Source organism: Prosthecobacter sp. (genome assembly GCF_044227185.1).
Classification (GTDB): Bacteria; Verrucomicrobiota; Verrucomicrobiia; order Verrucomicrobiales; family Verrucomicrobiaceae; genus Prosthecobacter.
On sequence record NZ_JBGAFO010000001.1, the window covers coordinates 678,266 to 735,265 of the forward strand.

The window sequence follows — 57,000 nt, forward strand, 5'->3', positions numbered from 1 at the left end:
CACCGACGACTTGGGAAAATTTCTTCTCATCACGCGGCAGTACTTTGCGGAAGTCGCCGCATTGCAAAAAGACTACACGGACGAAGTCACCAAGATCGGCTTCATGCGTGTGCTGGATGGAGAGCGAATTCTCAAAGATACAGACTCCAGCGAATCGTATGACTTGATTGCACGCGCACGGGTGCTCGTGAAAAAATACGGGGCCAAAATGCGCGAAGCGGTGGCAAGCCTCCCCGCGAAAGTCCGTGCCAGCAACATCAGCGCCGCCGTCAGGGAAGGCCACGCCCGCGAAGCCGAAGCAGGCGTGGAACAGGCGATGAAGACCTTTGATGAAACATGGACCCTCGAAGCGGGCGTCATCGACCACGCTCAAGCCATCATCGATCTCCTGAGCAGACGGCGCGGTCACTGGCACATGAGCAAAGGCCGCTTCATGTTTGACGATGATGCCGATCTGGTGGCCTTCAATGAGTCCATGGCCAAAATCACCGCGGCTGTGGCACGTCAGAATGAGATTAAAGAAAAAGGGCAGCGGGATGCAGGAAAGATGTTTGATGACGTCCGTGCCGTCCTCCCGAAGTAGGCGGCCCATTCACCACCAGTGACACCCGTGCAATGAACGCCCTCCCTGCGACCGAAACCACGCATCCGAGGGCGGACTCGATGATCCGTGAGATCTGGACCTTCATCAGACGCCACTGGCTGCATGCGCTGCTGGTGCCGCCCGGCGCGCTGCTTGTGACCCTCGTGCATGAAAGCGCCCACGCCGCGGCCGTGCTGCTTCAGGGCGGGACCCTGCACGAATTCGTCTGGCTGCCCACAGGGGAGCTCTGGGGTTACGTCAATTATGATCCACCCGCGCTCAGGCCCTTTTCAGAATTTCTTGTCGCCATCGCGCCTTACCTTCTCTGGCTTTTCTTGGCTGCCATGACCTCCGCGCTCTCGCTCAGACGTCGGCCCTATTCCTTCGCCGTGGCGTCCACGTTGTACTTCTGGCTGTTCGTCACGCCCCTTGCAGACGTGGCCAATGCCGCCTTCCCCTATCTGGTCGGCGGCTCGAATGACTTCCTGCACGCCTTCGGCCCCCCATCGCTCGCAGTCTGCGTGGCATTCATCATTCTCAGTGTGCTGGCCCTGGTCATCGGATATCCGGTGCAGCGCCGTCTTTACCGCTCCCAGGCGCTGCGCCTGCGCAGCTATCTGGTGCTGAGCCTGGCGGTCGTGTTTTTCATCGTGGGTTTCACGGTCAGGATCGTTTGAATCCCTCAGGACCACGCTGAAGCAGCGGCCTGCCTCACACCAGCGGCACCAGCTTGCTCAGCACCAGCGTCACCCCCAGGCCGATCACGGCATCCGCGGTGGTCAGCAGGCTCCAGGTGCGCAGCGTTTCCTTTTCGGTCATGCCGCTGAGGCGGTTCACCACCCAGAAGCCGCTGTCGTTCATCCAGGAGCAGCACATCGCGCCAAAGCCGATGGAGGTGAAGAGATACACCGGGTGGCAGCCCAGCGGTGTGCTGGCCAGCATGGGCGCCATGATGGAGGAGGCCGTCAGCATCGCCACCGTGGCGGAGCCCTGCGCCACACGCACCACCGCCGCCACGATCCAGCCCAGCAAAATCAGATTGAGGCTGTAACCCTGCGCCAGCGTTTGCACCGCCTCGCCCACACCCGCGCTGCGCAGCGCCAGGCCAAAGGCGCCGCCCGCACTCGTGATGAGGATGATCATTCCCGCCGTCTCCAGCGGCGGGCCCACCAGCTCCTCCACCTTCTTCAGGCTCAGGCCGCGCTGCTTCGCCAGCACCCAGAGCGAGATCACCGCGCCGATGAACAATGCGATGTTCTTGTGCCCGATGAAGTCCACCCACGCGCGCGCGGCATTGAATCCGCCCTCGCCGCCCAGCGCATTCACCATCGCCACGCCCCAGCCCGCGCCCGTCGCCGCGCCTTTATGCGCCAGCTCAAACACCGTCGTCAGACTGATCAGAATGATCGGCAGCAGCACCGGCGTCATGCTCCAGAAAAAGCTCGGCAGCTCGCTCTCAGGCTTTCCGCTCACGCCCTGCAGATCATCCAGCGAGACACCGCCCGTGGCGCGCAGCGGCACATCCGTGCGGCGGTTCAGCCACTGGCTGAAAAGGAATCCAAACACGCAGGTGATCGCGCCGATGATCATGCCGCCAATGATCGACTCCCCCACGTTCAGGTGCAGGTCATCCACCACCGCCACCGGGCCCGGGTGCGGCACCGTCATGGAGTGCGTCACCGTGCCACCGCAGCACACCGCCATCAGGTACAGCGTGTAGTCCTTCCCCGTGCGCATGCGCAGCGCCATGGCCAGCGGCACCATCAGCATGAACATCGTGTCAAAAAAGATCGGTGCGCTGAGAATGAAAGTGCTCCACAGCAGCGCCCAGCCTGCATGCTTTTCGCCAAAGAACGCCAGGAAGCGGCGCACCACCTTGTCCGCGCCTCCGCTCTCCATCAGGCACATGCCAATGATCGCCGCCAGGGCGATGGAGATCGCGATGTCACGCGCCGTGTCGCCCAGCCCCTTGGACACCATCTCCACCACGCCCACCATGGAGGACATCGCCTTCACCTTGCCATCCTTCTGCACGATGTCCCACGAGTCCTTGTTTGCGAGCAGTCCCGCCAGCAGCGCCGCCAGGATCAGCGCCACAAACGCATGCATGCGCAGCTTGCTGATGCCAATGATGATGAAAGCCACGCTGACAGCGAGAACGACGAAGGGCCAGTAGCTGGCCGAGGTTGCGGCAAGAAGAAACATGGCCGCGATGCTGGCGGGAGGCAGTGAACACGTCAAGACATTCGACGGTGCACATCCCAATTCAGCTGCGGGAGCCAAAGCGGAACCCACCGCTCATCTCCACGCAGGCCGGAGATCCTCCCTCTTGTGAGCCTTTGCAGGGGCAGGGGGGCAATTCCTTGACATCCCGTCCAGCATGATGCCACACTTCATGTCATTCTATGAAGCGGCTCCTCATTGCAGTCACTCTGCTCGCCTTGGTTCTCACGGTGCTGGCCGGCATTGGATGGAAACGTGGAGAGGCATGTCCGCCTTTTGTGGGCTACGCCTGTTTTGATCTCACCCACGCTGAGAAGTCCGAAGATGTTGTCCGCTTCATCAAGCATGCGATTCACCGCTCAGGCGCCACAGATCATGTGCAAAAACGCTGGCCTGGAGCGCGCAGCGTTGACCAGGCGGAGGCCGCCTATCGTGCTTCCCTGCGCTATTCCATCTCCGGTCCCGCGGAGCGACGTCGGCTGGAGATTTGGTGCCTCGCAGCCATTGACATCACAGCCGTGGACGGCGCCTTTTTTCCCGGCCTCTTGTATGACGGGCCTCAGTTTGGCATCCTTAGCTTCAAGAGCGGTCCGGTGATCTCACAATGCACCCGCGCCACTCCATGGGAGCGCGTGCTGTTCGGGCTGGGCCTGTTTCCAGCAGGAGCACAGCTTCCTTGAAAACGCGGCGGCCACCCGCCTCCGAGGCCTGCTTTCTCTGAGCCGGATTCACCGGTGGACATCCCATTTGGGAACCGCTTCTTTCCGCCGCGCATGAAGAAGCCTGCCCTGCTCCGTTTGTCCTTTATCCTGCTTGTCCTTGTGGCAGGGGCATTTGGCATTTCGCGGCTGGATTTTGATGTGGACCCCCTCAGCCTCCTGCCGCAGGAGCTGCCCGGGCTGCAGGGCACGCGCCTCTTGAGGGAGCAGAAGCGCAACCTCCTGCTCATCGCCGTGCAGGCGGAGGACCCCGCCTTGGTGGAGGTCACGGCGGATGCGCTGGCGGAGCATCTCGCCGCACGGCCGGAGCTCTGCGCCAGTGTGCGCAGCAAATCCCTGCTGCAGTCTGATCCCGCCATCCTCGCGGAGGTGGTGGCCTATCTCTGGCTGAACGCCCCGCCGCAGGAAGTGGCGAAGCTCGCCGCCTCGCTCGATCCCGCTTCGCTCACCGCGCTGCTCGCCAGATCCAAAGAGACCGCCGGTTCCTCGCTGGATCTGCAAAACGCCACGCTCAGCGGTTACGATCCCCTTGGCCTCGCTCGCGGCGCCCTGGCACTCATGAGCAGTGGTGGTGGTGGTGACGACATGAGCAGCCTCATGGGCGATGAATTCAGCAACGCCGAGGGCACGCTGCGCCTGCTCTACGTCACGCCGCCGGGCCAGGCGCTGGCAGATTATCGCGCCGCCAATGCCTGGCTCACGCAGATCAAGAAAGCCGTGCGCGAAGAATGGCTGCCGCAGCAGAAGGAGCTCGCCGGCGTGAAGATCGGTTTCACGGGAGACCCCGCGTTTCAGGCGGAGATCGCCACCGGCATGGAAGGGGACATGCGGCAGTCCATCGGCGCCGTCACCTTCATCGTCGGCTTTCTCTTCTGGCTGCTGCACCGCAGCGTGAAGCCTCTCTTCTGGCTGCTGCTGGCCATCCTCTGCGCGAACCTGGTCACGCTTGGCACGGCCGGCGTCATCTATGGCTCGCTCAATGTCATGTCCATGGGCTTCGCCGCCATCCTCACCGGCTTGATCGAAGACTTCGGTGTCGTGGGTTTGCACGTAGCACGCGAGCACCCCGGCGAAGGCTTCCGCAGCATCTGCCGGCGTGCGCTGCCCAGCGTCACCTGGTCCGCCGTCAGCATCGCCGGCATCTTCGCCATGCTGGGGCTCAGCCAGCTTCCCGGAGTGGCGCAGCTCGGTGTGCTGTCCGCACTCGGTGTCATGATCGGCGCGGCGGTGATGATCTTCGGCTTTCTCCCGCTGGGCATGACCACCGGCAAACTCGAAGAGCACCATGGCACCACACGCCTCGCCATGCGCATGCAGGGCGTCATGGTCTGGCTGGTACTGCTCGCACTGACGGCCGCCACCGCCGTCATCGGCTGGAAGGGCCTGCCCAAGATGGACTTCGGCTCCGCGGTGCTGCGTCCTGACAAGAGCGAGGCCTTCGATGTCTTTGATGACATCGAGCAGCGCATGCTGAACACCAGCACCGAGCCGGGGCGCAATGTGCCGCTCGTCTTTGCCGCGCCGGATGCCGACGCCCTGCGCCAGAGCATCATCGCCACTCAAAAGCTGCTGAACCACCCTGATGTCGAGGCGCTGCTGCTGCCGCTCGCCCTGGTGCCGGATGCCGCTGCGCAAAAGGCCAATCTCCTCGCCCTGCAATCTCTCGCCGCTCGCGAAGACGCCTTCAAACGGGCCGTGGATGCCGCGGGCTTCACCGAAGTGGCATACGCCTTGACGCAAAAGGTCCTCAGGCAGTGGCAGGAATGGGCCAGCGCCAAAGCCACGCTGCCGCTGTGGCCCACGCCCGTCGTGCTCGAAAATCTCGGCGGTCTCGTGTCACAGCATGCAAAGCACGGTGTCATGGCCGTCGGCTCCCTGCGCCTCGCCCCGGGCCGCACCTTGGAAAACGCCGCCGTTCTGCATGAGGTGGAGAAGGTCCCCGGAGCTCATCCCGCCGGATGGGCCTTCCTGCGCACCTCCCTGGAGCCCCTGCTGAAACGCGAGATCCTGCGCGTCTGCGTGCCCACCGTCGTCATCGCCTGCCTCCTGTTTCTGCTCGTGTTTCACGGCTGGCGGGAGCGCGTGTTCGCCCTCTTCACGCTGGCGGCCAGCGGCTGGATCCTCCTGGGCGGCATGTCCGCCTGGGGTCTCACCTGGAATCTCATGAGCGTCGGCGCCGTGCCGCTCTGCCTCGGCCTCGGTCTCGACTTCACCATTCACGTGATGCACTCCCTGCGCGAACCCGCCATGACACGGGAGCGCGTGGCCTCGCTGGGCCGTTCGCTGGCCTACTGCGGGCTCAGCACCGGCCTGGGTTTCGGCGCGCTCGCCATGGGCAGCAACCGCGGCCTCATCACCCTTGGCATGACCGCCATGATCGGCGTGCTCACCGTGCTCATAACTGCCGCCTTCGCCCTGCCTTGGGTGTGGTTTCGGCGGAAGAAGGGCTGATCTTCACCGCCAGGGATATTCCCCGGGCTTGCGCTTGCGGGTCCACGGCCCAAACGCCGCCATCCCCGCCACCGCTGCGACAAGCATGACGCCCATGAACAGCATCTCCACGCTGCCGATGTCATGCAGCGGTTTGCTCAGCTCGCCAAAAAAGGTTCCCACTGCGGAGAAGAAATCCAAGACAGCCGTGAAGATCCGGATGAGCGTTTCCATGCCGCCAGCATGCGTGGCCGCAGCCCGGCGCTCAAAACCTGTGCGGTGACACTTCACTCACTGACTTTTCGGTCACTGACTTTTTGGTCACCTGACATTTCGGTCACTGGCGGTTTGGTCACATTCCACCCCGGCACCCCCTCCGCCCCACCCCCTGATTTTTCGCTGGCGTACCCGTCCTGACCGATTACTATCCCTGCTTCTCGCGAGAGATGGTGACCGTAGTTCAAAGGTAGAGCCCCAGATTGTGATTCTGGTTGTTGCGGGTTCGAATCCCGTCGGTCACCCCACTTTTTTCTTGGAGCCCAGCCGGACTTCCGGCTACTAGATGGGCACTCATGCAGTCGCTGGAACATGTCATCGGCCATAGCTTTCGCGATCCCGCGTTGCTCCAGCTCGCGCTCACGCACGGCAGCGTCGGCTACGAAAATCAGAACCAGCGCGCCCATTCCGACAACCAGCGGCTCGAGTTTCTGGGAGACGCCGTGCTGCAGCTCGCCCTCTCCCACCTGCTTTTTCATCGCCTGCCCCAGGCAGATGAAGGCGTGCTCACCCAGGCACGCGCCCAGCTCGTCTCCACCAGGGCCCTGGCCCGCATCGCCCGCCGCATCGGCCTCGGCGCTCATCTGCACCTGGGCCGCGGCGAAGAGGCCAACGGCGGCCGCGACCGCGAATCCACGCTTGCGGACGCCCTCGAAGCCGTCGCCGGTGCCATCCATCTCGACTCCGGCAGCGAGGCCGCCCACCAGTTTGCCGCCCGGCTGTTTGCCGAAGATCTGGAAGCCCTGAACCGCGGCCCGCTGGATGCCAATCCCAAGGGGCAGCTCCAGGAGCTCATTCAGGCCGTGGGCACGGAGCCTCCCTTGTACGGCATCGTCGGTGCCGAGGGGCCGGACCACGCCAAAAACTTCGTCGCCACCGTCTCCTGGCAGAGCACCGAGCTCGGCCGCGGCGCCGGCCGCAGCAAAAAAGACGCCGAAGTCCGCGCCGCCCAGGCAGCCCTGGAAAACCCGGCGCTGCACAGCCTGCTGCGAACAACTCGTGTACAACCTGATGAACAAAACCGCAGGTCATGAGAGCAACCCCGAATAATCCCACTTGTTCGGGCCCGCTCACAATTCCTGCCGAAAGCTTTCACACACAGCCTGCCCGTGGAACCCCTGATTTTCCAAGGCGGAACTCACTTGTTGGGCTTGTTCGCAGTACTTACGGATATGAGGAATTAAACAACCTCGTTCATCCCAATCATAAGAGCTGGGAACAACTGAGCAGATGAAGACCCATCCGTACGACAGACACTGCTGTCTGTCGGCCAGCGTTCTCCAACTCGCCCGTCTCACTCATACACCTGCCGCATCCGCCTGGCTCAAAGGTAAGGCGCTGGAAAAAAGGTGTTGAAGCAGAAGACCGGGCTGGGACCGTGCTCACCATGAGACCCATGATCTTCGCCATCTGCCTGGCATCGCTCTCTCTCCCAATCATGGCGAGTGACAAGGCGGCTCCATCCAAGGATGGCCGGCCGAAATGGGGGTTTCTGGGTGATGACGCTGACTTGCTGGGCACCGTCAAAGAAGCTGATGAGGCAATTCTCGCGTGTGTTTATCGCATCGAGTTTCAACACATCCAAGGGCCCTTCGCAATGGTCAACCTTCATGTGACCGTCGCCCGAACCTTCAAAGGCCGGCTGAAACCGAACGAGCGCATTGTCATCGCGTTCCCGATCGACACCTTGCCGCTGGATGCGGAAGGCCGGGACAAGCATCTCAAAGCCCTCAGTGACGCCGACCTTGGCAATCTGCGCTTCTGCTTCATCCGGCGCCCCGAGGGCGTTGACAAGCCCTATGAAGCCGAATGGCTGGAAGTTCCGAAGTTCACGAGCGAGATGAACGACTTCATGGAGGCATACCATCAGCGCTCCAACTCCAAATGACCGCGAACCTGGCCCATCCACTGCAGCGATTGGCAGATTCTTCTACTTCAGCGGCCAGAACACCGGCACCATCGCCAGAATCACAATGAGCATCACTGCCGTCAGCCCACCGCCCACCTTGATGAAATCCGCAAAGCGGTACTTCCCGGGGCCATAGACAAGAATGCAGCTCGGCTCAAACGGCGTCAGCATCGATGCCGAGGCGCTGAGCATCACGCCGATGGCAAAGGCGCGCTGATTCGCCCCCATGGAGGCAGCCGCCTGCAGCGCCACCGGCAGCACCACCAGCGCCGCGGCCGCGTTCGACATCGGCTGCGTCAGCAGAATCGTCAGCAGGCAGAAGCCGGTGAAGACGGCAAACACCCCCATCGGCTGCAGCCACCCCGTGATGAACTGCGCGATCATGCCCGAAGCGCCTGAGGTTTTCATGGCTTCACCAAAGGCCATCATGCCGCCGATCAGGATCAGCAGCCGCCAGTCGATGTTGGTGTACGCGTTCTCCAGTTTGATGCAGCGCGTCATCACCGCCATGATGGCCACCATCACAAACACGGCCGTGTCCGGGATCCAGTCAAAGCTGCTGGCGATCACCGCGAGCACAAAGGCCGCCAGCAGCCTGACACCACGCCTGCGCGCCTCCGCGCTGAACTGATGCTGCGTGATGACAATCATGTCGTTGCCCTCTTCAAACACACGGAAGCGGTCGCTCGGACCCTGCAGCAGCAGCACGTCGCCGGCGCGCAGTTTTTCATCCGCCATGTGGTGCATCAGGGAGCGGTCCCCGCGCATGAGCGCCAGTACGGAGAGCCCCGTGCGCTGGCGGAAGTTGTTTTCGCGCAGCGACCGGCCGACAAAGCCCGAACGCGGCGTGAGAACGACCTCCGCCACCTGGGCGTCGCGCATGTCGATGCCCGAGCTGCGCAGCGTCACGTCTTCGAGGATGTCCAGACCCTCGATCTTCTTCACGCGGATGAGGTTTTCCACCTTGCCTGCCACCAGCACCACATCACCCTCTTCAAAGCGGAGGTTCGGTCCGGCGTCCAGCGGCTGGTCCGCGCGGCGGATCTTCAGCACCTGAAACTCCATGGCGGAAAAGTCCGAATCATACGCGGCCTGGCCGATGATGGGAGAGTCCGGCAGCACTATCACCTCGGCCACGTAGTCGCGCATCGCATCGCCGGAAACGATCGCGGCCTTGTCACGCTCCGGCACCATCCGGCTGCCGATGAAAACCATGTACAGAATCCCCGTCAGCATGAGAACCAGGCCGATGCCGGTGAACTCAAACATGCGCAGCGGCTCCAGCCCCAGCTTCGAAATGGCCCCGCTCACTGCCACATTGGTGGACGTGCCGATCAGCGTGCACGTGCCGCCCATCAGCGAGGCAAAGGCCAGCGGCATCAGCAGGCGGGAGGGTGGGATGCGCAGCTTGCGCGAGAGGCCCATCACCGGTCCCACAAACACAGCGGTGACGGTGGTGTTGTTCATGAAGGCGGACACACCGCCCACCACGGCCATCATGAAGCCCATGAGCCTCTTCGGCTGGGTGCCAAAGGTCTGCGCCAGCACTCCGCCCATCATGTCCAGCACGCCCGTCTCACGCAGCGCCGCGCCGATCACAAAAATCGCCGCCAGCAGAATGATCACCCGGTCTCCAAATCCCGCAAACGCCCGGTCCGCCTTCAAAATGCCGGACATCACCAGCACGCACAGCAGCGAAAGCGTGACGATGTCCACGGAGACTTTCTCCGTGGCAAAGGCGATGACGGCTAAGACGAGCAGTCCGATGACGATCCAGGCTTCCATTGGGGCGGCACCTTTGGCGCAGAGAAATACACTGCTCAAGGAGCAAGCCGCGTAAACCACCGCCGCGTGCCCTTTTTGTGGAAGCAACCTGCCGCGGCCGGCGTTACTTCGCGCCCCCGTCATGCGTTTTTCCCTCACTTTTCTCGCCGCCCTCGCTTTCAGCCTCCCCACTTTCGCCGCGCCCCGCGCGGAGCACGTCTTCATCATCAGCATCGACGGTGGCAAGCCCGCGGTCATTGCGGAAAGCGAAGCGCCGGTGCTGAAAAAAATCGCCGCCGAAGGCGCGGTCTCCTGGCAGGCCAGCACCATTTTTCCCTCCATCACCCTGCCTTCCCACACCTCCATGCTCACCGGCGTGGGCCCGGACAAGCACCAGATCCTATGGAATGCCTTCACGCCGATCAAGGGCCCGGTGAAAGTACCCACGGTCTTCTCACTGCTCAAGGCCGCCGATGCCATGGCCGTCACCGGCATGTTTGTCGGCAAGATGAAATTCCGCCACCTCTGGCTGAAGGATTCCGTGGACGTTTTCGACTTCGGCGGCCCGCAGTCAGACGCCCCCGTGGCCGGCTCTCCGGAAATCGAAAAAGACAAAAAACCCTCCCAGACCGTGGCAAAGCAGGCCGCCGCATGGATCAAGGGAAAGAAGCCCCGTCTCGCCTTCATCCACTTCCCGGACGTGGACACCGCCGGCCACAAGGACGGCTGGGGCTCCCCTCAGCAGAAGGAGGCGCTCAAGGCGACAGACCAGGCCCTCGAGCAGGTCTGGCAGGCCATCAAGGACGCCGGCATCGCGGACAGCAGCGTCATGATCATCAGCGCCGACCATGGCGGGCACGACAAAACCCACGGCCTCAACATCCCCGACGACATGCTCATCCCCTGGGTCGTCTGGGGCAAAGGCGTGAAGAAAAACTTCACCATCACCCCGCCCGTCACCACCTACGACACCGCCGCCACCGCCCTCTGGCTGCTCGACGTCCCCGTGCCCCCTGAGTTCGACGGCAAGCCGGTCACGAGCGCCTTTGAGTAATCCGGCGACAAATAAAAATCTCCCGGCCCTTGCCAAACACAGGCCGTCTTCCTAACCTCGCGCCCAAATTTATTATGAGCCAAAAAACACCTGTGAACTGGGAACACCTGGAGGAGAAGCCGGAGTTTCGCTCCATGATGAAGCGGAAAAAGGCCTTCATCATTCCAGCGACGATCTTCTTCCTCATCTACTACCTCGCCCTTCCCGTGCTGGTGGGTTACTACCCCAAGGTGATGGAACAGAAAGTCTGGGGAGAGGTAAACGTCGCTTACGCCTTCGCGCTCTCACAGTTCTTCATGGCCTGGATCATGGCCTTCATCTACGTGCGCGTCGCCGCCAAGTGGGACAAGGCCGCCGCCGAAGTCATCCACGGCCATCATTGATGTCGTGACCCGTTGCAGCCCTCTGCTTTCACCTCCGCCCTCTTTTCTCCCCTTATGACTATCGCGCAGATCATGTTCACGGCCTTCGTCGGCCTGACGCTCCTCATCACCTTCTACGCCGCCAAGAAAAACACCGGCGCCAGCGCCTACTTCGCCGCGGGCCGCAGCATCACCGGCTGGCAGAACGGCCTCGCCGTCGCGGGCGACTACATGAGCGCCGCGTCCTTCCTCGGCATCTCCGGCATGATCTGCTTCTACGGCTATGACGGCTTCATGTACTCCGTGGGCTTCCTGGTCGCCTACATCACAGTGCTCCTCATCGTGGCCGAGCCCCTGCGCAATGCGGGCAAATACACCATGGCCGACCTCCTGGCCTACCGCCTCAAGCCGCGCCCCGTGCGCGCCCTGGCCTCCCTGAGCACCCTCACCGTTTCCACCATCTACATGATCGCCCAGATGGTCGGCGCGGGCGGCATCATCGAGCGCCTCATCAAGATCGAGTTCGCACCCGCCGTCATTGGCGTCGGCGTGCTCATGCTGGTCTATGTCGTCTTCGGCGGCATGCTCGCCACCACCTGGGTGCAGATCGTCAAGGCGCTTCTGCTCATGGCCGGCGCCCTTCTGCTGAGCTACATGGTGCTGAAGCATCACCACTTCAGCTTCGCCGAATTCTTCAGCTCCGTCGCCAAAGCCGACTACGGCGGCAGCGAATCAGTGCCTAAAAACCTGATGCAGCCCGGCCTGAAGTACGGCGTGGCCGCCGCCGGTCCCTGGGGTCCGCTGGACCTCATCTCCCTCTGCCTCGGCCTCGTGCTCGGCACCGCCGGCCTGCCGCACATCTTGGTGCGTTTCTACACCGTCCCGGACGCCAAGACCGCCCGCTCCAGCGTGGTGTGGGCCATGGCCATCATCGGCCTCTTCTACATCATGACGACCTTCTTCGGCTTCGGCGCCGCCACCATTCTTAAAAAGGAGCTCATCACCATCGGCACCAAACCGGACACGAACATGGTCGCGCCCATCCTCGCCAACCACATGGGCGGCGAGTTCTTCTTCGCCTTCATCAGCGCCGTCGCCTTCGCCACCATCCTCGCGGTGGTCGCCGGTCTCACCATGAGCGCCAGCGCCAGCTTCGCGCATGACTTCTATTCCAATGTGATCCACCACGGCAAAGAAAACCGCCCGGGCGAAGAAGTGAAAGTCGCCCGCATCACCGCCTTCTGCGTCGGTGCCGTCAGCATCGGCATCGCCATCTTCCTCGGCCCCAGCGTGAACACCGCCTTCCTCGTCGGCCTCGCCTTCGCCGTGGCCGCCAGCGCAAACCTGCCCGTGATCATCTTCAGCGTGTTCTGGAAGCGCTTCAATACCACCGGCGCCGTCGCCGGCCTCAGCATTGGCCTGCTCTCCTCCATCATCCTCATCCTCCTCAGCCCGAACGGCATCTTTGGCAAAGACGGCGCCATCTTCCCGCTGGAAAACCCCGGCATCGTCAGCATCCCCATCGGCTTCCTCGCCGCTTATCTCGGCACCATCTTCACCGCGCGTGATCTTGAAGCCGAGGCCAAATTCGCCGAGCTCACCGTCCGCGCCCACACCGGCCTCGGTGCGGAGAAAGCCACGTCGCACTAGGCGTCCGCCGCGCTCACAGCCCCACACTCCCCTGCATGATCCCCCCATCCGCAAAAACGGTGGTCGCCGTCAAGTAGCTCGCCCCCTCACCCGCCAGAAACGCCACAAGCCGCGCGATCTCTTCCGGCTCCGCCACCCGCCCCAGCGGGATCGCGGCATCCAGCTTCTTCAGCTGCGCCTCGTCATTCATCGTCGCCCGGTTGATCGGCGTCGCCACCGCGCCCGGTCCCACACCGACCACCAGAATCCCATGCGGCGCCAGCTCCACACCGGCCGTGCGCGTCAGCATGCGCATGCCGCCCTTGGAAAGGCAGTAGGCCGTATTCCCCGGCATCGGCCAGTCCTCATGCACGGAGCTGATGTTGATGATCCTCCCTCCGCCCCCCTGCCTGATCATCTGTCGCGCGGCCAGCTGCGTGCCAAAAAACGCGCTCTTCAAATTGATCGCCATCACCTCCTCATACTGCTCCTCCGTCGTGTCCAGAACAGACGTGCGCGTCTCCACCCCCGCATTGTTCACCAGGATGTCCACCCGCCCAAACGCCTCCACCGCCCCGGAAACCAGCCTCTCCAGATCACCGAGCTTGCTCACATCTGCCTGCACCTTCACCACGCCGCCGCCCAGTTCACGCACCCGGGCCTCGATCCTCTCCGCCGCTTCCGGGTGGGCGTGGTAGTTCAGCACGAGGTTCGCACCCTGACGCGCCAGCTCCAGCACCGTGGCGAGCCCGATCCCGCTGGTACCCCCTGTGACAATGGCGACCTTTCCTTGGAGGTTCATGGCGGCTGAATGAAAAAGAGCGCCTCTCTCACGAATCCAGTTTCAGCCACTGCCGTGCCGCCGCTTCCTCATCCGCATCGAAGAACTGGATCCGCGCCGTCGTGAAAGGCTTGCAGAAAGTCGCCATCCATTTTTCCCAGCGCTTGTCCCCCACCAGCGCCAGCCGTTCGATGTCCGCCAGATGCTTCAGGTCAAACCTGATGTCATCCCACAGCGCCGGCAGCTCCCAGCCATGGAAATTCACCATGATGAAAAGCACGCGCAGCTTGCCATGCAGCTTCAGCAGACGTTCAAATTCGGGCACAAAATGCTCATAGTCCGCATGCTCCAGCTTGCCCGTGATCCGGACCTCCATTTCCTTCCCTCCGTCGTTTTCTGTCACGTGAATGGCCATGATGATGTTTTCTCCTTCTAAAAAGGAAACGCGCCTCCGCCCTGGCCCGGCATCCATGAAATGACGCTGAGACTATAATAGGTGCTGACCCTGATCGGCGCTCACCCTACCCACACACTCTCTCACGTGCAGCACGGACAAGGCTGCACAAAATGCCCCGGAGAGATCTCCTTCAGCGAGAGGTCCATGCCCACGCTCTGCTCCCACTTCGGGTTCTTCATGCGGTGGCCAAAAGCGCAGCCCGGCGGCGGATTGATCGGGCTCGGCACATCGCCCCGCAGAAGCTGGCGCGGCCGGCGCTGCGCCGGATCGGCGATCGGGATCGCATCCAGCAGCGCCTTCGTGTACGCATGGCGCGGGTTTTGGTAAAGCTCGTTCGCCGGTGCCAGCTCCATGATCTTCCCCAGGTACATCACCGCCACGCGGTCGCTCATGTGCTTCACCACATTCAGCCCATGCGCGATGAACAGGTAGCTCAGCCCCATGTCCCGCTGCAGCTCCAGCAGCAGGTTCAGCACCTGGCTTTGCACGGACACATCCAGCGCGGACACCGGCTCATCACACACAATCAGCTTCGGCTTCAAAGCAATGGCCCGCGCAATGCCAATGCGCTGCCGCTGCCCGCCGCTGAACTCAAACGGAAACCGGTGGATCGCATCCGGTGGCAGGCCCACGCGTTTCAGCAGCTCCACCGCCCACTCCGTGCGCTGCGCATGAGTGCCCATCTTTTGAATGACAAACGGCTCCTCCAAAATCTGCCCGATCGTGTGGCGCGGATTCAGCGACTCCGCCGGATCCTGGAAGATCATCTGCATCTCACGCCGTACAGGCCGCAGCGCGCTCTGCGACTGCGTCGAGAGGTCGCGGCCTTCAAAAAGAATGCTGCCCTCTGTCGGCTTGAGCAGCCGCACCACCGAACGCGCCACCGTGGACTTCCCGCAGCCGCTTTCACCCACCAGGCCCAGCGTTTCGCCCGCCTTCAGGTCAAAGCTCACGCCATCCACCGCCTTGCACACAGCCTTGGTGGTGTAAAACACGCCGCCGCGCACCGGGAAGTACGTCTTGAGATTTTGTACGGAAAGAAGGCTCATGACGCAGATGCAGATGCAGAGGCTGGGGCGGAAAGTTGAGAGGCAAAGCACGCGCAGGCTTCCACGCCGTGGCCGCCGCCGCACTCCTTCCACGGCTGGCGCGTGTCCAAAACGTCGGTGCTGTGCGGGTTCGGGCAGCGGGAGGCAAAGCGGCAGCCCACCGGCATGTCCCGCAGGCTTGGCACCACCCCGGGGATCACCGGCAGTGTCGTCTTCGGCGGGTGATCCAGCTTCGGCAGGCAGCGGATCAGCCCTTGCGTATACGGATGCAGCGGACTGGCAAAAATCGGATGCACCGGCCCCCGCTCCACGATGCGGCCGGCATACATCACCGCCACATCATCACACGTCTCGGCGATGACACCCAGATCATGCGTGATCAAAATCACCGCCATGCCCGTCTCGCCCTGCAGGCGCTTCAGCAGGTCGAGAATCTGCGCCTGCACCGTCACGTCCAGCGCCGTCGTCGGCTCGTCCGCGATCAGCACCTTCGGGTGGCAGGACAGCGCCATCGCAATCATCACGCGCTGCCGCATGCCGCCGCTGAGCTGGTGCGGGTACTCGTTCACGCGCTGCTCCGGCGCCGGAATGCCCACCCACTCCATCAGCTCCACGGCGCGCTTGAAGGCCTTCTCGGGCTTCATCGGCTCGTGCAGTTGAATCGCCTCGATGATCTGCGCGCCCACGCGCTGCACCGGATTCAGCGCCGTCATCGGTTCCTGGAAAATCATCGCGATGTCATTGCCGCGAATCTTGCGCATCGCCTCGATCGGCAGCTTGGTCAGGTCCTGCCCTTCCAGCAGCACCTCGCCGCTTAGAATGCGTCCTGAGGGCTGCGGCAGCAGCCGCATCAGGCTCATGGCCGTCACGCTTTTGCCACAGCCGCTTTCTCCCACCACGCCCAGCGTCTTGCCGGCCTCCAGGACAAAATCCACTCCATCCACGGCCGTCAGCAGCCCGTGGTCCGTCTGGAAGCCCACGCGCAGATTCCGTACTTCGAGCAGGGGTGCTGCCATCACTTGTTTCCTCCTGCTTTGAGATTCTGGTCAAACACCTGGTCGGTTTCAGGGAAGGTCCGGCCGGCGCGCATCGCCGCCTCGGTTTCACGCTTCACATCTTCGTCGATCCAGTGCACATGGTTGGACAGCGCCGTCTCGCTGACCGCCACATTGAAGGTCTTTTCCGGCCACTTCACCCAGCGCCAGTACGCCACACGGTAGTAGTTCTGCTCGTAGGCAGGGATCCACGGCGCTTCATCATAGATGATCTGGTCCGCGCCCCACGAGGCCTTGCGGATTTCCTCGATCGTCGTGGCATGCCGCTCGTCCTCGCAGAACTTGTCCATCCGCGGGTCTGCAAAGCTGCAGAGGTTGTTCGTGTTTGGCCGCGGGGTTTTGCCATCCTCCATGAAGGCGTCCTTCGAATGCCAGCACTGGTAGTGGTCCGGGATGGGCGGCGTCACGCTGAAGGCCACGGACACCATCTGGTGCTTCTTCTGCGTCGCCTTCTGGAAATAAGCCGTGCCCTCCAGCCCTTCCAGCTTGTACTCCACCCCGGCCTTGATCGCTTCTTCTTTGAGGCGCTGCATCACTCTCTGGATGATCTCCACCTTGCGGTGCAGGATGGTCAGCGAGAGGCGCTCCCCCCTGTCATTCATCAGCACCCCGTCATTGCCCAGCCGGGTGTATCCCGCCTTGGCGAAGTGCTCGCGCGCTTTCTGCACATCAAACGGCCGCGCCGTGAGCGGCGGGTCCCCGATCAGCGGGAATCCTTTGCTGAAGCAGTTCAGGCGCTGGAAATCGCCGCGCAGGTCAAAGTCGATCACCTTCTGGTAGTTGGTGGCATAGCTCAGGCCGATGCGCACTTCCTTGTTGTTCAGCGGCGCCGCCGCGCAGTTCAGCCACAGCCCCGCGTGGGAGCCCGGCCAGATGTTGTAAAACTTCGTTTTCTGAATGTAGCCGTTGTGCACCTCGGGGATCTCCAGCCTCTCATACCAGTACTCTGGTATGCCCATCAAGGCCTCCTCCACGTCTATCTCCCCCTGGCGGAAGAGCTCCATCACCTTCTCCTGCAGCCGCACCACGCGGTAGGAGATGCGGTCCACATTGAAGCGGTTGCGCGAGAATTTCTTGTCACGCGCCCACCAGTTTTTCACCCGCGTGAGCGAGATGTCCCGGCCAAAGTGGATGTCCTCCTCGCGAATGACATAAGGCCCCGAAGTGGGCCGGCACCGCCATTGGTAGCGCTCCTCAAAGTCCGGCCCGAACTCGCTGTAGAAGCGGTGGGACATCGGATTCATGTTCACGTAATACGCCGCCAGCGGCTTCGGTTCCGTCAGCGAGATGGACAGCGTCCGCGCATCGTAGCGTGTGATGTTCGCGTAGTTCTCTCCATACCACTGATTGCCGAAGGGGTTCTTCGGGTACTCGCTCAGCTGCATGTAGAACTGGTTGAAGAAATCCTCGGCTTCGATCGGTGTGCCGTCGGAGAAGGTCGCGTCCGGATCAATGCGGAAGTACACCGTGCGGTTGTCCGGCGCCACCGCCCACTCTTTGGCGATGGCGGGTATCACCCGACCGGTTTCGGGATGCAGATTGATCAGCCCCATCTCCACATCATCGTACTGGTAACCGCGGAAGCCGCTGTTGCTGTTCTCCCCCAGGACTCTCAGCGTCGGCGGGAATGCCAGGATGTACTGCCGCATGGCCCCGCCCTTCTTCGCGTTCGCATCGCCGATCTCCGGCTCATCCATCCCGTTCTCCCACTTCAAATCCGCGGGCACGTCCGCCAGTGTGGCAAAGGTGAAGTACTCCGGCTTCTTCAGCCTCTCCCGCACCATGCTGAGCTGCGTCTCCAGCTCGGTTTTCTTGGCGGCGTCGGTTTCTTTGGCAATCTGCCCGGGCAGTTCCTTTTCCTGCCCCTGCAGACTGGCGAGCACCTTCTTGTTGTAAAAACTCCAGAAGGCCTCGCGCTCCTTGGTGCCGTCATACGGCGGAAAGTCTGCGGCTTGCACCCCCGCGCCGCCCAGCAGCAGCGCGGCGGAGAGGGCCAGCAGGGAACTGGGTACAAAAAGCTTCATTGATAGGTGGTGAACTTCTTCGGGTCGAATGCCTCACGCAGCGCCTCGCCCACAAACGTGACGAGCAGGAGAATGAAGACCATGGCGCTGAACATCGAGAGGGAGATCCACAGCGCGGAGAGGTGGCTCGTGCCGTCGTCAAACAGCCAGCCCCATTGCGGATACGTCTCCGGCAGGCCAAAGCCCAGAAACGCCAGCGCCGTGAGGGAGGAGATGATCGCCGCCACGCTGAACGGGATCTTCGTCACAATCGTCGCCAGCATGTTTGGCAGCAGGTAGCGCGTGAGGATGCGCCAGGTGCTCGCGCCTTGCAGCCGCGCCGCGGCGATGTAGTCGCGCTCCTTCTCCTTGTACGCCAGCGCGCGCAGCGAGTAGGTCAGGCTCGTCCATGAGAAGAAGCAGATCACCCCCAGCAGAATCAGGAGGTTCATGTTCGCCACGCCAATGATGCTGATCAGGATCATCACGATGTACAGGAAGGGCAGCTCATCCAGAATCTCGATCAGGCGCTGCATGGCGATGTCGAACACTCCTCCCAGGAAGCCCATCAGCAGACCCACCAGAATCCCCAGCCCGTAGGTGAACAGAATGAACAGCAGGATCGCCTTCAGGTTGAGCTGCCACCCGCCGTAGATCTGCGCCAGCACATCCCAGCCGCGGCTGTCCGTGCCCAGGTAGTGCCCCGCCTTCCACAGCGGCGGGATGGCGGGATACACCGTTTTTTCGTACACCGTCACCGCCGCCTTTTCAAACTCCTCCTGCGGCATCTCCCCCGTCCATCTGTCGCGCTCCTTCACGCCCGCTTTGTAGTAGGCGGAGAACGCCAGCGCTCCATTGCGGGCATAGCCCAGGGACTCGCCATCCGGCAGCCCTTTGCGGAAACGCGTGTCCGTGTGCTTCTGCGTCCGCTGGTCGGCGTAGAACTGTTGCGCACGGCCTGAATAAGGCTCCGCATCGCCAGGTTGGAACCACACCCCGTTGCGCTGCTCCAGCGTGATCGACTGCTGCGAATCCGTGTCCAGCACCGGATCCCAGGGAACCAGCGGCATCAGCACAAAACCGCGTTTCTCCTGGCTCAGCTTCTGCTTCAGTTCGCGGTAGTTCGCCTCCTGCTCGCCAGCGGCGCCAAAGTCTTGCGCCTGATAACGCTTCTTCACGAACGCGGGGAAGTACGTCCGCCCATCGCAGCGCACCATCAGCGCCCGCTTCCCCACCAGCGCCTGGTCCAGCAGCGCCAGGGCCATGAGCCCCATCAGAATGCAGAAGGACCACCAGCCGCGGCCCAGGCCTCGGAACCGGCGGAAGCGCTGCAGCGTCACCGGCGTCCAGCGGATCTCACGCGGCAGAAACAGCAGCCCCAGAACACCGCCCGCCACCAGCACCAGCGTGCTGACCCAGCCGAAGACACGGCCGTTGTCGAAAAACCACGAAACCGTGGGAATTAATAGCCCGCACAGCTCGCCCGCAATGGCTAGAGATCCGGCAACAATGGCGACGATGGAAAGGGTACGGTTCATCACTCAAAACGAATGCGCGGATCCAGCCGCGCGGTGATCATGTCGGAGAGCAGGTTGCCCAGCATCAGCAGCAGCCCGCTGATCGTGACCGTGGCCATGACGATGGGGTAGTCCTTTTCCAGCAGCGCGTTGAATCCCATCAGCCCAAAGCCGTCGATGTCAAAGATGCGCTCAATGAGGAAGCTTCCCGCCACCAGCACGGTCAGCGCCTGGCCCATCGTCGCCGCCACCGGGATGAATGAATTGCGCAGCGCATGGCCCACCACCGCCCGCTTGAACTCCACGCCCTTCGCCACCGCCGTGCGCACGTAGTCGCTCGCCAGCTGGTCCAGCAGGTTGTTCTTCACCAGCATCGTCAGCCCCGCAAAGCTCCCCACCATGTAGCAGCACAGCGGCAGAACCGCGTGATGCAGCAGATCATAGACTTTTCCGAAGAAGCTCAGCTCCGAAAAATTGATGCTCACAAAGCCCTCCAGCGGAAACCACCGCAGCCGCGCCGCAAAGATCACCATCAAAAACACCCCCAGCACAAATTCAGGAATCGCATATCCAAAGAAAATCAGCACCGAAGTCCCCGTGTCCGTCGGCGTCCGGTGCTTGATCGCCTTCAGCACCCCCAGCGGAATGCACACCAGGTACATCAGCACAATGGAAGAGATTCCGTAAAAAAGCGAGATGGGAAACCTCCGCTTCATCATCGTCCACACCGGCTCGCTGTAGCGCGTCGACGAGCCAAAATCTCCCTGCAAGACTCCCGCAAACTTCGGCTGGAAGATCACCGCCACATACGGCTGCGGCTTGTCCAGTTTCTGCCCGGGATTGGCCTTCTCCCACTCCCTCTTCTGCTGCTCCGGCGTGATCACACGCGCCCGCCACGATGACGTGTCCACTTCTTTGCTCGGCACGATCTCCGCCGTGGTTTGATCCGTCCGTTTCACCGTCACCAGACTCGCGGTGCCCGGAATTTTTACCTCTGTCTCCGTCTTGCCCTCCCCGTAGTCAGCCCGCGAGCGGTTCGTCTCCTTCGGCCAGGCGCCCAGCCACGCCGCGTAGGCGATGAAGAAAGGCTTGTCGTGCCCGTACTGCTCCTGCAGTTTCAAAAGCTGTGCCGGCGTCAGCCCGCTCGACTGCTGCCGGGCGCCGCCACCCCGCTGCCCTTCGCTCTTCATGCGCGCCTCCAGCAGCGCCTGCTCCATCGGCCCCCCCGGCGTGAAGCGAATGATGAAAAACACCACCAGCGTCATGCCGATCAGCGTCGGCGGGATGAGTAGCAGGCGGCGAATCAGGTAGGCGGTCATTCAGATCGGGAGGAGAATGGAAATCTCAGACAATACGCTGCCGCGCACAAGGATTTGTGTATGAATTGCGCAGAACCGCCGGATGCGGATTCGCCGAATCACGTTAATCATGTGCAGCCGCATGAAAATGCTCCCCTTACTCTTGTCCGTGTGCCTGCTCTCCTCCTGCGGCATGCCGTTTCCACCGGCGGCGCCGCGAAATCCTGCGGCGGATGTCGTGCTGCCCATGCAGTTGCGGGCGGGGACGCCGCACGTCATGGCCCGCATCAATGGAGAGCCGCCCATCCCCCTCCTTCTGGACACCGGCGCCACGCTGAGCATTTTCGAGCCGGATGTGGCCACCAGCCTCGGCCTCCTGCCCTCCGGCGGCAGGCGCGTGCAGGTCCGCGGCGTGCATGGCACCGCCGGGGCCAGCCAGGCGCTCATGGGCACCATGGATCTCGGCGCCTGGCATGCCACGAACGTCCCCTGCCTCGTGCGTGGCATTTCCAGCTTTCGTCCCGCCGGGCTCGGCAGCGCCATCCTCGGCATGGATCACCTCCGCCGCCATTGCAGCTTTCTCACCATCGACTACCAGCGCAACTGTGTGGAGCTCTGTTTCTCACGGTCGTTCCGTCCCATCAGCGGCAGCGCCACCCGCACGCCCCTGCGCTGGGCCATGGGCATGCCCGTCATCCGCGTCAGCTCCGGTGGCATCTCCTGGGACGCCGTGGTGGACTCAGGCTCCACCTGGGGCATCGTGGTGGATCAAAGCACCGCCGCGCGCCTCGGGCATGCGCGTGATGGCGTCGGCATGGCCGGCGTCATTCTCAGCGGAGTCGGCGGCAGTGTGACCGCGGAGAAGGCGGGTGCGCGCATGATCCAGGTGCCGGCCGCCACGCTCTGCGGAGAGACCCATCCAGACTCCACCCTCTACGTCATGCCCGGCCCCAGGCGCGTCGGCTCCCAGTTCTGGCGCGGCACCCGGCTCACGGTGGACTTTCGCGGCAATTCGCTCTGGCTGGAACGTTGACCAAAACTCTTGTCCGCCGCGGTGGTTGACAGTCGCAACGCTCCCATGGATGGCTTCTGCTGCATGAATCGTCTGCTCTTTCCCTTCGTCTTGAAAATGGTGCCGGCGGTCATCGCGCTGGCCGGGTTCACAGGCTGTGCCGACCCCTTCGCCGTGAAGCGGGAGCCCGTGCCGGACCATGTGCAGAAGCAGCTTCACGCCCAGGCTGTTTCCCCTTCGGAAATCAAGCTCTCGGAAAAAGGCGCCTCAGCCCTGCGCACGCGCAGCATGCCGCCGCCGGAGGGCATCGTCCAGCTCCCCATGTACTACGAGCGCGGCATCCCCTGCCTCAAAGTCAGCATCAACGGCCACAAGCCCCAGAAGTACATGCTCGACACCGGCGCCGCCATGAGTGTGTTTGACGCCGAGCAGGCGGTCGAGTTCGGCATGCGCACCGTCCCGCAGGCCCGCCCCACCATGGCGGGCGTGCTGGAAAAAGTGCCGGGCATGGGCGCCATCATCCCCACCCTCCAGATCGGCGGCTGGCGCGTGGACAATCTGCCTTGCATCATCCGCATGCAGCGCACCACCCTCGGCGCCGGCATTTTGAAGGAGCGCCTCGGCATCTCCCTGCTCGGCGTCAATCTCCTGTCCAAGCATTGCAAGTATGCCACGCTCGATTTCTTGAAGGAGCAGTACGAATTTGGTTTCACCCGCAGCTTTCCCGGGCCCGTGCGCAGGCACTCGCACAAAGCCAGCCTGAGCATGAAGCATGGCGTCCCCACCACCCTGCTCAAATATGGCAAGCTCTCCTGGGAGGCCGTGGTCGATTCCGGCTCCGTTTTCGGCGTTCAACTCGACCGCCGCGTCGCCGAGATCCTCGGCTATCGCAATGGCGGCTGGGATGTGGGCGGTAACTACCTCATCACCGGCGTCGGCGGCGCCCAGACACCCAAGGAGGCAAACGTGCGCGTGCTGGAGTTCAAAGCCCTCGGCCTTTTCGGCTCTTATTATCCCTTTGCCCAGGTCGATGTCATGCCCGGCCCCTCCCGCCTCGGCACCTACCTGCTGGAAGACTACCGCGTCACCCTCGATTTTGAGCACAATCTGCTCTGGGTCGAATGGGGTCGTTGAAAACGGCAACCGGGCGTCAGCAAAAACAATCTATAACGCGGATTTTTTGAGACAGATTCGCAATAGACAAGACCCGCATACAAAAGTTCAAAAAAATTACAGATGACGGTTGCAAAGCTGCTGACGCTTTTCATTCTGGCTTACCTTGTGAAATTTTTCACAAGCTCATCTTGCCGACACTTTCTATGGGTAACTTTTTTCCGCGTTGGACCAACTGGCTGCCGCTCAAGCTCGCCATTGCCGTCGTGTTCATTGCCTTCGGCGTGAGTGTCGGCGTCGCCTACTACTTCACACCGAAATACACTCGCGTGGGTTATGAACCGACGCAGCCGCTGCCGTTCTCTCACAAGATCCATGCCGGTCAGCTCGGCCTGGACTGCCGCTACTGCCACAGCTTCGCGGAGACCTCCAGCCACTCGAACGTCCCCACCAACCAGACCTGCTTCAACTGCCACGGCCCGGGCAAAGGCAACATCCGCAGCAATTCCCCCAAGCTGGAGATGGTCGTCAAAGCGAACGAAACCGGCAAGTCCATCCCCTGGGTCAAGGTCCACAAGGCGCCTGACTACGTGTACTTCAACCACAGCGCTCATCTCAACCGCGGCATCTCCTGCGTGAACTGCCACGGCAAGATCAATGAAATGGAAGTCGTCCGCCACGATCAGCCCCAGTCCATGGGCTGGTGCCTCGACTGCCACCGCAATCCCGAGAAAAACCTCCGCCCCCTGGAGCAGATCACCAATCTCAACTACAAGGCCAGCGACCTGAAGCGCGCTGACTTCTACAAGACCCTCCTGGACGACAAGAAGATCCCGGCTGCGGACATCGCCACCGCCATCGGCGGCGAAGGCGCCAAGGCGGACGGCCTCGACCAGATCATCGCTCTCGCCGAGAAGACCTACGGCAAAGACGTGACCCAGACTGAAGTGGGCACCCAGATCGAGAAGCACTGGCAGATTCAGCCGCCGGAATCCTGCACCGCCTGCCACCGCTAACCCCGCGCCCCTTTTCCTGACACATGAAACGCATTTGGAAGCATCCTGAGGAGCCGCAGAACGCCAAGCGCTATTGGCGCAGTGTTGCCGAACTGGACCGCCGCGAAGATTTCTTGAAAAATCTGGGCCAGGAATTTCCCGCAGGGGACACCCTGAACGAAGAAGAGCGTGAGAACAGCCGCCGTGACTTTTTGAAGATCATGGGCGCCAGCGTCAGCATGATGGGTCTGGCAAGCTGCCGCCGTCCCGTCGTCAACATCCTCCCCTACACCCAGCATGTGGAATGGATGATCCCGGGCAAGTCCCTCCTCTACGCCACCTCCATGCCCCAGGGCGGCGGCTCCGTCCCCCTCGTCGTCACCACCCACGAAGGCCGCCCCACCCATCTCGCCCCGAATCCCCTCCACCCCGTCGGTGGCACCATCGGCTCTTTCGCGCAGGCTTCCATTCTCGATCTCTACGACCCTGAGCGCTCCCAGAAGCCCCTCGGCGCTGGCAAGGAACTCTCCTGGGCCAAGGCCAACGACCTCTTCGCCAAAGCCGTCGCCGAAGCGAAAAAATCCTCCGGTGCCAGCCTCGGCATCGTCATGGGCAGCTCCTCCTCCCCGACCTATCAGCGCCTCCTCGGCGAAGTGAAGGCCGCCTACCCCCAGGTCAAGCTCTTCCAGTACGAAGCCCTCGGTGGCGAAGGCCAGGCCGCAGCCTCCAAGGCCGTCCTCGGCGCCGGTGTGAAGCCCTTCCTCAAGCTCGGCTCCGCCATGCGCATCCTCTCCCTGGACTGCGACTTCCTCGGCGTCGAAACCGTCCCCGGTGAACCGATCTCCGCCTTCACCAAGAAGCGCAGCTCCGACAAGGCCGTCCCCGAAGGCGAAATGAACCGCCTCTACGTCCTGGAGAACCGCTACACCCTCACCGGCGGCATGGCCGATCACCGCAAGCCTCTCGCTGCCAGCCTGATCCCCGTCGCCGCAGCCCTGATCGCCGCCGAACTCGGAGACACCTCCGCCAAGGCCCTCGCGGACACCGCCCCTGATGACCTCAAGAAGTGGATCGCCCCCGCCGTCCATGATCTGATCGACAACAAAGGCAAGGCCGTCGTCCTCGCCGGTTCCCGCTACGGCGCGGAAGTCCACGCCCTGGTCGCCTCCATCAACAACGCCCTCGGCGCCTACGGTTCCACCATCGATCTCCTCCAGGCTCCCGCCTCCCCCGAGCTCGGCACCTTTGCCGACCTCCAGGCCGCCCTCTCCAGCGGTCAGATCAAGACCCTCGTCTCCCTCACCCCCGCCAGCCTCTACTACGACGCCCCGGACGCCGCCGCTTTCGCCGCCCTGGTGAAGGAAAAAGGCGTGAATCTCATTCACGTCGGCATGCAGAGAAACGTCACGGCGCTCCAGGCCGCCCTGCACATCCCGGCCGCTCATTACCTGGAAACCTGGGGAGACGTGCGCGCCGCGGACGGCACCTACTCCATCGTCCAGCCGATGATCGCCCCCCTCTATGACGGCGTCAGCCGCGTGGAAATCCTCCTCGCCCTCCTCGGCCGCAAGAAGCTCGGCCCCGCCGTCGCTGCCGCTCCCGCCGCCGGTGCACCCGCTGCAGCAGCCCCCGCCGAAGACGCCGCCTACACCGCCGTGCGCGACACCTTCGCCACCGTGGCAGGCAGCCTCGACGAAACGAAATGGAATTTCACCCTGCGTGACGGCTTCCTCAAAGGTTCCGCTTACGCCAAGGCCACCGCCGCTCCCAATGTCGGTGCCGTCGCCGGGCTTGTCTCCAAAGCCGCTCCCGCCGCCGCCCCCACAGACGCCGCGCTCGAAGTCGTCCTCGCCGCCGACTCCAGCGTCTATGACGGCCGCTACATCAACAACGCCTGGCTCCAGGAAGCTCCCGATCCGGTGACGAAGCTCACCTGGGAAAACGCCGCCTGGATCGGCTCCGTCACCTTCCGTCGCCTCGGCCTCAAAGACGGCCAGCACGTCAAAATCACCGTCGGCGACACCGTCGTCGAAATCCCCGCCATCGAGGCCCCGGGACACGTCTCCAATTCCATCACCCTGCCCCTCGGCTACGGCCAGTCAGACGTCGGCACGGTCGGCGGCGGCCGCGGCGTGAATGCCTACGTCCTGCGCAAGCAGCCCGGCTCCTTCGTCCTCACCGGCGCCAAGGTCGAGGCCCTCTCCACCGTCGCTGAGCTCGCCATCACGCAGGATCAGAACACCATGGAAGGCCGCGCGCTCTACCGCGAAGGCACCCTCGACACCTTCAACAAGGATGTGTCCTTTGCCCAGAAGACCGGCATGGACAGCCACATCCCGGAAAACATCTCCTTCTACAAAGGCCAGGTCGGCGTGAAGTCCGAAGACAACAAGGACGGCTTCGACTACGAGACCCAGCACCAGTGGGGCATGACCATCGACCTCAGCAAGTGCCTCGGCTGCACCGCCTGCGTCATCGCCTGCCAGAGCGAAAACAACATCCCCGTCGTCGGCAAAGACCAGGTCCGCAAAGGCCGTCTCATGCAGTGGATCCGCATGGACCGCTACTTCGCCGTCGCCAAGTGGGGCAAGAACGAAGTCGAGCAGGAAAGCACCTGGGCGGAAGACAACGCCACCCCCGAGCAGCTCGAAAACGCCGAAATGGTGCAGCAGCCCGTCGCCTGCCAGCAGTGCGAGGCCGCCCCTTGCGAAACCGTCTGCCCTGTGAACGCCACCGTTCACACCCCGGACGGTCTCAACGCCATGGCCTACAACCGCTGCATCGGCACCCGTTACTGCGCCAACAACTGCCCTTACACCGCCCGCCGCTTCAACTGGTTCGACTACAACAAGCGCAACCCGCTCATCGACACCAAGGTCCTCGGCATGAAAGTCGGCAACCTCTACGCCGGCCCGCTCGGCGAGAAGCGCGAGGACGAAAGCCTTCGCCTCCAGCGCAACCCAAACGTCACCGTCCGCATGCGTGGCGTCATCGAGAAGTGTACCTACTGCGTGCAGCGCCTCGAAGCCGCCAAGATCCTGCAGAAGCAGGTCCAGCGCGACTCCAAGAACTTCCGCGTGCCCACCGACACCGTCAAAACCGCCTGCCAGCAGTCCTGCTCGGCCGAGGCCATCATCTTCGGCGACCTGGCAGACAAAAACTCCGCGGTGGTCAAATCCAAGGCCTCCCCGCGCGACTACCAGTTGCTCAAATACATCGGCACACGCCCGCGCACCAGCTACCTCGCCCGTCTGCGCAATCCGAACAAGAACATGCCCGGCGCCGAAAACATCGCCGTGTGGAGCAACAATCAATACTAACCCGGACACATGGACGCCTCCGCCACTGCCTCTAACACCCCGCGCATCCTCGACCGCGAGCCGCTGGTGTTGAACCACCGTTCCTATTCCTGGATCACCAACCGCATCTGCGGCATCGTGGAAAACAAGCAGCCCGCCCTCTGGTGGATCCTGTTCATCCCCTCCGTGCTGCTCACCGGCCTCATGGTGTTCTGCTTCACCTACCTCATCTCCACCGGCGTCGGTGTCTGGGGCCAGAAGCAGCCCGTCGCCTGGGCCTGGGACATCACCAACTTCGTGTTCTGGATCGGTATCGGCCACGCCGGCACCCTCATCTCCGCCATCTTGTTCCTCACCCGCCAGAAGTGGCGTACGTCTGTGAACCGCGCCGCTGAGGCCATGACCATCTTCGCCGTGATGTGCGCCGGTCTCTTCCCCGCCTTCCACGTCGGTCGTGTCTGGATGGTGTGGTTCCTCGCCCCGATCCCCAATGCCAACGCCATCTGGCAAAACTTCAAGTCCCCCCTGCTCTGGGACGTGTTCGCGGTCTCCACCTACTTCTCCGTCTCCCTCGTGTTCTGGTTCCTGGGCCTCGTCCCTGACCTTGCCACCCTGCGCGACCGCTGCCGCCCCGGCCTGAAAAAATTCCTCTACGGCCTCTTCGCCCTCGGCTGGCGCGGTGGCAACCGCCACTGGAGCCACTACGAGACGGCCTACATGCTCCTGGCCGCCCTCTCCACGCCGCTCGTGCTTTCCGTGCACTCCGTCGTGTCCTTCGACTTCGCCACCTCCGTCGTTCCCGGCTGGCACACCACCATCTTCCCGCCCTACTTCGTGGCCGGCGCCATCTTCGGCGGCTTCGCCATGGTGCTCACCCTCATGCTTCCCGTGCGCCGCATCTACGGCCTGGATGACCTCATCACGCCAAAGCACGTGGACAACATGGCCAAGATCATCCTGCTCACCGGCACCATCGTCGGTTACGCCTACTGCATGGAGCTCTTCGTGGCCTACTACTCCGCCAATCCCTATGAAGCCGCCGCCTTCACCCTGCGCGGCCTCACCGGTCCCTCCACCTGGGCCTACTACTGGATGTTCGGCTGCAACGTCTTTGCCCCGCAGCTCTTCTGGAGCCGCTGGTGCCGCCACAATGTGTGGATCGTCATGATCGTCTGCATGTTCGTGAACGCCGGCATGTGGTTCGAGCGCTACGTCATCATCGCCACCACCCTGGAGCGCCACATGACGCCCGGCTCCTGGCGCGTGTATGAAGCCACCTGGGTCGATAAGTACACCTTCCTCGGCACCTTCGGCTTCTTCATGATGCTCTTCCTCCTTTTCCTGCGCTTCCTCCCGGTCATCGCCATCGGTGAAGTCAAAGGCGTCCTGCCGCAGTCCAACCCGCATGCTGACGACCACGCCGAGAAGGGCATCCAGGAGGAGGACCTCATGGACTACCCGGACCGCCACGTCGCCAAACCCGTCGCCGCCTAACTTTTTAACCGCACCCTGACTGTGAGCACCACCCTCAAACGAGTCCACGGCTACCTCGCTGAATTTGACAGCGTGAAGGATCTCTATCATGCCGCCGAGCATGTGCGCGATGCCGGTTATCAGCGCTGGGACGTCCACTCCCCCTTCCCCATCCACGGGATGGATGAGGCCATGGGCAATCCCCGCTCCAAGCTCCCCATGCTCGTCTTCTGCGGCGGCATCACCGGCACCTTCGTGGCCTTCACCCTGGAGACCATCACCCAGACCAATTTCTGGAGCAGCATCGGCCTCGGCTTCCTGCAGAAGATCGTCGAAACCTACCCCACCGTCGTGCAGGGCAAGCCCACCGACATCTGGACTCTCCCGGCCTTCTTCCCCGTGATGTTTGAGCTGACCATTCTCTTCAGCGCCTTCACCACCCTCTTCGGCCTGCTCGCCCTCATCGGCCTGCCCCGCTGGAACCACCCCCTCTTTGTTTCCAAAAACTTCAGCAAGTTCTCCGATGACGGCTTCTTCGTCTGCATCGAGGCCCGCGACCCCAAATTCTCCCAGGAAGGCACCAAGGCCCTCCTCGAAAAAGCCGGCGGCAAGAACATCGAACTCGTGGAGGACGAAATCTAAGCCTCGCTTACCCGCACCATGAAGTACTTCTTTCTCAGCTATCTGTTTGTCGGCGCCATCATTGTGAGTGCGTTCGGTTTCCGCGGCAGCAAATCCGAGCTGCCACCGCTCGAAATCATCCCCGACATGGACCACCAGGCCAAGATCAAGTATCAGGCCACCAGCGAATTCTTTGCCGATGGCCGCGGCGCCCGCCTCCCCGTCAAAGGCACCGTCCCCATGGGCTTTGATATCCCCGCCGTCGCCGCCGTGGACGCAAAGGCCGCCAAGGCCGCCCCCGCCCGCGTCGCCTTCACCAGCGGCCTGGACTACTACAGCACCGGCAAGGTCGGCGACTTCTACGGCGACGGACTCCCGGAGGAAATCACCGGAGACAAGAACGTCTTCAATGAAGACTTCATCAAGCGCGGCGAGCAGCGCTACAACATCAACTGCGCCATCTGCCACGGCGTCTCCGGCAACGGCAAGGGCGTCACCTCCAAGTACGGCATCCTCACCGCCTTCAATTTCCAGCAGCCCGGCAACCTGGACCCTGCCAATGCCGCCGCCTACCGCGCGGACGGTGCCATCTTTGATGTCATCACCAACGGCAAAGGCCTCATGGGCAGCTACGGCGGCAACATCACTCTGCGCGACCGCTGGGCCATTGTGGCCTACATCCGCTCCCTGCAAATCGCCGCTAGAGAGTCCAAAGTCACCCTTCCCCTCCAGTAACGGCACGTCCACGCGAATCCCGGCATGAGTCACCACGTCTCCTTCAACGATCTGCCCCAGGGCGGAGAAAAATTCGAGCCAGCCAAGGGCGCCAAGCTCATCAACACGCTTGGCCTCTTCGGCGGTCTCGGCCTCCTGGCCTCCCTTTGGTTCTTCTTCAAGAGCACGGACACCTTTGCCTACTCCTGGCTGTTCGCCGTCTTCTTCTGCTTCACCTTCGTGGTCGGCGGCTGCTTCTGGATCCTCCTCCACAGCGCCTCCAATTCGAGCTGGGGCGTCGTCGTCCGCCGCCTCTGGGAAAACCTCGCCTGCATGGTCATCCCCCTGGCCATCCTCACCGCCCCCCTTCTCATTCCCGCCGTGCAGAAGCCGCTCTACGAGTGGATGAATCATCACCGCGATGCCCAGCAGGTCGCCAAAGCCGACAAAACCTCCACCAAGGATGCCCTGCATCACCTGGTGGTGCATGGCGGTGAAGTGGAACGAGACGGCAAGCAGGTCCATCTCGCCCCCAATCCCCACCTCCACGTTCTCGTCACCAAGTTCGGCTACATGAACCTGGACACCTGGTTCTCCTGGTACAGCCGTTTCTTCGCCTACTTCATCGTCCTCTGGATCATCGCCAGCACCCTTCGCGGCCGCTCGCTGAAGCAGGAGCAGGATGGTGACATCAAGCACACCATCTGGTCCCGCCAGTTCTCCTGCATCGTCCTTCTTCCCTTCGCCCTTACCGTCACCTTCGCCGCCTATGACTGGCTCGTGGGTCTGGACTACAACTGGTTCTCCACCATGTGGGGCGTTTACATCTTCGCCGGCTGCGCCTGGGCCTCCATGGCCGTCTCCATCCTCGTCGTCGTCTGGCTGCGCAGCCTCGGCTACCTCCAGAAGGTCGTCACCGACGAGCACTACCACCTCATGGGCAAGCTGCTCTTCGCCTTCACCGTCTTCTGGGCCTACATCTCCTTCAGCCAGTATTTCCTCATCTGGTACGCCAACATCACGGAAGAAACCCGCTTCTACCTCACCCGTAACACCGAAGGCTGGCGCGACGTCTCCATCTTCATCCTCGTCGGCCACTTCGTTGTTCCCTTCCTCTTCCTCCTCTCGCAGCAGAAAAAGAAGAACCCCGTCTATATCAGCCTCGGCTGTCTTTGGATCCTCTTCATGCACCTGGTGGACATGTACTGGAATGTCATCCCTGAGCGCGGCCCGTCCCTCGGCCAGGGCGTCGTGGTTCCCTACGCCTGGGTCCAGGATCTTGCCGCTCTCTGCGCCGTCTTCGGCACCATGGCCTTCCTCTACCTGCGCGGTCTGGCCAAATACAGCCTGTATCCCTGGCGTGATCCCCGCCTCATCGAGTCCGTGAACGTCGTCAACTGATCCCCGTTTTTCCATGTCGCAGCCAGATCCATCCAAAAAAGCCGGCGCCACCTTCACGTGGGTGCTCGGAGCCTTCGCAGGCTTCGCCGTGCTCTTCATCCTTATCCAGTCCATCACTGCTTCCAGGGCGGGCTACGACCCCCGTGCCCAGGAGCGCTCCGCCAACACGGCTGAAATCCAGGCCGCCCAGGCCAAGAGCATCGCCAGCCTCGGCCTGAACGACTCCGGCAGGAAAAAAGCGGTCTTTGAAAAGACCGTCTCGGAGCTCGGCGCCAAGAAGTCCGGCGTCAGCACCCAGGTCGTCCCCGGCTCCCCCACCCAGCTCAAACAGGCCGCTGCTGCTGCCGCCCCGGCCCCGGCCCCCGCTGCTCCTGCGCCTCCAGTGCCAGCGCCGGCCCCTCCTCCAGTACCAGCACCCGCTCCTGCCGCAGCACCCGCCGTTCCCCCTCCTGCTGTTCCCGCAGCCCCTGCTCCCGCCCCTGCCGCACCCGCTTTGCCCAAGTAAGTCATGCAGACCACTCCCGCCACTTCTGACACAGACCTTCAGGCCGACAACCTTCGCCGCGCGGCGATCGACAAGTCGGTGAAAGGCCCTGTGCTTTTCCTCTTCACCAACGGTGCCTTCTGGCTCATGCTCTCCACGCTCCTCGGCGTTCTCGCCGCGATCAAGCTGGTGGAGCCCGAGTTCCTCGGCAACTGCCAGTACCTCACCTATGGCCGCCTGCAGCCGGCGCACATCAATGCCCTCGTCTATGGCTGGGGTGTTCAGGCCGCCCTCGGCGTCATGCTCTGGATCATGGCCCGCCGTTCCGGTCAGGTCCTGCGGAGTGGCAGGACCCTCCTGATCACCGCCGGCATCTTCTGGAACATCACCATCACCTTCGGCATCCTGGCCATTCTCATGGGCAAGAGCACCTCCATCGAGTGGCTCGAAATGCCGAAGTTCGCCTGGCCCGTCCTGCTCGCCTGCTTCCTCTGCTACGCCTGGCCTATCGCCCGCATGTTTGGCCGCGCCTTCCGCCCTGAGGGCTTCATGGTCAGCACCTGGTACATCCTCGGCGCCTGCTTCTGGTTCCCCTGGATCTTCATCACCGCCAACGTCGCCCTCCACTGCCTCCCCGGCCTCGGCGCCATCGGTGCCGGCATTGATGCCTGGTACATCCACGGCGTCATCCTCCTCTTCTTCGTCCCCGTCGGTGTCGGCGCGGCCTACTACTTCATCCCCAAGATCACCGGCCGGCCCATCGCCTCCGCTCAGCTCGCCTCCGCCGGCTTCTGGTCCCTCGCCATCCTCGGCGGCTGGACGGGCATGCAGAAATACATGGGCGGCCCCCTCCCGGCCTGGATGTCCTCCATCGGCGCCTGCACCGGCGTGCTTCTCCTCATCCCGGTCGGCCTCGTGGGTCTGAACCACCACCTCACCACCATCGGCAAGCACAGCGCCGTCGCCACCAGCCCCACCCTCCGCTTCATCTTTTTCGGGGCGCTCTTCTATCCCGTCTCCGGCCTCGTCCTCGCCCTGAACTCCGCTTTCTGGACCGGTGCCAATGTCCAGTTCACCCAGTCCTGGTACGCCTTCCAGACCGTCAGCGTTTACGGCTTCTTCAGCATGTGCGTCTTCGGCGCCATCTACTACATCGTGCCCCGCCTCTCCGGCTGTGAATGGCTCAGCGTCCGCCTCATCCGCAACCACTTCTGGTTCTCCGTCTATGGCGTCGGCACCATCGTCATCATGAGCCTCGTCGCCGGCTGGCAGCAGGGCGTGGACCTCAATGACCCTGAGCATTGGGACCAGACCTTCATGAATCACGTCGTCAATTCCCGTCCCTATGTCGTCTCCCGCGCCGTGGCCTGGACCCTCATCAGCTTCTCGAACTGCATGTTCCTTCTTCACCTCCTGCTCATGGTCGCAGGCCTGGGCCGCCGCAGTTCGGCGCCCACCCTCCTCGGTCACGACCACGACGATCACGCTCTTCCCAACGAAGCCCACGCATGACGAACTTCCGCACCTTCATTCTCGGTCTCGCCGCCGCCTTCGGGCTGCCCTGGCTCTGCCTCATCGTCCTTCCGGCGATGCAATACGAGCAGCTCACCCCTGTCGCCTATGACAAGGACAAGGACGGCCTCGAGGGCTATTTCCCCCCCGCCCCCATCAACGGCCAGGGCCAGCTCGTTTACATCAGCGAAGGCTGCAACCAGTGCCACACCCAGATGATCCGCCCCGTTCAGCTCGGCCTCGACGGCTGGTACAAAGGCTGGGGTCAGGATCAGGAAGCCCGCCCCGCCGCCCCCGCGCGCGCCAGCGTCCTGGCTGACTACCTCGGTGAAAAATACGCCCTGCTCGGCATTCAGCGCATCGGCCCCGACCTCGCCAACTTCGGCTGGCGCGCCCCCAAGGTGGATGCCCTCTACCAGCACCTCTTCTCCCCGCGCTCCGTCCATGACTGGAGCACCATGCCCGCTTACACCCACCTCTTCAATGTGAAGAAAATCCAGGGCCCGCCTTCGGAGAACGCCGTCAAGCTGCCCAAGAAGTTCGCCCTGCCTGAGGGCTATGAGGCCACGCCGACCAAAGAGGCCGAGGCCCTGGTGCAGTACCTTCTCTCTCTCAAAAAGGATTATCCCGTCCCCGGCCAGGGCGCAGCCGTCGCTGCCTCTCCCGCCAAAAAGTAGCCCCTCCCGCGACCCGCACGCCCCATGAGCGCACCCGCCCATCCTGACAGCACCGATCTCGACCGCCTTCACTCCGCCGTGAAGCGCGAGAAGGAAGATCTCGCTCCCGAAAGCCAGCCAGCCCCCCTCTGGGCCATGTTCCTGCTCATGCTGGTGGCCATCGTTGCCGGCGGCCAGCTCGGCGTCATGACCGGTGGCTGGAGCTTCAGCGTCAGCAATCCCTTTTCCGCCACCAACGGCGGCGACCCCCGCCCCGGCGGTGGCGGTGCCGGTGGTGATCTGGACCCCTTTGCCCTGGCCATGAAAAAGGGCGGCAGCGGCTACGCAGTTTGCGGTGGCTGCCATCAGGGCAATGGCGCTGGTCTCCCCGGCCAGTTCCCTCCCCTCGCCAAGTCTGAGTTCGTTCTGGGCGGCACCGAGCGTCTGATCCGCATCGTGCAGCACGGCCTCACCGGCCCCGTCACCGTCAACGGCCAGGGCTTCAACACCCCCGGCGGCATGCAGCCCTTCGGCGCGGCCATGTCCTCCCAGGACCTCGCCAACGTCCTCACCTACGTCCGCAACTCCTGGGGCAACGAAGCCTCCATGGTCACCAAGGAAATGGTGCAGAAGGTGCGCGACGAAGAGAAGCGCGCTGCACAGTGGACGGCCCCAGAGCTGGAGCCCTTCGCCAAGAAAAACGTTCCGGGAGACATTCCCGCTGGCCCTGGTGCTACCGCTGGCGCCGCCCCTGCCCCCGCCGCCAAGTAATTTCAAACCGCAATGACCCGTGTGAAGCAAACCGTCTCCCGCCAGGCACCTTGGGCTGCCTTCGGAGCCGTCATGCTGATCGCGAATGTAGGCTGCGGCAAGATGCCCGAACAGGCTGCCGAGGTGAAACTCGCCCCCGCCGTTGCGATCGCCGAGACCCCCAGCATCACCGGCAAGGTCACGCTCAAAGGTGCGGACGCGGCAAAGCTCCGCAAAGTCATCGATGTCGGCGGCAATCCCTTCTGCACCGGCCACGGTGACATCTTGGATCCCGCCTGGAAAGTGGCTGCGGACGGTGCCCTCGCCGATGCCGTGATCACCGTTCGCGGCAGCCAGCGCGCCAGCAATGTTTCCGCCGTTCCGGTGATGGATCAGACCAAGTGCGAATTCGTCCCGCACACCCTCGCCATCCAGGCCGGCCAGAACGTCCGCTTTCACAACAGCGACCTCACCTTCCACAACATCCGCATCGCCCGTTACGAGGCCCAGGGCCGGGCTGCAAACATCGACAACTTCGGCCAGCCTTCCCGCGGCGACGAAAACGTGAAGACCTTCAATGCTCCTGGCATCTACCGCCTGGAATGCGACGTACACCGTTGGATGAACGCCTGGGTCGTGGTGCATGAAGGTGCCCACACCGCCGTCTCCGCCGCCGATGGGCGTTTCTCCATTTCTCGGGCGCTGGCAGATGGCGACTACGTCGTCGAAGCCTGGCACCCGCAGTTTTCGCAAAGCATCACCCACACCGTCACCGTCCGTGGCGGCAAGGCCACCGCTGATTTCGAGTTCGATTTCGCGAACGCCCACACCCTCTGAACCTTTTTGAACCCTAGCCTATGAGCGCCGCCGCCACCACTCACGATCACGCCCACGATCACGCGCATGATGATCACGGGCATCATGAACAGAGCTTCATCTGGAAGTACATCTTCTCCAGCGATCACAAGACCATCGGCATCCAGTACGGCATCTCAGGCCTGCTCTTCCTGCTCTTCGGTTTCTTCCTCATGCTGCTCATGCGCTGGAGCATCGCCTATCCCGGCGTTCCCGTCCCCGCGATCGACTTCATCCGTTCCATTCCCGTCGTCAAAGACCTCTTTGAAAGCATGTTCGGCCGCTGGCTGAACGGAGACGGCTCCCTCAACGGCGAGCTCTACAACATGCTCGGCGCCATGCACGGCACCATCATGGTGTTCTTCGGCATCGTGCCCCTCGGCTTCGCCGCCTTCGGCAACTTCGTGATGCCGCTCCAGATCGGCACCATCGACATGGCCTTCCCCCGCCTGAACATGGCCAGCTACTGGCTCTTCTTCATCAGCTGCGTGCTCATGGTGTACAGCTTCTTCGTCGGCACCGGCCCCGTCCAGACCGGCTGGACGATGTATTCGCCTCTCGCCTCCACCGCCAACATGGGTGTCACCAGCGTCTGGGGCCACGGCCACACCTGGTGGCTCACGGCCATGGTGTTCAACATCTCCGCCTCCCTCCTCGGCTCCGTCAACTTCATCGCCACCCTCATCAATCTCCGCACCAAGGGCATGTCCTGGATGAAGATGCCCTTCTTCTGCTGGGCCATGTTCGTCATCGGCTTCCTCCTCCTGCTCGCCTTCCCGCCGCTGGAAGTGGCCGCCATCCTGCAGCTTTCGGACCGCGTCTTCGGCTCCTCCTTCTACCTCCCCACCGGCCTCATGGAAGGCGGCAAGCACCTGGACATCTCCGGTGGCGGCAGCCCGCTCCTCTACCAGCACCTCTTCTGGTTCCTGGCCCATCCTGAGGTGTACGTGCTCATCCTTCCGGCCTTCGCCATCCTCACCGAAGTCATTCCCTGCAACGCCCGCCGTCCGCTCTGGGGCTACAAGTCCATGGTGTACTCCGTCCTCACCCTCGGCTTCCTCAGCTTCCTGGTCTGGGCCCACCACATGTATCTGACCGGCATGGGCACCATGATGTCCACCTACTTCCAGATCACCACGGTGCTCATCTCCGTGCCTTCGGTGGTGCTTCTCACCTGCTTGATGGTCTCCCTCTGGGGCGGTTCCATCCGCTTCAACACCCAGATGCTTTTCGCCTCCGCCTTCCTGCCCATGTTCGGCATCGGCGGTCTCACCGGTCTGCCCCTGGCCTTCTCCTTCATCGACCTGGCCATGCATGACACCTACTACGTCATCGGCCACTTCCACTACGTGGTCGCCCCCGGCACCATCTTCGCCCTTTTCGCCGGCATCTACCACTGGTTCCCGAAAATCACCGGCCGCTTCATGAGCGACAGGCTCGGCAAGCTTCACTTCTGGCCCTCCCTCATCGGCATGAACCTCGTCTTTGCCCCCATGTTCATCCAGGGCATGGCCGGCTTCCACCGCCGCTGGTATGACGGCGGCAAGTACTTCGAGAACACCAATGCCATGTCCCACTGGACCACCACGCTGACCCACAAGATCGGCGCCTTCTTCGGCTTCGACATCCCGGACAACATGCTCTCCCTGAACATCGTCATGTCCATCGGCGCCTTCATCCTCGCCCTCGGCCAGGTCCCCTTCATCATCAACTTCTGGTTCAGCATCAAGGGCGGCAAGAAATCCAACAGCGACAATCCCTGGGACGCCACCACCCTGGACTGGGCCACCCCGACTCCTCCTCCGCACGGCAACTTCCTCTTCGACCCGGTCGCCCATCGTGGCCCCTACGAGTACAGCGTTCCCGGCCATGGCAGCGACTTCTATCCGCAGTGGGAATCCGAACCCGGCAAGCCCGACCTCAAGGCCGTCGCCGCCAACGCTCCGGCACATCACTAATCCGCGAACTCAGAACCGCGCACCGCGACTACTTCAATGGACATCCCCTACACAGTTCACGCCCGTCCAGACACCGGTCTTTACAATGCAAAGATTGGCATCTGGCTCTTCCTGGCCTCGGAAGTCATGCTCTTCGGCGGCCTGTTCTCCGCCTACATCTTCCTCCGCGTCGGCGCCGACTATCCCTGGCCGGTGCATGACCTCGATGTAACCCTCGGTTTCATCAACACCGTGGTACTCATCGCCTCATCTGTCACGGTGGTCATGGCATGGGCCATGTTAAAACTTCGTAAGTTCGGCCTCTACCGTTTGAACATGGCCATCACCGTCGTCTGCGCCGGCGTGTTCATGTTCAATAAAACATTGGAATACAAGGCCAAATTCGCCCACTACGCCGTCAAGCTCACCGACGGCACCCTCCTCACCGGCCACATGCCCAAGGACGCCGCCGGGAATACTATCCACTACCAGATCAAATTCGCCAACGTCACCGAACTCGCCCTCACCATCGCCGGCGGCAACAAAGCCGTGGACGCCGACCCCGTGAACTACGTCGTCCCCCACATCGCTGGCGAACCTGGCAAGTTCAAGCTGGCCGACGGCAGCGAAATCACCCTCGACAAAGCTTCCTTCAAAGCCCTCCGCAAGAAAGTCCACGCCGAAGAGCAGAAAAAGATCGACGACAGGAGAGCCGAGCTCCGCAAGCAGGCAGACGCCGCCAAAGATCCCGCCGAAGCCAAGAAGCTCCGTGACCAGGCCTCCAAACACATGCCCCTGCCGGACGTGACCCTGAAGCTCACCAGCAGCGCCCCGCTCAAGGTCGCCGCGAAGCCTTCCGAAATCTTCGGCTACACCGACACCACCATCACCTTCCTCGACGGCACCATCGCCACCGGAAAGCTGGCGGACGACAAGATGACCTTCGAGGTCGATGGTGTCGATGCCCGCGCCGTTCCCGGCGGTCCCGCCGAAGCCCACAAGTCCCTGGCCTTCGACCACCGCTACCTCGGTGAAGACTGGCAGAAAGCCTTCATCGCCAACCGCGACCACCACATCGCCGAATTCAAGAAGGATTACCCCACCCGTGACCAGGCCCGCTCCGCCACGCTGCAGAAAGAGTCTCTCTTCTTCAAGCTGGAGTCTGCCGAGCCTCCCAAGGAAGGCGAAGCCCACGGGGACAAGCATGGTGCCGAGGCCCACGCTCCTGCCGGAGACCACGGCGGTGCCCACGCGCACCACCCCACCATCGTGATCGAAAAGAAAGACTTCACCTTCTTCTCCAACTTCACGCCCAAGCTGAACACCTACTACGCCATCTACTTCACCCTCACCGGTCTTCACGGTCTGCACGTGGTCGCGGGCGCCCTGGTGCTGGCCTACTTCCTGGTGTTTGACGGCAAGCGCCTGCGGCAGGACCCCGAGCATCTGGCCAACCGCGTCGAAGTCGGCGGCCTCTTCTGGCACTTCGTCGATCTCGTCTGGATCTTCCTCTTCCCGCTGCTGTATCTCCTTTAATTTTCACTCCCCATAGCCATGGCTGACAACGTCGAAGAAATTCAGAAGTCGATCAAGAAGTACCTCATCATCGGGGCCACGCTGATCGTATTTTCCGCCATCACCGTGTGGCTCTCCTATGTGGAGCTGCCCACCCACAGCCTGAACATCCTGGTCGGCATGATCGTGGCCACCTTCAAGGCCGCCCTCGTGGCGCTGATCTTCATGCATCTCAACCACGAGCGCAGCGTAATCTATAAGATCCTCGCCTTCACCGTGGTGTTTGCCATCGTGCTCTTCACCCTCTTCATCCTCTCCCACGAAGACCCGCTGTACTTCAACGGCATGTACGCCCCTGTTGAGCAGCCCTGATCGTCCTCACACCCCACGTCATGTCCCTCAAGTACTTCCACATCGTCTTTCTCGTCTTCGCCATTTTGTGCGATGGCGCGTTCTGGCTGTGGCTGAACTTCATGCCTGAGGACGCCGCCGCTGCCGGAGCCGCCGGGCTCAAAAACTACGCGGGCCTCCTCTGCGTGGCGCTGCTCGCCTACGGTGTATGGTACCTGGTCAAAAAAATGCGCACCATCATTGTCTGAGCCATGATTCCCGCGCTTCCATCCTCCGTTCTCGCCTGCGCCACCTGCATGGCTGACAAGGGCAGCCTCGTCGGCCAGGCCCAGGGTTTCGCCATCCTCTTCATGCTTGGCATGCTGGCCTTCATGTTTCTCTGCGCCGCAGCTTTTGTCTTCGCCTTTGTGCGCCGCCAGCGCGCCCATCAGGAACCCGCCGCCATTTCCGCCTGAATTTCCCCTCCTAGCTTTCTATGTCACTGAAACTCGATTCCATCAATGTCTGGCTGGGCCAGACCGCCAACGCTTCCGAACACGGCGGCCTTGTTGACCACATGCTCGGTTTTGTCCACTGGTTCATGGTTGTCCTCGGCATTGGCTGGTCCATCTATCTCGTCATCGCCTTCACCCGTTTCCGCCAGCGGAAGAACGCCCAGGCCGACTACCACGGTTTCCGCGGCCATGCGACCACCCACATCGAAATCGGCGTGGTCATCGTTGAAGCCATTCTTCTGCTCGGTTTCGCCTTCCCGCTCTGGTCCCGCCAGGCGGATGAATACCCCACCTCTCCTGACACCATCCGCATGCGCGCCCTGGGCGAGAAGTTCCTCTGGAACTTCCAGTACCCCGGCACCGACATGATGCTGAGCACCTGGGACCTGCGTCATGTGGACGGCGCCACCAACGCCACCGGCAAGGACCTGCACGATCCGAATGGCAAGGACGACTTCGTCAATCCCGGCACCATGAAGCTGCCCGTGGGCCGCCCCGTTATCGTGGATGTGGCCAGCAAGGACGTGGTCCACAACCTCGCGCTGGTCCCCATGCGCGCCGCGCAGGACGCCACCCCCGGCGTAAAATCCCACATGTGGTTCAAGCCTACCAAGGAAGGCACCTGGGACATCATCTGCGGCCAGCTCTGCGGCCCGGGCCATGCGCAGATGAAGGCCATTCTGGAAGTGGTGCCCCAGAAGGACTTTGATGACTGGGCCAAGGAGCAGTCCGGCTCCGCGCTCAAGAAGACCCAGGCCGCCGAAGCCGCCGCTCCAAAGCCTGCTGCCGCTCACTAATTTCCATCCTCATGGATGGCAGAACCGAAGGGCAAAATAATGACCTCATTATTTTGCCCTTTTGCTTTTGCCCCGCGTTCCTGATCTGATTTGACCCTCATGCCGTCCCGCGCCTTCCATCGTTATGCGCTGCTCACCCTTGCGGTGGGCGTGGTGCTCATCTGGTGGGGCGCTGCGGTGACCACGGAGGACGTGGGCCTGGCCGTGCCGGACTGGCCGCTGTGCTATGGCAAGATCAACCCCGAAGGCTGGTATAAAGTGCCGGCGCTCCTGCTGGAGCACGGGCACCGCTGGATCGGCATGACGATCGGCTGGCTGGCTTTGGGCATGTACTTCTGGCAGTTCTTCAAGCACAAGCCGGCACTGGTGGAGGCCGCCAGCCTCATTCTTTGCGGCATTGGCTTTTTCGTCCTCATCAAGCTGCGGGTTTATTCGGTCGCAGCCCTGATCGCCTTCATGGGCTTTACCTGGCTGACCATGACATGGATCGGCAGGAGGTGGGTGCTGCTGCGCGGCCTGACCACCCTGTGTCTCATGCTGGTGATCATCCAGGCCGCTCTCGGTGGAGCCCGGGTGCAGGAGATGTCTGACGCCTTCGGCATTGTGCATGGCACGCTCGGGCAGGTCTTTTACTGCACGCTGGTCTTCATCGCCTTTGCCTCCTCGCGCACGTGGACGGAGGGACGCCTCGTGCTCCCCCTCAAGGAAGCCGCAAAGGCGCGCTTCTGGTCGCTGCTCCTGTTTCTCTGCGTCTTTGCTCAGCTCATTCTCGGCGCCAGCCTGCGCCACACCCAGCGCACTCATCTGGCCGCCAGCGACATCCTCACCACCAAAGGCCAGTGGGTGCCGCCCATGCAGCCTGCGGATGTGTTCCTGCTCTTCGCGCACAAGTACTGGGGCTTCACCGTCGCCCTGCTGATTCTCTTCGTTGCCGTGCGCGCGCGGCGCTGGCTCGTCACGCTGCCGCCCATGCGGTTTGCCGCCACGCTGCTGCTGTTCATGCCCACGGTGCAGGTGGCGCTCGGTATTTTCGTCATCCTCACCGGCAAAAGCTTCTGGGTGACGAACTTCCACGTGCTCAATGGCCTCGGCCTTCTCGCGCTCTGCAGCCTCCTCGTCGCCACCTTCTGGGGCGACCGCCTCTCCCGTCGCGATGAGGCGGAGGAAGAAGAGAGTTGACGGTGGTTGGCATTTCCAAAATGTGCGTGCAGAGGCTGCGCAGCTTGTTGTAGCGCGGTATTCTGATACCGCGTCGGCACCGAATCGGTATCGGAATACCGATCTACATCGGGCTCCGCCGCCTTAGAGCAGCTGCCTGTCCAGAAGGCATTCGCCGGTCGAGAACTCTGGGCTCTGCAAACAATCGTAAACAACGGTCAACCACTCTCAACCCTTCTTCCCCGCCTCCGCCACACCAGTCATTTGATTGAACTGTGCGAGTCGCTCACTGGCGGCGCGGAGATGGGGACGGGCTTGTTCCGGAAGAGTGGCGGCGCGCGCGTTCAGTCCTTCGTAGCCGGAGCGCAGCAGGGTGCCGGCCTCGGCGAATTTTTTCTGCTGCAGCAAGGCGCCCCCCAGCAGGCTCTCGGTGTTGAAGCGCTGCCAGTGCTCGGGCTGGTGTTTGATGCACTGCTCCAGGCAGTCGCGCAGCAGTGCCTCCGCTTGGGTCCACTTTCCAGTCTGCAGCCACAGGTCTCCAAGGTCGGTGGAGGCGGCGGCCACGCCGGCGGTGTCCGCCGGGGTGCGCTTGCGCTGTGCATCCAGCACCTGTTGATAAAGCGCCTCGGCTTCTTCGAGCTTGCCTGCCTGCCGCTGGGTGCCGGCGAGTCCCGCCATGGTGACCAGTGTCTCGGCGTTCTCCGCGCCCAGCACGCGCTGCTGGATCTGCAGCAGCTCTGCGTACATCTTTTCAGCCTGGGCATGGTCGCCGTGGCGCGCATGCATGGAGGCCATGGCCTGCATCTGCGCGAGCACGTCAGGGTCTCCCGGGCCGTACGCCATCTTCATGGTGTCCAGAGTCTCCTGCTGCAGCGCCAGGGCTTCGGCATGCCTGCCGCCGGCATCCAGCGAGGCGGCGAGCTGCTGCATGGAGCGCAGGGTTTTCACATGCGTGGCGCCCAGCGCGCGCTGCCGCACCGCCAGTGTGTCCTGCCGGAGCTTGGTGGCATCTGCATGGCGGCCGTGGCTGTCATACACCTGGGCCACGGTGTCCATCTGGCTGAGGATTTCAGGATGCTCCGGAGGGAAGGCCGTGCGCAATGTCTCCAGCACCTGAAGCTGGGAGGCCTCCGCCTCGCTGCGTCTGCCCTGGGTCTCATACTCGGAGGCCAGATTTTTCAGCGAGAGCAGGGTCTGCGGATCCTTGAGGCCGAGCATGCGTCGTTTGCCGTCCAGGCTTTCGTGATGCAGCTTCAGCGCCTCATCGTGCCTGCCACGCCGGCCCAGAAACAGCGCCACCTGGTCCGTCTGCGCCAGGGTGTCAGGATGCTCCGCGCCGAGAGACTGCTTCATCATTTCAAGCGCGCCAAAGTAGAGCTTCTCTGCATCCGAGGGCATGCCCGCAGCCTCGGCCGCGTGGGCGGTGATGTTCATGGCGATGAGAGTGCGCGGGTCCTTGGGCCCAAGCACGCGGCGTGTCGCCTCCAACTGCTCGCGGCGCAGTTTCAGCGCATCCGCATGCCGGCCCTGGGCGGTGTAAGAGTTCGCCAGATGGCCAATGGTCGCGATCGTGTCCAGGTGGTCCGGCCCGAGCACGCGCTTCTGCACATGCCAGAGATTCAGGTACAAGGTCTCGGCGTCCAGGCGCTTCTCCTGGTCATCGCAGACCGCGGCCAGCACGGTGATCGTCACAAAGGTGTCCAGGTGGTCCGGACCCAGGGCCCTTTGCTGGGCGCTCAGAGTACGGCGCAGCAGCGTCTCCGCATCCACAAACCGGCCCTCCGCCTTCATCGCGGTCGCGAGCTGGCGCATGGAGCGCAGCGTGTCGCGGTGTTCGGGACCGAGGGCGAGCTTGCGCTTTTCCAGAGCGCCCTGGAGCTGCTTCTGCGCATCCAGCGGCTGTGACAGCGCCAGATAGGCCAGGCCGATCGTCTCCTGCGCGCGCGCCCCGGACTCGGGGTTTTCAGCCAGGGTGTCCAGGTTCTCCACCGCTCCGTCCAGCATCTGTTTGAGCAGGGTGGTGTCCTTGTCCTTCACGCTCTCAGGCGTCAGCGTGGCAAAGATGTCCTGCAGAAAGCGCGAGGTCATGGAGTAGGACTCCGTGCGCTGCCGGGTGGACACCCGGGTCTCCTGCCGTTTCTCCCTCAGCAGCAGCCAGCCCATCACCGTCAGGCCGCCCGCCAGCAGCAGCACCAGAATGGCCGCCAGAGCAAACAGCCCGCGGTGCTCGCTGATGAAACCGCCCAGCGCCGAACCCTGCGCCGCCGGCTGCTCCTCCTGCGCCGCCGCGTCCTTGAGGTAGCGCATGAAGTCATTCACCAGCGCATCGACGGTGGGGTAGCGGCTCTCGGCCCGCTTTTCCAGCGCGCGCATGACCACCCAGTCAAAGTGCTCCTCCATCAGCTCGGCGTAGGTGGCCACCTCCACCTTCCGGTTCAGGGCCAGGCCGGTGAGCTGCGCCTTTGGCAGGGCGCGCAGGCACTCGGAAGGCTTTGGCACGAGGGTCTCGCACACCACGCGCTTCACCTCATCCAAATGCTCCGCGGCGTCCTTTGGCGTGGGGATGGGCAGGCGCCCGGTGAGCAGCTCATAGAGCAGCATGCCCAGCGCGTAGATGTCGCTGCGGGCATCGATCCCTTTTGCGGCCACATGTTCTGGGGAAAGATAAGCGGCCGGCGCACGCAGGTGGCCGGTGGGCGCGACGAGGGAATGATTCATCGCCTTGGCAATGCCGAAGTCCGTCACCTTGAGCGTCGGCACGCCCTGATCTCCCCATTTGACCAGCAGATTGGAAGGCTTGAGGTCGCCATGCACCACACCTTTCAGATGCGCGTGATGGATGGCATCGCAGGCCTGGATGAACAGGCGGATGCGCACCAGCAGGGACACCTTGTTGTCATCACAGAACTGGGTGATCGGCGTGCCGTGCAGCAGTTCGGTGACGAGGTAGGGCCTCCCCCCGGGCGTCATGCCGCAGGCATGCGGGCGGGCGATGTCCGGATGGTCCAGCAGGGCCAGCGCATGCTTCTGCGCCTCGTAACGGATCAAAAAATCGTTGGCCGCGGCCGCGATGATCTTGATGGCCACAAACTCCGCCACACGCTGGTTTCGCTCCGCCATCCACATCGTGCTGGCAGTGCTGTCGTCAATGACCTGCAGCAGGCGGTACGGGCCGATCATGTCGCCCGGCTTCTCCTCCACCATGCCATTCACGGGGGCCCTGGGCACGCGGATGCCACGGGTGCGCCGCTGGCGGCTGCCATCGCCGGGATGATTGCGCAGCCGGTCCCACACCTCATTCCACAAGGCGGTGTCATTCCCACACGCTCCGGTGAGGAAGACATGACGCTCAATGTGGTTGGCACGTTCGAGCGCCTCATTGAAGAGCTGCTCGACGCGGGCGGGGTCGTTGTTCATACAAAATAGGACATACTATTATTTCCATAAAGATATGACCCTCCCCGCCCTAGTGACATTGAATGAGGCTTTAAACGCCTCTTAACCCTGCTTCACGAGTGTCTCAGCCGTCCGCCCACCCTGGAACGAAGCAGGGTCATGCCTACGCGCCGTCATCCCGCGCTAGAAATCTCGTTCTCAAACAAGCAGCCTCCTGGCGGCTTGACTTTAGTTTGATTTATTTGTCTTGTGGAAAGGAAATCACCTAAACCACAAGCTGACACCTATTTGAGGGATCCCCACGAATGATCATCTTTTCAGGCCTCGGCCTTCTGATCCCTGTCTTCTATTTCCTGGGCGTGATTCCCGTCATGGTGCTGTGCACGTTCATGAAGATGGATTTCATGAAAAGCTTCGCGCTGTCCTCCTGGGCAGGCGCCGCGATGGTGCTGCTCTTTTCCAAAACCATCGGGCGGTCCAAAAAACAGCGTCTTCTCGACCCCCAGACCGGGCGGCAGGTGCTTCTGGCCAGCAGGCACACCATCTTTTTCATGAACGGCATGGTGTGCACCGTGCTCGCGGTACTCTTTTCCCTGTTTCTGTCCGTGCAAGCCATGCGGGGCAAGAAGAGTTTCGTGCTCCTCGACGGGACCAGCAAATCCACCGCCGGAGCCGCGCCGTTCATTGCGGCAGACAAGCAGTTCTTGAAGGCAGGTGCGTCAGACGCAGGCAACACCTCTGAAGCACAAAAGCTGGCGCAGGGTCTCTCCACAGCCTTGAAGGGAATCAGCATCCAGTCCTCTGATGCCAATGGCAGCTCGACTCCTCTCGGCGGCACGTTTGTCACCTACTGTCAGCTGAGCCGTGAGGGGTGTGTGTTCCTCGTTGTCACGCCAGGATTTGCCAAACGCTCTCCGGAGGAAACCGCGGTGCTCAAGGACACCGGATGGTCTATGGCCCAGATGCAGGTGGCGGAACTCAATCCAAAACCGCGGCAGCTTGCGGTCGCATTTCGTGGTGTGAACCGCTACGAGTCCATCTGGATCGGCGTGCCCGCCGCCCTGGATCCGGATGTCACGGAACCGGGTGTGAAAACCAAGTTCTCAGGCTCCGGCGAAAACGCGCTGTACCAATTTTTTGAACCCGGCAGAGACGAACCAAGCTCTCCCACCATCGCCGCCGGGAGACCGGAAAAGGGCGGGGAAAACCCGGCCCCTGAAACGAGCACAAGTCCGAACGCACCAGCCCCAGCTTCACCCCCGCCCGTGCCCGCGCCGCTGACGGACACTCGCGACTGGAAGTCCGCGGATGGCCGTCCCCTGCGTGCAGCGCTGCTTCGGGTCACGAACGATGCCGGAGGCTCCGGTGTTTTCCGCCGCGCAGACGGCCAGGAATTCACCATCCCGTTTGAAAAATTCGACAAGGAAGATCTCAAGCTGCTCCAGAGCTTCTCGTCCGGGAGAAAGTAGCGTCGAGGAGCGCTACTTCACCAGGTCCCCCACCAGCAAAATCGCCCCGGGATAAAAGGCGGTGCCGGCAAAGCGCTCGGGCTTGTCGATCTTGTTGCCGTTCTTCGCCAGGATGGCGGCTTTGTCGAGCTGCTTGGAGTCGATGACGATCTTCACCGTGTGCACCTTGTCTTCGAGGTCGGTGCCAATCATCAGCGTGGCAAGGCGGTGGTAGGTGCAGTAGGCGTCGATGCGCGGCACGAAGACAGCGGGTTTGTCGTCCAGTGTGACGCTGACCTGGCCGCAGTCCGGGCCGATGATGTCGTAGATGGAGCAGCGCGTGCCTTTGAACTGGAAAGTGATTGTGTCTCCGGGCTGCGAGCCTTTGTGCAAGGTGCTCATGCGGTTCGCCCAGCGCTTGCCGAAGTCATCGGTCTTGGGGTCGAGCAGCTTGAAGCCAGGCGACAGCGTGGCGGCGGAGATGGGCAGCATCTGAGCCTTTTCATAATTGGTGGCGATAAAAGGCGCTCCGAGTGTGTGCGGACCGGCTGCTTTGGAGGCGGCCTTGATCGGCTCCTGTGAGCGCACGATCGCTTCGAGGTATAATTCGTGGCCGGTCTCCACATGCGGATGCACGCTGTCCGGCGCGAAAACAAATTTCCCCTCCAGCGCCTTCTTCTCCTCGTCCGTCTTCGGCAGCTTGGCCTTCCACACCAGCCTGCCCTCCTTCGCCAGCCTCGCCACCTCCAGGCCCATGTGGATGGTGGGGATGCCGTAATGATCGGCGATCTTTTCCATCGCACTCGCGGAGCGCTGGAACTTGCCCTCGAGCATCGCGGGCACGAGCGCCTCGGTGAGGGTGTAAACAAAACAGATGTCGCACTCCGGCAGGGCCTTCCATGTCTGGCGCACGATGCCCTCCATGCAGCGGAAGATCTGCTCCGGAGACGCTCCGCCGTCGTTCACCGCAAACTCCACAAACAGGAGGTCCGGCTTGTGATCCAGCACGTCCTGCTTCAAGCGGAACACACCCAGGTCCGAGCCCGTGCCGCCAATGGCCGCATTGATCTCGCTGAACTTCGCCTGCGGATACGTCTTCTGGAAATACGCCAGTGTCTTCGGCCGCCAGCCATTCTGCGCGGTGATGGAGCCGCCCAGGTAGCCGATCTTCACTTCCGCGCCTGCCGTGCTGGCCTTGGCCAGGAAGTTCGGCAGGCCTGCGCGCGGGCGGCACTCCTCCGCGGGCACGAGCGGAAACTCATCCGCGGCGTGAAGGGCGGTGACGGCAAAAAGCGAAAACAGGAGGTGGCGCAGCATGGGGAGTCGGTTGAAAGGTTTCGCCTCCAGCATGCGAAGCAAACTTTCATGAACAACTTCGACTTTCGCTCCACTCTCCGGCACGGCATCGCCATTCCCGCCCATCCGCTGGCGCTGACCGCGCAGCGAAAGCTGGATGAGCGCCGGCAGCGGGCGCTGGCGCGCTACTACATCGCCGCCGGTGTCGGCGGACTCGCCGTGGGTGTACACACCACGCAGTTTGCCATCCGCGATCCGCGGGTGGGTTTGTTCCGGCCCGTGCTGGAACTGGCGAAGGAGGAGATGGACCGTGCTGGGCGGCCCCTCGTGTGCATCGGCGGCATCTGCGGTGGCACGCCACAGGCCGTGGCGGAGGCGGAGATGCTGCGTGACCTCGGCTACCACGCCGGACTGCTGAGCCTCGGCGCACTGCGAGTGGGTACCGAGGAAGAGATGATCGAGCACTGCCGCACCGTGGCGCAGGTGCTGCCAGTGGTGGGTTTTTACCTCCAGCCCAGTGTGGGCGGGCGTGTGCTGCCCTACGCCTTCTGGCGTCGCTTCGCGGAAATCGAAAACATCGTCGCCATCAAGATGGCTCCCTTCAACCGCTATCAGACGCTCGATGTCGTGCGCGCCGTCATCGAAGCCGGCCGCGACGACATCGCCCTCTACACCGGCAACGACGACAACATCGTCGCCGATTTCCTCACGCCGTATCGCTATGGCGGCAAAGAGCGCCGCATCATCGGCGGCCTCCTCGGCCACTGGTCCGTCTGGACCCAGCGCGCCGTGGAGCTTCTCGAAAAATGCCGCAACGCGAATGCCACCCCCGAACTCCTCCGCCTCGGCATCGAAGTCACCGACAGCAACGCCGCCTTCTTCGACGCCGCCAACGCCTTCCACGGCTGCATCGCCGGCCTCCACGAAGTCCTCCGCCGCCAAGGCCTGCTGGAAGGACTCTGGTGCCTGGACGAGCATGAATCGCTGAGCCTCGGGCAGAGGGAGGAAATCGACCGCGTGTATGCGGCCTATCCGCATTTGAATGATGATGTCTTCGTGGCGGAGCATCGAGATGAGTGGATGAGGTGAGAACATGCACCCACGATCATGGCTGAAAGTATTTTATCCTGGCTGCGCTACGTGTGGGACAGCCTGTGCCTAAATGTTCGCCTGTCACCGGCAAAATACCTCATCCAGAATGCGATGGTGCTGCCCAGGCTGCGCGGTGTGAGTTTGCGGCAGTATCGCAAGGATGACTTTGAAGCCTGCCGCCTGCTGTATGAGCTCAACGTCAAAAAGCTGGGTGTCAAAGATAGCGGGCTGAACCAGATCTTCTTCCTGCATAACTTGCCGGAGATGACTCTGGTGGCGGAGCACGAGGGCATCATCGTCGGATGTGCCACCTACGTGCTGAAGAGTTCGAACTATGCCATCCTGGCGCTGGCAATGGTGCATCCCGATTATCAGCGCGTGGGCGTGGGCCGCCTGCTGTTGTTTGGATGGATCGCACAAATGCCGGAGATCGAGGGAATGACCGTCCTGCAAATATTTCCGAACAAGCGGACCTTTGGCTACTTTGAACAGTACGGCTTTGAAAAGGCAGCCGAAGGCTGGAAAGACGCCACGGGAAAAGAGCACGATTATGTGATGCAGGGCGTCAACAATGACATCATCAACGCGACACGGCGGTACCTGCAGGCCGCGAAGGTTCCTTGCCCTGATCTGAGGCATCTTCCGCCGATCCATCAGCATGCAGTGAATGCGTCCATGCCTGGAGAAAAAGCCGGGTGCAACACTCAGGGATATGAGCAGTAAGGTCTTTCCGGCATCCTGTCTGGGTTGCCCAGCAACAGCATGGATGGGGTGAAAGGTGCGGTCCCGGAGGGACCGGAGAAATTAGCCGGTGATGAAGGGAGCGAAGCGACCGGGAATCACCGGACCCACGGCCCACCACCCCGCCTAGCAGAAGGTTGCGCCCCGGCAGGGGCGCGAGAAGCTGCCGCACGCCCTCGCTGCATCTTTCGCTGCATGATCGTTTCGTCTTCCGCACCAATCACCCTCAGATTTAGATTGCTCCGCCTCGATGAAGGAATGTAAAACGATGGCGTGTGCTCCGCACGCCCTGAAGCCATGAAAACTCTTTTGCTGCCCCTCGTTGCGCTTTGCCTGGTCTTCACCATTCACGCGGAAGACAAGCCCAGGCCCGCTGCCAAGGACGAGGAAGGCTCCAGCTTTCGACAGCCCTTCACGTTGAAGCTCAAGATCGACAAGGAGCGGGTGTATGAGGAAAAATTTGAGCGGCATCCCTATGTGCATCACAACGATGTCTTTCTCTTCAGCGGCGATGAGTTTGGCGTGAACCTTCAGCGCGAGGGAGACGCCGTGAAATCCGTCACCTACCAGCCCGACCTCAAGAAAGCAGACATCACCTTCAAGTTTTCGCAGGAAGTCAAAGATGGGGCGCACTCCATGATGATGCTCGTCATCAAAAACAACACCCAGGCCAGGATCTACATGGATGCGATGATGACCATTCCTGGCAAGGAAGGCATCTACAAGACCACGATCCTTCCCCTGGAGCCTGGACTCTCCGGCTACGAGTCCTGGCCCCACCCCATGGTCCAGCTCGTGCTGACCAAAATCCGCACCACGAAGTAACCAGTGGTCGCCACCTTCGGCAGAGCCGAAAATGATTCAATGCCCGTTCCAGCACAGCCACTCGCCATGAAGACCTTCGGCACCCTCCTTTCCGCGTTGATGGTAGGCGGCCCGCTCGCGAAGGCGGACTGGGAGATCAAGGACGCTTCAACTTTCAGCGTGGATGGGGGCCGGTATGTGATGATTTACAAGCCTGACGCCGGGCGGGGTGCCAAGTCCATGGCGGATTCGCTGAAGACCCTTTCGAATGCCGGTCACCTGCAGTCGCTTCGCACCCTCACGCTTCACGAGCTGGTGAGTGATGCGACGTTTCAGCGGGAAGTTTTTGAGCAGATGGAGCGCATTGCGCCGGACGCACTGAAGGCTGCTCGACGCTCGGCGGGAAACATGCACAACCCGAAGATGATCGCTCTTCACAAACCTTTTGCGCAGGCAGTCATGGCCACGGCCACGGTGGCAGCCCTGAATGAGGCGCTTGGCAAGCACCGGATGAGGATCGTCCGCCCTTCCTTTGAGAAGCTGGCATTGTACAGGAAGGATCAAGTGGAGACATGGATGTGTTTTCTATGGCTCGAGGTGGAACCCGTGCCGCAGGCTCCTCCTGAAAAGCCGTGACTCTCCCAATCCACCGTGTCATCCCCAGACGCGAGCGGCTTGCCCGCACGGTGTTCTGGACTCTCTGGATCGCAACGGTCGTTTCCACTGTGTTCGCGCTGTGTGTCGAGCTCTTCGGAATCGGGCTTTTTTTACACGATGACCATGCTCCCAAGCTCCACATGCGGGGCGAAGCTCGGATGGCCAATGCGATCAATTCTGCGGCGGCCATCGCGCTTGCGATCGTCACGGTGATCATCGGCCGCTGGAGCCGCACGCTGCGGCGCCTGGGAATCGCAGCGCTGCTTTTCTTTTTATTCCACCTCGCCATCCCGCATTTTTAGCTTTTGAACTGGCGAACTGTTCGCCGGTTCGTGTGCCTGCCTCGCACTCTCCTTTCGTAACGGCTGCTTCCCTCATCACCGCTGAAAAAACCGCCGCACTGAGCTGACGGTTTGATCCACGCGTTGCTGGAAGACGCTCTTCTGCGGAGCCGGGGGCGTGCGGCGCCGGGTGCTGCTGGCGGTGGTGGAGCGCTTCTTCGTCGTGGTGGGAGGCTTGGCCTTGGTGGAGGATGAAGACGAAGAAGAAGAAGAAGATGATGATGATGATGATGATGACGACTTGGCGGAGGCATCAGCGACGGTTGCTTTTTTGACCTCGGTTTTGGAGTCGCTGCTGGAGGCGGTTTTAGCGTCAGACGACGAAGCGCTGCTGCCGGTGTCCATGGCGATGGCCTTGCGCACTTCTTCCTTGGGCGCCGGCGTTTCTTTGACCGCAGGCGCTTCCTTCGGCTTCGCGGATTCCTTGGCTGCGACCGTTGTCTTGGGCGTGGATTCCGCTTTGACCACAGCCGTTTCCTTCGGCGTCGTTGCAGGCGTCGTCTTAGCTGCAACGGGTTCCTTGGCCGCCGGCGTTTCCTTGGTCACCCCGGCTTCCTTCGGCGCAGGCGTTGTCGATGCTGCGGCGAGCACCACAGGCGCTTCGGGCTTGGGCTCGGGTGGCATCAGGCCGGGGCTGGGGCCGTAGCCGTAGAAGTGCTTGGTGCTTTCAGGGCGGGGCAGGCTGAAGTCGAAAACGCTCACGCCGCTGCGGCGCTCGCCCATGTAGCTGCGGCCGTCGCTGGAGCCAAAGACGATGCGCTTGCCGGTCTTCTTGAGCTTGCCGAGATAGACCATGACGTGGGTCACCGGCAGCTTGCGCGTGGTTTCGAGGCTGTTCGTCCAGAAGAGCAGGTCGCCGGGCTTCAGCGCGTCAAACTCCTCGCTGTCGAAATTCGTGGCCGTGGGGGTGAGGTGGAGCTGGCTTTTTTTATCCACCCAATTGCACATTTCGTCGGACTGGCGCGGCACATCCTTCAGGCCCTGGAAGTGCAGCACGTGGTAGATGGTGCCGGAGCAGTCCATGCCGCCCTTGCTGGGCTCATGGGAGCCGTAGAGGTAACCGAGCTCCAGATGCGTGAGCGCCAGACAGCTCTGCACCAGGCTCTGAATTTGCTTCGGGTAATGGTCGAAGCCGCTGATGTCCTCGATACTCAATGTCGAAACCGCCGCCGGAGTAGGCACGCGGGTGGGCGGGTCTTCGTTCACCGGCTCTGGAGGCGGGGTCTTTTTGGCCGGGGTGCTGTCAGACTTGTCCGACTTGGCTTCGGTTTTGGCGGTCGCTGATTTTTTGGCGGAGGTTCCCGGCTTGGATGACGAAGACGAGGACTTTTTCCCTTTGGAAGAAGTCGTGGCCGCGTGAAGCGGGGCCCCTGCCCCTGCTGCCATCAGCATGACGAGCAGGAATCGCAGGAAAGTGTGCATGAGGTGCGGGGTGTGAAAAGGTGACGCTTCGTTAGACGCCGAGAGGCCGGATTCTGATCAAATCATTTGTTTCCCGTCCTCGATCCGCCACTTGATGCATGCCCACCGCGAGCCGCCTCAGGGGTGTTCATTTAACCCCTTCCAACCGTGCTTCTCTGACGGCGGACTGATTCCAGCCGCTTTTCGGCAGCTCCGCGAAGTCAAAGCGGGGCTTGCCTCTCTCCGTGTTTTCCATTCTCTCCATCAAAATCGTCAGATCTGTGATATCGGAATCCACACGGCCGATGAGCTGATAATCATTGCAGCGGTCGAGGCTCACATTTTTGTCGGACATTTCATATCCGTGAAGACGGATGCATACGGCAAAGGATTCTCCGGAAGGAACACCGCGAAAGGCAAAGGTGCCCGTGCGGTCGATTTCGGTCTGCTGATAATCAAAAGCTCTTTCCCGGGAAAGGAGGACCATCTGCTTTGGTGGCAGGGTCCCCCCGTCGCTCAAGACCACCCGTCCCTTGATGATCCGGTCTGGAACCACGGACAGCGTGCCGGCGTCAAAGGTCGAGTCTGCCTTTCCCAGCGTGATGCGCACCTCAGGCACGGCGCCCACATGCTTGAGGGTGTCCATGATTCCATAGACCACATAATCTTCGCCGCCATGCACATTCATAAAGATGAAGCCGCCCTCGACATCAGTGCTCACTTGTTCCTGACCAAAAAAATCACTGAAGTTGCGGTTCACCTGCACCAGACCCACCGCGGCGCCAGGTACAGGCCTGCCCGCCTGAAGGATGCGGCCTTTCACCATGACACCGCGGTCAAGCTGGACGGTTCGTTCAGGCTTCCCGGGCGCACACTCCCTCATGAACTGCGGGGCAAAGCCACGCGCCCGTACCTTCAAATCCGCCCGGATGATTTTCGACGTCGCTGAGAGCGTGAAACGGCCATGGTCATCGGTGATCGCGAGCGGGTCGAAGACACCGGGTTTGAACCCATTCCACGCTTCGGTCTCAAAGCTGGCTGGTGTGATGATGGCATCTGCCATGGGCGCGCCCTGGTCATCCAGCACGACGCCGGTGAGCGTGTGGTCCGGCGGAAGTTTGTCCGGCTCCTGCACGGAGAGGGTCAGCGCCAGATCGGCACGTGCCGGGTCCACTCTCTCCAGCATGCGTGGCTTGTACCCTGGCGCCAGAATCAGGACGTCGAACTTCAGCTTCGGATCGAGCTGTTCGATCACGAATTTTCCTTCGTAGTCGGACACCGCCTTCTTCGTGCAGTCGGGGTAGCAGCCAGGGCAAAGCGGACTGTAGCCCTGCTTCACATAGGCGGCATCGATCAGCACGGTGGCTGCCACGAGCGGCCGGCCATCGGTTCCTCGCACCACGCCCTTCAATCGTGGGACAGGAGCAGCGGCTTCTTTCACCGGCTCCGCAAACGCATACAGCCGCTTGTTCGTCCGTACATAGATCACCCCATCCACGATGGCAGGAGAGGCAAACACCGGCGCCTTCATGTCATTCCTGGCCAGCACCCTCAGTGTGTCGCTTCCGGCATCCAGCACGGAGATGACACCGCGCTGGGAGGTCACATACACGCGGCCGTCGGCGGTCACGGCGGAGGCATAGTATTCGCCGGAGGCATCCAGGCGCTCGCCTTGGAAAAGCGGGCTGCCGCTTTTGGCATCATACGCAGAAGCCAGGCCGCCGCCTTTCACCGTGAAGACCCGGCCGTTGGCGATGACCGGAGAAAACACATACGGCAGGTGCTTCGTCTGCCGCCAGAGCACATGCGTGTCTGTGATATCGCCGCTGCCGCCGGCCTTGATGGCAAAGAGCTGGTTCGCCGCCTGGGCAAAGATGGCGCGCATGGCGTCATACTCCGCCTGCGTGACCTTGCCGTCCTTGTCCGCGTCGATGATGGTGAAGCGGTCGCGCAGCGGGCCTTCCGGAAACTCCATCTCGCTGAGCGAGCCGTTTTTATCCGCATCATTGGCGGCCATGAAGGAATCAAAGGCCTCCATCTCCACGCGGTCGTCGGGATCTCCGCCCACATTCCAGCCGCAGACGAGCAGCACATCGCCCAGCGCGGTGGGGCTGGTGTTGGACACACGCGCCATGCCGCTGGTGGACCAGCGCAGTTTGCCATCCTTAAGATCGTAACTGCGGGTCCAGATGGAGCCGCTCACCACCAGCTCCTCGATGCCGTCATGCCGCCAGATGAAAGGCGTGGAAAAGCTGCGGCGGAACTCGCTGCGGTCCACACGCCACACCTGCGCGCCCGTCTTCACATCCAGCGCGATCATGTAGCTGCCCACATCCTGGTCCGCGACGATGATGACCTTGCCATCGGCAATGATGGGCGAGGAGCTGGTGCCAAACTCCACGATCGGCGGCGGCAGCGGCTTTTGCCACAGCACCTTACCATTCCAGTCATACGCCAGCACGCCGTAGGAGCCGAAGTAGGAAATCAAACGCGTGCCGTCCGTGCAGCACGTGGGCGTGGCCGGGCTGCCGATGCGGTGCGCGCCCTCCACCTTCTCCGCCGGAGCCGCCGCACGCCATAGCTCGTGCCCGTCTGTGCGGCTGAGGCAAAGCGTGACCAGCCTGCCGCCATCGAGACCGGTGAGCGCGATCTTGTCCTGCCAGACGCAGGGAGACGAATGCCCAAACGGCACCTCCACCTGCCACTTCATATTCTTCTCCGCATTGAACTCCACCGGCGGCTTCCCCGTGCCGATGCCCAGCCCGCCCTCGCCGCGAAACTGCGGCCAGTTGGATTCTGCCATGGCGGTGGTAATGAGCAGCGTGGAGAGCAGAAAGTGGCGCGTGAGCATGGCCATAAGAAGCGGATGATGGGCGCGAGTCTTTCGAGGTTTTCCGAAGTGATGCAGGCACTCCTGCCTGCAAGACGAACGTTCCAAAGCAGCCTTTCTTCATGCTGCATGTGCATAAGACACGCCATGGCCATGCAATGCAGGCAAGAGTGCCTGCATCACTGCCCTCTACTCGATGCGCCACGTCGCCTGCCGCAGCACGGCGAGCTTGGGCTCCTTCATCGTCTCGTACCAGACGCTGAGGAAGGTGCCGTCTGCCAGCTCCACGGTGCTGGGGTAGCCGAGGTCGCCACCGATGCCGTCGCCGGAGAGGATCATGGGCTCGCTCCAGGTCTTGCCGTTGTCGCTGCTGACGCGGGCCTGATTGCCGAAGGGCTTGCGGCGGTGGCCGTAGGTCATGAGCAGGCGGCCGTCACGCAGGCGCAGCAGGTGGGAGGGCAGGCCCCAGACGCCGATGGAGTGCGGCTCGCTCCAGGTTTTGCCGCCGTCCTTGGATTCGGTCTGCAGCGTCTCGCCTTTGTTAGCGGTGTTGTGATTGCGGATCTGCGCGATGAGGGTGCCGTCTGCGGCCTCCACGGCATGCAGCTCGTGGTAGGTGTTGCTGGCAGTGTCGCCTTTGCGGGTGGGGATTTCCGCCAGCCACTGCCAGGTCTGTCCGTCGTCTTTGGACTCCGCCACGCCGATCTTCTTGTCCCCCGTCCAGAGCTGCTTCCCCGCATAGAGCAGG

Annotated in this window: 50 protein-coding genes and 1 tRNA gene (2 of these 51 only partly in view); 36 read left to right on the forward strand and 15 right to left on the reverse strand. The window is 62.3% G+C overall.

From position 1 onward, the window contains the following. Nucleotides 1-583, forward strand: the 3' end of a protein-coding gene (locus tag ACILSQ_RS02880) for a hypothetical protein (protein ID WP_395742074.1). 680 nt of this gene lie to the left of the window's left edge; the window shows 583 of its 1,263 coding nt (coding positions 681-1,263); its start codon lies off the left edge, out of view; the stop codon is at nt 581-583. A gap of 32 nt (nt 584-615) precedes the next feature. After that, on the forward strand, nt 616-1,260 hold the full coding sequence (locus ACILSQ_RS02885) for a hypothetical protein (protein WP_395742075.1): 645 nt from the start codon (nt 616-618) through the stop codon (nt 1,258-1,260). A 34-nt stretch (nt 1,261-1,294) separates the two neighbouring features. On the opposite strand, the gene ACILSQ_RS02890 is transcribed toward ACILSQ_RS02885, so the two are convergent. Then, nucleotides 1,295-2,788, reverse strand: coding sequence for a GntP family permease (locus tag ACILSQ_RS02890; protein ID WP_395742076.1), 1,494 nt, complete (start codon nt 2,786-2,788; stop codon nt 1,295-1,297). 200 nt (nt 2,789-2,988) lie between these two features. On the opposite strand from ACILSQ_RS02890, the gene ACILSQ_RS02895 reads away from it, so the two are divergent. Both ACILSQ_RS02895 and ACILSQ_RS02900 read left to right on the forward strand, forming a co-directional pair. Continuing rightward, nucleotides 2,989-3,486 carry a hypothetical protein gene (locus ACILSQ_RS02895; protein ID WP_395742077.1) on the forward strand — a complete coding sequence of 166 codons (498 nt, stop codon included), beginning with the start codon at nt 2,989-2,991 and terminating at the stop codon, nt 3,484-3,486. 93 nt (nt 3,487-3,579) lie between these two features. Beyond that, entirely contained in the window at nt 3,580-5,976 is a 2,397-nt protein-coding gene (locus ACILSQ_RS02900) for an MMPL family transporter (protein ID WP_395742078.1), read from the forward strand. A gap of 3 nt (nt 5,977-5,979) precedes the next feature. On the opposite strand, the gene ACILSQ_RS02905 is transcribed toward ACILSQ_RS02900, so the two are convergent. Then, nucleotides 5,980-6,189, reverse strand: coding sequence for a hypothetical protein (locus tag ACILSQ_RS02905; protein ID WP_395742079.1), 210 nt, complete (start codon nt 6,187-6,189; stop codon nt 5,980-5,982). Nucleotides 6,190-6,404: 215 nt separating this feature from the next. Between ACILSQ_RS02905 and ACILSQ_RS02910 the strand changes: the two genes are divergently transcribed. The 3 genes from ACILSQ_RS02910 (at nt 6,405) to ACILSQ_RS02920 (ending at nt 8,119) form a co-directional block, all read left to right on the forward strand. Continuing rightward, nucleotides 6,405-6,479: transfer RNA gene (locus ACILSQ_RS02910), tRNA-His, on the forward strand. A 48-nt stretch (nt 6,480-6,527) separates the two neighbouring features. Continuing rightward, nucleotides 6,528-7,265: a ribonuclease III gene (gene rnc / locus ACILSQ_RS02915; RefSeq protein WP_395742080.1), complete on the forward strand. Its 738-nt coding sequence runs from the start codon at nt 6,528-6,530 to the stop codon at nt 7,263-7,265. Between the two features lie 362 nt (nt 7,266-7,627). Next, nucleotides 7,628-8,119, forward strand: a complete 492-nt coding sequence (locus tag ACILSQ_RS02920) for a hypothetical protein (RefSeq protein ID WP_395742081.1) — start codon at nt 7,628-7,630, stop codon at nt 8,117-8,119. A gap of 42 nt (nt 8,120-8,161) precedes the next feature. Here the strand turns inward: ACILSQ_RS02920 and ACILSQ_RS02925 are convergent, their stop codons facing one another. Further along, entirely contained in the window at nt 8,162-9,925 is a 1,764-nt protein-coding gene (locus ACILSQ_RS02925; RefSeq protein WP_395742082.1) for an SLC13 family permease, read from the reverse strand. Nucleotides 9,926-10,046: 121 nt separating this feature from the next. On the opposite strand from ACILSQ_RS02925, the gene ACILSQ_RS02930 reads away from it, so the two are divergent. From ACILSQ_RS02930 to ACILSQ_RS02940, 3 genes are all read left to right on the forward strand, one after another. Continuing rightward, nucleotides 10,047-10,958, forward strand: coding sequence for an alkaline phosphatase family protein (locus ACILSQ_RS02930; RefSeq protein ID WP_395742083.1), 912 nt, complete (start codon nt 10,047-10,049; stop codon nt 10,956-10,958). A 74-nt stretch (nt 10,959-11,032) separates the two neighbouring features. Continuing rightward, on the forward strand, nt 11,033-11,341 hold the full coding sequence (locus ACILSQ_RS02935) for a DUF485 domain-containing protein (protein WP_395742084.1): 309 nt from the start codon (nt 11,033-11,035) through the stop codon (nt 11,339-11,341). Nucleotides 11,342-11,395: 54 nt separating this feature from the next. Further along, nucleotides 11,396-12,970, forward strand: coding sequence for a cation acetate symporter (locus ACILSQ_RS02940; protein ID WP_395742085.1), 1,575 nt, complete (start codon nt 11,396-11,398; stop codon nt 12,968-12,970). A gap of 13 nt (nt 12,971-12,983) precedes the next feature. Here ACILSQ_RS02940 and ACILSQ_RS02945 read toward each other — a convergent pair whose 3' ends face one another. The 7 genes from ACILSQ_RS02945 to ACILSQ_RS02975 all read right to left on the reverse strand — a co-directional run bounded on the left by ACILSQ_RS02945 (nt 12,984) and on the right by ACILSQ_RS02975 (nt 21,130). Further along, a complete protein-coding gene (locus tag ACILSQ_RS02945) occupies nt 12,984-13,751 on the reverse strand; it encodes an SDR family NAD(P)-dependent oxidoreductase (RefSeq protein WP_395742086.1) in 768 nt (255 codons plus the stop codon). 28 nt (nt 13,752-13,779) lie between these two features. After that, nucleotides 13,780-14,145 (reverse strand): STAS/SEC14 domain-containing protein, encoded by a 366-nt coding sequence (locus ACILSQ_RS02950; protein ID WP_395742087.1) that lies wholly within the window; start codon nt 14,143-14,145, stop codon nt 13,780-13,782. 122 nt (nt 14,146-14,267) lie between these two features. Beyond that, nucleotides 14,268-15,236, reverse strand: a complete 969-nt coding sequence (locus ACILSQ_RS02955; protein ID WP_395742088.1) for an ABC transporter ATP-binding protein — start codon at nt 15,234-15,236, stop codon at nt 14,268-14,270. Next, complete coding sequence (locus ACILSQ_RS02960) at nt 15,233-16,252, reverse strand: ABC transporter ATP-binding protein (RefSeq protein ID WP_395742089.1); 1,020 nt, start codon at nt 16,250-16,252, stop codon at nt 15,233-15,235. The genes ACILSQ_RS02955 and ACILSQ_RS02960 overlap by 4 nt, the downstream gene beginning before the upstream one ends. Further along, nucleotides 16,252-18,315 (reverse strand): ABC transporter substrate-binding protein, encoded by a 2,064-nt coding sequence (locus ACILSQ_RS02965; RefSeq protein WP_395742090.1) that lies wholly within the window; start codon nt 18,313-18,315, stop codon nt 16,252-16,254. The genes ACILSQ_RS02960 and ACILSQ_RS02965 overlap by 1 nt, the downstream gene beginning before the upstream one ends. Then, nucleotides 18,312-19,832 (reverse strand): ABC transporter permease subunit, encoded by a 1,521-nt coding sequence (locus ACILSQ_RS02970; protein WP_395742091.1) that lies wholly within the window; start codon nt 19,830-19,832, stop codon nt 18,312-18,314. The genes ACILSQ_RS02965 and ACILSQ_RS02970 overlap by 4 nt, the downstream gene beginning before the upstream one ends. After that, a complete protein-coding gene (locus ACILSQ_RS02975) occupies nt 19,832-21,130 on the reverse strand; it encodes an ABC transporter permease subunit (protein ID WP_395742092.1) in 1,299 nt (432 codons plus the stop codon). Before ACILSQ_RS02975 ends, ACILSQ_RS02970 begins: the two co-directional genes overlap by 1 nt. A 121-nt stretch (nt 21,131-21,251) precedes the next feature. Between ACILSQ_RS02975 and ACILSQ_RS02980 the strand changes: the two genes are divergently transcribed. The 20 genes from ACILSQ_RS02980 (at nt 21,252) to ACILSQ_RS03075 (ending at nt 42,267) form a co-directional block, all read left to right on the forward strand. After that, nucleotides 21,252-22,142: an aspartyl protease family protein gene (locus ACILSQ_RS02980; protein WP_395742093.1), complete on the forward strand. Its 891-nt coding sequence runs from the start codon at nt 21,252-21,254 to the stop codon at nt 22,140-22,142. Nucleotides 22,143-22,205: 63 nt separating this feature from the next. Beyond that, on the forward strand, nt 22,206-23,255 hold the full coding sequence (locus tag ACILSQ_RS02985; protein ID WP_395742094.1) for a retropepsin-like aspartic protease: 1,050 nt from the start codon (nt 22,206-22,208) through the stop codon (nt 23,253-23,255). Nucleotides 23,256-23,440: 185 nt separating this feature from the next. Further along, nucleotides 23,441-24,250 (forward strand): cytochrome c3 family protein, encoded by an 810-nt coding sequence (locus tag ACILSQ_RS02990; RefSeq protein ID WP_395742095.1) that lies wholly within the window; start codon nt 23,441-23,443, stop codon nt 24,248-24,250. Between the two features lie 23 nt (nt 24,251-24,273). Then, nucleotides 24,274-27,549, forward strand: a complete 3,276-nt coding sequence (locus ACILSQ_RS02995) for a TAT-variant-translocated molybdopterin oxidoreductase (protein ID WP_395742096.1) — start codon at nt 24,274-24,276, stop codon at nt 27,547-27,549. Nucleotides 27,550-27,558: 9 nt separating this feature from the next. Next, complete coding sequence (nrfD, locus tag ACILSQ_RS03000; protein WP_395742097.1) at nt 27,559-29,022, forward strand: NrfD/PsrC family molybdoenzyme membrane anchor subunit; 1,464 nt, start codon at nt 27,559-27,561, stop codon at nt 29,020-29,022. 21 nt (nt 29,023-29,043) lie between these two features. Beyond that, complete coding sequence (locus ACILSQ_RS03005; protein ID WP_395742098.1) at nt 29,044-29,643, forward strand: DUF3341 domain-containing protein; 600 nt, start codon at nt 29,044-29,046, stop codon at nt 29,641-29,643. A gap of 18 nt (nt 29,644-29,661) precedes the next feature. Further along, the gene (locus tag ACILSQ_RS03010; protein ID WP_395742099.1) at nt 29,662-30,357 is read left to right on the forward strand and encodes a c-type cytochrome; all 696 of its coding nucleotides are present in this window, start codon (nt 29,662-29,664) and stop codon (nt 30,355-30,357) included. A 24-nt stretch (nt 30,358-30,381) separates the two neighbouring features. After that, nucleotides 30,382-31,737, forward strand: a complete 1,356-nt coding sequence (locus ACILSQ_RS03015) for a hypothetical protein (protein ID WP_395742100.1) — start codon at nt 30,382-30,384, stop codon at nt 31,735-31,737. A gap of 13 nt (nt 31,738-31,750) precedes the next feature. Next, a complete protein-coding gene (locus ACILSQ_RS03020) occupies nt 31,751-32,242 on the forward strand; it encodes a hypothetical protein (protein ID WP_395742101.1) in 492 nt (163 codons plus the stop codon). A 3-nt stretch (nt 32,243-32,245) separates the two neighbouring features. Beyond that, nucleotides 32,246-33,733 (forward strand): cbb3-type cytochrome c oxidase subunit I, encoded by a 1,488-nt coding sequence (locus ACILSQ_RS03025; protein ID WP_395742102.1) that lies wholly within the window; start codon nt 32,246-32,248, stop codon nt 33,731-33,733. Beyond that, entirely contained in the window at nt 33,730-34,410 is a 681-nt protein-coding gene (locus tag ACILSQ_RS03030; protein ID WP_395742103.1) for a cbb3-type cytochrome c oxidase subunit II, read from the forward strand. The genes ACILSQ_RS03025 and ACILSQ_RS03030 overlap by 4 nt, the downstream gene beginning before the upstream one ends. 24 nt (nt 34,411-34,434) lie before the next feature. Further along, entirely contained in the window at nt 34,435-35,160 is a 726-nt protein-coding gene (locus tag ACILSQ_RS03035) for a c-type cytochrome (RefSeq protein WP_395742104.1), read from the forward strand. A 21-nt stretch (nt 35,161-35,181) separates the two neighbouring features. After that, entirely contained in the window at nt 35,182-35,976 is a 795-nt protein-coding gene (locus ACILSQ_RS03040; protein ID WP_395742105.1) for a carboxypeptidase regulatory-like domain-containing protein, read from the forward strand. Nucleotides 35,977-35,996: 20 nt separating this feature from the next. Then, entirely contained in the window at nt 35,997-37,952 is a 1,956-nt protein-coding gene (locus ACILSQ_RS03045; protein ID WP_395742106.1) for a cbb3-type cytochrome c oxidase subunit I, read from the forward strand. Between the two features lie 36 nt (nt 37,953-37,988). Then, entirely contained in the window at nt 37,989-39,467 is a 1,479-nt protein-coding gene (locus tag ACILSQ_RS03050) for a cytochrome c oxidase subunit 3 (RefSeq protein ID WP_395742107.1), read from the forward strand. Nucleotides 39,468-39,485: 18 nt separating this feature from the next. Further along, nucleotides 39,486-39,818 (forward strand): cytochrome C oxidase subunit IV family protein, encoded by a 333-nt coding sequence (locus tag ACILSQ_RS03055; RefSeq protein ID WP_395742108.1) that lies wholly within the window; start codon nt 39,486-39,488, stop codon nt 39,816-39,818. A gap of 20 nt (nt 39,819-39,838) precedes the next feature. Beyond that, complete coding sequence (locus tag ACILSQ_RS03060; RefSeq protein ID WP_395742109.1) at nt 39,839-40,045, forward strand: hypothetical protein; 207 nt, start codon at nt 39,839-39,841, stop codon at nt 40,043-40,045. 3 nt (nt 40,046-40,048) lie between these two features. Further along, nucleotides 40,049-40,252, forward strand: a complete 204-nt coding sequence (locus ACILSQ_RS03065) for a hypothetical protein (protein ID WP_395742110.1) — start codon at nt 40,049-40,051, stop codon at nt 40,250-40,252. A 20-nt stretch (nt 40,253-40,272) separates the two neighbouring features. After that, a complete protein-coding gene (locus tag ACILSQ_RS03070; RefSeq protein ID WP_395742111.1) occupies nt 40,273-41,088 on the forward strand; it encodes a cytochrome c oxidase subunit II in 816 nt (271 codons plus the stop codon). Nucleotides 41,089-41,187: 99 nt separating this feature from the next. Continuing rightward, nucleotides 41,188-42,267 (forward strand): heme A synthase, encoded by a 1,080-nt coding sequence (locus ACILSQ_RS03075; protein WP_395742112.1) that lies wholly within the window; start codon nt 41,188-41,190, stop codon nt 42,265-42,267. 207 nt (nt 42,268-42,474) lie between these two features. Here ACILSQ_RS03075 and ACILSQ_RS03080 read toward each other — a convergent pair whose 3' ends face one another. Then, a complete protein-coding gene (locus tag ACILSQ_RS03080; RefSeq protein WP_395742113.1) occupies nt 42,475-45,663 on the reverse strand; it encodes a tetratricopeptide repeat protein in 3,189 nt (1,062 codons plus the stop codon). Between the two features lie 284 nt (nt 45,664-45,947). On the opposite strand from ACILSQ_RS03080, the gene ACILSQ_RS03085 reads away from it, so the two are divergent. After that, complete coding sequence (locus ACILSQ_RS03085) at nt 45,948-47,111, forward strand: hypothetical protein (RefSeq protein ID WP_395742114.1); 1,164 nt, start codon at nt 45,948-45,950, stop codon at nt 47,109-47,111. Nucleotides 47,112-47,123: 12 nt separating this feature from the next. On the opposite strand, the gene ACILSQ_RS03090 is transcribed toward ACILSQ_RS03085, so the two are convergent. Then, entirely contained in the window at nt 47,124-48,407 is a 1,284-nt protein-coding gene (locus tag ACILSQ_RS03090; RefSeq protein WP_395742115.1) for an SGNH/GDSL hydrolase family protein, read from the reverse strand. A 48-nt stretch (nt 48,408-48,455) separates the two neighbouring features. Here ACILSQ_RS03090 and ACILSQ_RS03095 point away from each other — a divergent pair, with 48 nt between their 5' ends. The 5 genes from ACILSQ_RS03095 to ACILSQ_RS03115 all read left to right on the forward strand — a co-directional run bounded on the left by ACILSQ_RS03095 (nt 48,456) and on the right by ACILSQ_RS03115 (nt 51,982). Continuing rightward, nucleotides 48,456-49,475 carry a dihydrodipicolinate synthase family protein gene (locus ACILSQ_RS03095; RefSeq protein WP_395742116.1) on the forward strand — a complete coding sequence of 340 codons (1,020 nt, stop codon included), beginning with the start codon at nt 48,456-48,458 and terminating at the stop codon, nt 49,473-49,475. 18 nt (nt 49,476-49,493) lie between these two features. After that, the gene (locus ACILSQ_RS03100) at nt 49,494-50,201 is read left to right on the forward strand and encodes a GNAT family N-acetyltransferase (RefSeq protein WP_395742117.1); all 708 of its coding nucleotides are present in this window, start codon (nt 49,494-49,496) and stop codon (nt 50,199-50,201) included. Nucleotides 50,202-50,516: 315 nt separating this feature from the next. Continuing rightward, on the forward strand, nt 50,517-51,044 hold the full coding sequence (locus tag ACILSQ_RS03105) for a hypothetical protein (protein ID WP_395742118.1): 528 nt from the start codon (nt 50,517-50,519) through the stop codon (nt 51,042-51,044). A gap of 66 nt (nt 51,045-51,110) precedes the next feature. Further along, nucleotides 51,111-51,659 (forward strand): hypothetical protein, encoded by a 549-nt coding sequence (locus ACILSQ_RS03110; protein WP_395742119.1) that lies wholly within the window; start codon nt 51,111-51,113, stop codon nt 51,657-51,659. After that, nucleotides 51,656-51,982: a hypothetical protein gene (locus ACILSQ_RS03115; protein WP_395742120.1), complete on the forward strand. Its 327-nt coding sequence runs from the start codon at nt 51,656-51,658 to the stop codon at nt 51,980-51,982. The genes ACILSQ_RS03110 and ACILSQ_RS03115 overlap by 4 nt, the downstream gene beginning before the upstream one ends. A gap of 75 nt (nt 51,983-52,057) precedes the next feature. Here the strand turns inward: ACILSQ_RS03115 and ACILSQ_RS03120 are convergent, their stop codons facing one another. From ACILSQ_RS03120 to ACILSQ_RS03130, 3 genes are all read right to left on the reverse strand, one after another. Then, nucleotides 52,058-53,443 carry an NlpC/P60 family protein gene (locus ACILSQ_RS03120; RefSeq protein ID WP_395742121.1) on the reverse strand — a complete coding sequence of 462 codons (1,386 nt, stop codon included), beginning with the start codon at nt 53,441-53,443 and terminating at the stop codon, nt 52,058-52,060. A gap of 127 nt (nt 53,444-53,570) precedes the next feature. Continuing rightward, a complete protein-coding gene (locus ACILSQ_RS03125) occupies nt 53,571-56,273 on the reverse strand; it encodes a PQQ-binding-like beta-propeller repeat protein (RefSeq protein WP_395742122.1) in 2,703 nt (900 codons plus the stop codon). 168 nt (nt 56,274-56,441) lie between these two features. Further along, nucleotides 56,442-57,000: the end of a sialidase family protein gene (locus ACILSQ_RS03130; RefSeq protein WP_395742123.1), read on the reverse strand. Its footprint extends 614 nt past the window's final position; 559 of the gene's 1,173 nt are visible here — the last part of the coding sequence; its start codon lies off the right edge, out of view; it ends in the stop codon at nt 56,442-56,444.

Excerpts from the sequence above, each read along its gene's own strand:
- ACILSQ_RS02885 (WP_395742075.1), top strand. The coding sequence starts at position 616 with ATGAACGCCCTCCCTGCGACCGAAACCACGCATCCGAGGGCGGACTCG.
- ACILSQ_RS02890 (WP_395742076.1), bottom strand. The coding sequence starts at position 2,788 with ATGTTTCTTCTTGCCGCAACCTCGGCCAGCTACTGGCCCTTCGTCGTT.
- ACILSQ_RS02895 (WP_395742077.1), top strand. The coding sequence starts at position 2,989 with ATGAAGCGGCTCCTCATTGCAGTCACTCTGCTCGCCTTGGTTCTCACG.
- ACILSQ_RS02900 (WP_395742078.1), top strand. The coding sequence starts at position 3,580 with ATGAAGAAGCCTGCCCTGCTCCGTTTGTCCTTTATCCTGCTTGTCCTT.
- ACILSQ_RS02905 (WP_395742079.1), bottom strand. The coding sequence starts at position 6,189 with ATGGAAACGCTCATCCGGATCTTCACGGCTGTCTTGGATTTCTTCTCC.
- rnc (WP_395742080.1), top strand. The coding sequence starts at position 6,528 with ATGCAGTCGCTGGAACATGTCATCGGCCATAGCTTTCGCGATCCCGCG.
- ACILSQ_RS02920 (WP_395742081.1), top strand. The coding sequence starts at position 7,628 with ATGATCTTCGCCATCTGCCTGGCATCGCTCTCTCTCCCAATCATGGCG.
- ACILSQ_RS02925 (WP_395742082.1), bottom strand. The coding sequence starts at position 9,925 with ATGGAAGCCTGGATCGTCATCGGACTGCTCGTCTTAGCCGTCATCGCC.
- ACILSQ_RS02930 (WP_395742083.1), top strand. The coding sequence starts at position 10,047 with ATGCGTTTTTCCCTCACTTTTCTCGCCGCCCTCGCTTTCAGCCTCCCC.
- ACILSQ_RS02935 (WP_395742084.1), top strand. The coding sequence starts at position 11,033 with ATGAGCCAAAAAACACCTGTGAACTGGGAACACCTGGAGGAGAAGCCG.
- ACILSQ_RS02940 (WP_395742085.1), top strand. The coding sequence starts at position 11,396 with ATGACTATCGCGCAGATCATGTTCACGGCCTTCGTCGGCCTGACGCTC.
- ACILSQ_RS02945 (WP_395742086.1), bottom strand. The coding sequence starts at position 13,751 with ATGAACCTCCAAGGAAAGGTCGCCATTGTCACAGGGGGTACCAGCGGG.
- ACILSQ_RS02950 (WP_395742087.1), bottom strand. The coding sequence starts at position 14,145 with ATGGCCATTCACGTGACAGAAAACGACGGAGGGAAGGAAATGGAGGTC.
- ACILSQ_RS02955 (WP_395742088.1), bottom strand. The coding sequence starts at position 15,236 with ATGAGCCTTCTTTCCGTACAAAATCTCAAGACGTACTTCCCGGTGCGC.
- ACILSQ_RS02960 (WP_395742089.1), bottom strand. The coding sequence starts at position 16,252 with ATGGCAGCACCCCTGCTCGAAGTACGGAATCTGCGCGTGGGCTTCCAG.
- ACILSQ_RS02965 (WP_395742090.1), bottom strand. The coding sequence starts at position 18,315 with ATGAAGCTTTTTGTACCCAGTTCCCTGCTGGCCCTCTCCGCCGCGCTG.
- ACILSQ_RS02970 (WP_395742091.1), bottom strand. The coding sequence starts at position 19,832 with ATGAACCGTACCCTTTCCATCGTCGCCATTGTTGCCGGATCTCTAGCC.
- ACILSQ_RS02975 (WP_395742092.1), bottom strand. The coding sequence starts at position 21,130 with ATGACCGCCTACCTGATTCGCCGCCTGCTACTCATCCCGCCGACGCTG.
- ACILSQ_RS02980 (WP_395742093.1), top strand. The coding sequence starts at position 21,252 with ATGAAAATGCTCCCCTTACTCTTGTCCGTGTGCCTGCTCTCCTCCTGC.
- ACILSQ_RS02985 (WP_395742094.1), top strand. The coding sequence starts at position 22,206 with ATGAATCGTCTGCTCTTTCCCTTCGTCTTGAAAATGGTGCCGGCGGTC.
- ACILSQ_RS02990 (WP_395742095.1), top strand. The coding sequence starts at position 23,441 with ATGGGTAACTTTTTTCCGCGTTGGACCAACTGGCTGCCGCTCAAGCTC.
- ACILSQ_RS02995 (WP_395742096.1), top strand. The coding sequence starts at position 24,274 with ATGAAACGCATTTGGAAGCATCCTGAGGAGCCGCAGAACGCCAAGCGC.
- nrfD (WP_395742097.1), top strand. The coding sequence starts at position 27,559 with ATGGACGCCTCCGCCACTGCCTCTAACACCCCGCGCATCCTCGACCGC.
- ACILSQ_RS03010 (WP_395742099.1), top strand. The coding sequence starts at position 29,662 with ATGAAGTACTTCTTTCTCAGCTATCTGTTTGTCGGCGCCATCATTGTG.
- ACILSQ_RS03015 (WP_395742100.1), top strand. The coding sequence starts at position 30,382 with ATGAGTCACCACGTCTCCTTCAACGATCTGCCCCAGGGCGGAGAAAAA.
- ACILSQ_RS03020 (WP_395742101.1), top strand. The coding sequence starts at position 31,751 with ATGTCGCAGCCAGATCCATCCAAAAAAGCCGGCGCCACCTTCACGTGG.
- ACILSQ_RS03025 (WP_395742102.1), top strand. The coding sequence starts at position 32,246 with ATGCAGACCACTCCCGCCACTTCTGACACAGACCTTCAGGCCGACAAC.
- ACILSQ_RS03030 (WP_395742103.1), top strand. The coding sequence starts at position 33,730 with ATGACGAACTTCCGCACCTTCATTCTCGGTCTCGCCGCCGCCTTCGGG.
- ACILSQ_RS03035 (WP_395742104.1), top strand. The coding sequence starts at position 34,435 with ATGAGCGCACCCGCCCATCCTGACAGCACCGATCTCGACCGCCTTCAC.
- ACILSQ_RS03045 (WP_395742106.1), top strand. The coding sequence starts at position 35,997 with ATGAGCGCCGCCGCCACCACTCACGATCACGCCCACGATCACGCGCAT.
- ACILSQ_RS03050 (WP_395742107.1), top strand. The coding sequence starts at position 37,989 with ATGGACATCCCCTACACAGTTCACGCCCGTCCAGACACCGGTCTTTAC.
- ACILSQ_RS03055 (WP_395742108.1), top strand. The coding sequence starts at position 39,486 with ATGGCTGACAACGTCGAAGAAATTCAGAAGTCGATCAAGAAGTACCTC.
- ACILSQ_RS03060 (WP_395742109.1), top strand. The coding sequence starts at position 39,839 with ATGTCCCTCAAGTACTTCCACATCGTCTTTCTCGTCTTCGCCATTTTG.
- ACILSQ_RS03065 (WP_395742110.1), top strand. The coding sequence starts at position 40,049 with ATGATTCCCGCGCTTCCATCCTCCGTTCTCGCCTGCGCCACCTGCATG.
- ACILSQ_RS03070 (WP_395742111.1), top strand. The coding sequence starts at position 40,273 with ATGTCACTGAAACTCGATTCCATCAATGTCTGGCTGGGCCAGACCGCC.
- ACILSQ_RS03075 (WP_395742112.1), top strand. The coding sequence starts at position 41,188 with ATGCCGTCCCGCGCCTTCCATCGTTATGCGCTGCTCACCCTTGCGGTG.
- ACILSQ_RS03080 (WP_395742113.1), bottom strand. The coding sequence starts at position 45,663 with ATGAACAACGACCCCGCCCGCGTCGAGCAGCTCTTCAATGAGGCGCTC.
- ACILSQ_RS03085 (WP_395742114.1), top strand. The coding sequence starts at position 45,948 with ATGATCATCTTTTCAGGCCTCGGCCTTCTGATCCCTGTCTTCTATTTC.
- ACILSQ_RS03090 (WP_395742115.1), bottom strand. The coding sequence starts at position 48,407 with ATGCTGCGCCACCTCCTGTTTTCGCTTTTTGCCGTCACCGCCCTTCAC.
- ACILSQ_RS03095 (WP_395742116.1), top strand. The coding sequence starts at position 48,456 with ATGAACAACTTCGACTTTCGCTCCACTCTCCGGCACGGCATCGCCATT.
- ACILSQ_RS03100 (WP_395742117.1), top strand. The coding sequence starts at position 49,494 with ATGGCTGAAAGTATTTTATCCTGGCTGCGCTACGTGTGGGACAGCCTG.
- ACILSQ_RS03105 (WP_395742118.1), top strand. The coding sequence starts at position 50,517 with ATGAAAACTCTTTTGCTGCCCCTCGTTGCGCTTTGCCTGGTCTTCACC.
- ACILSQ_RS03110 (WP_395742119.1), top strand. The coding sequence starts at position 51,111 with ATGAAGACCTTCGGCACCCTCCTTTCCGCGTTGATGGTAGGCGGCCCG.
- ACILSQ_RS03120 (WP_395742121.1), bottom strand. The coding sequence starts at position 53,443 with ATGCACACTTTCCTGCGATTCCTGCTCGTCATGCTGATGGCAGCAGGG.
- ACILSQ_RS03125 (WP_395742122.1), bottom strand. The coding sequence starts at position 56,273 with ATGCTCACGCGCCACTTTCTGCTCTCCACGCTGCTCATTACCACCGCC.